Source organism: Pseudomonas sp. GW821-FHT01E05, assembly GCF_059422425.1.
On the sequence record NZ_JBWKWW010000015.1, the window covers coordinates 57,253 to 111,172 of the forward strand.

The 53,920-nt window shown below is 58.0% G+C and carries 53 protein-coding genes, 7 tRNA genes and 1 pseudogene; 12 read left to right on the forward strand and 49 right to left on the reverse strand.

What is annotated here, in order from left to right:
• Nucleotides 1-18: 18 nt before the first annotated feature.
• The 9 genes from AC07W5_RS26385 to thrS all read right to left on the reverse strand — a co-directional run bounded on the left by AC07W5_RS26385 (nucleotide 19) and on the right by thrS (nucleotide 7,473).
• Nucleotides 19-95: transfer RNA gene (locus tag AC07W5_RS26385), tRNA-Pro, on the reverse strand.
• Nucleotides 96-184: 89 nt separating this feature from the next.
• Nucleotides 185-541 carry a MerR family transcriptional regulator gene (locus AC07W5_RS26390; protein WP_003179985.1) on the reverse strand — a complete coding sequence of 119 codons (357 nt, stop codon included), beginning with the start codon at nucleotides 539-541 and terminating at the stop codon, nucleotides 185-187.
• The gene (gene ihfA, locus AC07W5_RS26395) at nucleotides 522-824 is read right to left on the reverse strand and encodes an integration host factor subunit alpha (RefSeq protein WP_002553164.1); all 303 of its coding nucleotides are present in this window, start codon (nucleotides 822-824) and stop codon (nucleotides 522-524) included. The genes AC07W5_RS26390 and ihfA overlap by 20 nt, the downstream gene beginning before the upstream one ends.
• A gap of 3 nt (nucleotides 825-827) precedes the next feature.
• On the reverse strand, nucleotides 828-3,206 hold the full coding sequence (pheT, locus tag AC07W5_RS26400; RefSeq protein ID WP_495024597.1) for a phenylalanine--tRNA ligase subunit beta: 2,379 nt from the start codon (nucleotides 3,204-3,206) through the stop codon (nucleotides 828-830).
• A gap of 26 nt (nucleotides 3,207-3,232) precedes the next feature.
• Nucleotides 3,233-4,249, reverse strand: a complete 1,017-nt coding sequence (pheS, locus tag AC07W5_RS26405; RefSeq protein WP_007905876.1) for a phenylalanine--tRNA ligase subunit alpha — start codon at nucleotides 4,247-4,249, stop codon at nucleotides 3,233-3,235.
• A gap of 109 nt (nucleotides 4,250-4,358) precedes the next feature.
• Nucleotides 4,359-4,715 (reverse strand): 50S ribosomal protein L20, encoded by a 357-nt coding sequence (rplT, locus tag AC07W5_RS26410; RefSeq protein WP_007905879.1) that lies wholly within the window; start codon nucleotides 4,713-4,715, stop codon nucleotides 4,359-4,361.
• A gap of 29 nt (nucleotides 4,716-4,744) precedes the next feature.
• Complete coding sequence (rpmI, locus tag AC07W5_RS26415) at nucleotides 4,745-4,939, reverse strand: 50S ribosomal protein L35 (RefSeq protein WP_002553160.1); 195 nt, start codon at nucleotides 4,937-4,939, stop codon at nucleotides 4,745-4,747.
• A 60-nt stretch (nucleotides 4,940-4,999) separates the two neighbouring features.
• Entirely contained in the window at nucleotides 5,000-5,551 is a 552-nt protein-coding gene (infC, locus tag AC07W5_RS26420) for a translation initiation factor IF-3 (RefSeq protein ID WP_170929410.1), read from the reverse strand.
• Nucleotides 5,551-7,473 (reverse strand): threonine--tRNA ligase, encoded by a 1,923-nt coding sequence (gene thrS, locus AC07W5_RS26425; RefSeq protein WP_495024598.1) that lies wholly within the window; start codon nucleotides 7,471-7,473, stop codon nucleotides 5,551-5,553. The genes infC and thrS overlap by 1 nt, the downstream gene beginning before the upstream one ends.
• Before the next feature lie 385 nt (nucleotides 7,474-7,858).
• Here thrS and AC07W5_RS26430 point away from each other — a divergent pair, with 385 nt between their 5' ends.
• Together AC07W5_RS26430 and AC07W5_RS26435 are read left to right on the forward strand one after the other, a co-directional pair.
• Nucleotides 7,859-8,158 carry a hypothetical protein gene (locus AC07W5_RS26430; protein WP_495024599.1) on the forward strand — a complete coding sequence of 100 codons (300 nt, stop codon included), beginning with the start codon at nucleotides 7,859-7,861 and terminating at the stop codon, nucleotides 8,156-8,158.
• A 292-nt stretch (nucleotides 8,159-8,450) separates the two neighbouring features.
• Complete coding sequence (locus AC07W5_RS26435) at nucleotides 8,451-8,663, forward strand: cold-shock protein (protein WP_003179963.1); 213 nt, start codon at nucleotides 8,451-8,453, stop codon at nucleotides 8,661-8,663.
• Between the two features lie 72 nt (nucleotides 8,664-8,735).
• On the opposite strand, the gene AC07W5_RS26440 is transcribed toward AC07W5_RS26435, so the two are convergent.
• Together AC07W5_RS26440 and AC07W5_RS26445 are read right to left on the reverse strand one after the other, a co-directional pair.
• Nucleotides 8,736-9,047, reverse strand: coding sequence for an I78 family peptidase inhibitor (locus AC07W5_RS26440; protein ID WP_495024600.1), 312 nt, complete (start codon nucleotides 9,045-9,047; stop codon nucleotides 8,736-8,738).
• Between the two features lie 292 nt (nucleotides 9,048-9,339).
• Nucleotides 9,340-9,645, reverse strand: coding sequence for a hypothetical protein (locus AC07W5_RS26445; protein ID WP_494994841.1), 306 nt, complete (start codon nucleotides 9,643-9,645; stop codon nucleotides 9,340-9,342).
• 164 nt (nucleotides 9,646-9,809) lie between these two features.
• On the opposite strand from AC07W5_RS26445, the gene AC07W5_RS26450 reads away from it, so the two are divergent.
• Entirely contained in the window at nucleotides 9,810-10,022 is a 213-nt protein-coding gene (locus tag AC07W5_RS26450) for a hypothetical protein (protein ID WP_495011698.1), read from the forward strand.
• 34 nt (nucleotides 10,023-10,056) lie between these two features.
• Here AC07W5_RS26450 and AC07W5_RS26455 read toward each other — a convergent pair whose 3' ends face one another.
• Genes AC07W5_RS26455 through AC07W5_RS26485 form a run of 7 tightly spaced genes read right to left on the reverse strand, consistent with a single transcriptional unit; the run spans nucleotide 10,057 to nucleotide 17,035 of the window.
• Nucleotides 10,057-11,085, reverse strand: a complete 1,029-nt coding sequence (locus AC07W5_RS26455) for a nucleoside hydrolase (RefSeq protein WP_495024601.1) — start codon at nucleotides 11,083-11,085, stop codon at nucleotides 10,057-10,059.
• 43 nt (nucleotides 11,086-11,128) lie between these two features.
• A complete protein-coding gene (gene rbsD / locus AC07W5_RS26460) occupies nucleotides 11,129-11,533 on the reverse strand; it encodes a D-ribose pyranase (RefSeq protein WP_494994711.1) in 405 nt (134 codons plus the stop codon).
• A complete protein-coding gene (gene rbsK, locus AC07W5_RS26465) occupies nucleotides 11,530-12,447 on the reverse strand; it encodes a ribokinase (protein WP_495024602.1) in 918 nt (305 codons plus the stop codon). Before rbsK ends, rbsD begins: the two co-directional genes overlap by 4 nt.
• Nucleotides 12,448-12,470: 23 nt before the next feature.
• Nucleotides 12,471-13,490, reverse strand: coding sequence for a LacI family DNA-binding transcriptional regulator (locus AC07W5_RS26470; protein ID WP_495024603.1), 1,020 nt, complete (start codon nucleotides 13,488-13,490; stop codon nucleotides 12,471-12,473).
• A gap of 3 nt (nucleotides 13,491-13,493) precedes the next feature.
• On the reverse strand, nucleotides 13,494-14,471 hold the full coding sequence (locus tag AC07W5_RS26475; protein ID WP_494994708.1) for an ABC transporter permease: 978 nt from the start codon (nucleotides 14,469-14,471) through the stop codon (nucleotides 13,494-13,496).
• On the reverse strand, nucleotides 14,468-16,021 hold the full coding sequence (locus AC07W5_RS26480) for a sugar ABC transporter ATP-binding protein (protein WP_495024604.1): 1,554 nt from the start codon (nucleotides 16,019-16,021) through the stop codon (nucleotides 14,468-14,470). The genes AC07W5_RS26475 and AC07W5_RS26480 overlap by 4 nt, the downstream gene beginning before the upstream one ends.
• 57 nt (nucleotides 16,022-16,078) lie before the next feature.
• On the reverse strand, nucleotides 16,079-17,035 hold the full coding sequence (locus tag AC07W5_RS26485; protein WP_494994706.1) for a sugar ABC transporter substrate-binding protein: 957 nt from the start codon (nucleotides 17,033-17,035) through the stop codon (nucleotides 16,079-16,081).
• A gap of 567 nt (nucleotides 17,036-17,602) precedes the next feature.
• Here AC07W5_RS26485 and AC07W5_RS26490 point away from each other — a divergent pair.
• Both AC07W5_RS26490 and AC07W5_RS26495 read left to right on the forward strand, forming a co-directional pair.
• Nucleotides 17,603-18,691, forward strand: a complete 1,089-nt coding sequence (locus tag AC07W5_RS26490) for an asparaginase (protein ID WP_494994705.1) — start codon at nucleotides 17,603-17,605, stop codon at nucleotides 18,689-18,691.
• 214 nt (nucleotides 18,692-18,905) lie between these two features.
• Nucleotides 18,906-19,184, forward strand: a complete 279-nt coding sequence (locus AC07W5_RS26495; RefSeq protein WP_494994704.1) for a DUF1654 domain-containing protein — start codon at nucleotides 18,906-18,908, stop codon at nucleotides 19,182-19,184.
• Nucleotides 19,185-19,316: 132 nt separating this feature from the next.
• On the opposite strand, the gene AC07W5_RS26500 is transcribed toward AC07W5_RS26495, so the two are convergent.
• Complete coding sequence (locus AC07W5_RS26500) at nucleotides 19,317-19,688, reverse strand: SPOR domain-containing protein (RefSeq protein ID WP_495024605.1); 372 nt, start codon at nucleotides 19,686-19,688, stop codon at nucleotides 19,317-19,319.
• A 247-nt stretch (nucleotides 19,689-19,935) separates the two neighbouring features.
• Here AC07W5_RS26500 and csrA point away from each other — a divergent pair, with 247 nt between their 5' ends.
• Nucleotides 19,936-20,130 carry a carbon storage regulator CsrA gene (gene csrA / locus AC07W5_RS26505; RefSeq protein ID WP_007920550.1) on the forward strand — a complete coding sequence of 65 codons (195 nt, stop codon included), beginning with the start codon at nucleotides 19,936-19,938 and terminating at the stop codon, nucleotides 20,128-20,130.
• Between the two features lie 70 nt (nucleotides 20,131-20,200).
• Here csrA and AC07W5_RS26510 read toward each other — a convergent pair.
• Nucleotides 20,201-20,895, reverse strand: a pseudogene (locus tag AC07W5_RS26510) (YoaK family protein).
• A gap of 185 nt (nucleotides 20,896-21,080) precedes the next feature.
• The gene (locus AC07W5_RS26515) at nucleotides 21,081-21,536 is read right to left on the reverse strand and encodes a DUF2214 family protein (RefSeq protein ID WP_495024606.1); all 456 of its coding nucleotides are present in this window, start codon (nucleotides 21,534-21,536) and stop codon (nucleotides 21,081-21,083) included.
• 296 nt (nucleotides 21,537-21,832) lie between these two features.
• Here AC07W5_RS26515 and AC07W5_RS26520 point away from each other — a divergent pair, with 296 nt between their 5' ends.
• Both AC07W5_RS26520 and AC07W5_RS26525 read left to right on the forward strand, forming a co-directional pair.
• Nucleotides 21,833-22,411 carry a DUF4337 domain-containing protein gene (locus AC07W5_RS26520; protein WP_494994701.1) on the forward strand — a complete coding sequence of 193 codons (579 nt, stop codon included), beginning with the start codon at nucleotides 21,833-21,835 and terminating at the stop codon, nucleotides 22,409-22,411.
• Between the two features lie 486 nt (nucleotides 22,412-22,897).
• On the forward strand, nucleotides 22,898-23,020 hold the full coding sequence (locus AC07W5_RS26525; protein WP_495024607.1) for a hypothetical protein: 123 nt from the start codon (nucleotides 22,898-22,900) through the stop codon (nucleotides 23,018-23,020).
• A 91-nt stretch (nucleotides 23,021-23,111) separates the two neighbouring features.
• Here the strand turns inward: AC07W5_RS26525 and AC07W5_RS26530 are convergent, their stop codons facing one another.
• Nucleotides 23,112-23,327 carry a hypothetical protein gene (locus AC07W5_RS26530; RefSeq protein WP_495024608.1) on the reverse strand — a complete coding sequence of 72 codons (216 nt, stop codon included), beginning with the start codon at nucleotides 23,325-23,327 and terminating at the stop codon, nucleotides 23,112-23,114.
• A 256-nt stretch (nucleotides 23,328-23,583) separates the two neighbouring features.
• Nucleotides 23,584-23,660 (reverse strand) — tRNA-Val (locus tag AC07W5_RS26535).
• Nucleotides 23,661-23,843: 183 nt separating this feature from the next.
• On the opposite strand from AC07W5_RS26535, the gene AC07W5_RS26540 reads away from it, so the two are divergent.
• Entirely contained in the window at nucleotides 23,844-25,127 is a 1,284-nt protein-coding gene (locus tag AC07W5_RS26540) for an NAD(P)/FAD-dependent oxidoreductase (RefSeq protein WP_495024609.1), read from the forward strand.
• Nucleotides 25,128-25,557: 430 nt separating this feature from the next.
• On the opposite strand, the gene AC07W5_RS26545 is transcribed toward AC07W5_RS26540, so the two are convergent.
• From AC07W5_RS26545 to truA, 13 genes are all read right to left on the reverse strand, one after another.
• Nucleotides 25,558-25,634, reverse strand: a tRNA-Asp gene (locus AC07W5_RS26545).
• Nucleotides 25,635-25,734: 100 nt separating this feature from the next.
• Nucleotides 25,735-25,811, reverse strand: a tRNA-Asp gene (locus AC07W5_RS26550).
• Nucleotides 25,812-25,911: 100 nt separating this feature from the next.
• A tRNA-Asp gene (locus AC07W5_RS26555) sits at nucleotides 25,912-25,988 on the reverse strand.
• Nucleotides 25,989-26,044: 56 nt separating this feature from the next.
• Nucleotides 26,045-26,120, reverse strand: a tRNA-Val gene (locus AC07W5_RS26560).
• A gap of 160 nt (nucleotides 26,121-26,280) precedes the next feature.
• On the reverse strand, nucleotides 26,281-27,039 hold the full coding sequence (locus AC07W5_RS26565) for an SDR family oxidoreductase (protein ID WP_495011825.1): 759 nt from the start codon (nucleotides 27,037-27,039) through the stop codon (nucleotides 26,281-26,283).
• Nucleotides 27,040-27,050: 11 nt separating this feature from the next.
• Complete coding sequence (locus AC07W5_RS26570; protein ID WP_495024610.1) at nucleotides 27,051-28,262, reverse strand: O-succinylhomoserine sulfhydrylase; 1,212 nt, start codon at nucleotides 28,260-28,262, stop codon at nucleotides 27,051-27,053.
• A 30-nt stretch (nucleotides 28,263-28,292) separates the two neighbouring features.
• The gene (gene purF, locus AC07W5_RS26575; protein WP_494994696.1) at nucleotides 28,293-29,798 is read right to left on the reverse strand and encodes an amidophosphoribosyltransferase; all 1,506 of its coding nucleotides are present in this window, start codon (nucleotides 29,796-29,798) and stop codon (nucleotides 28,293-28,295) included.
• Nucleotides 29,799-29,839: 41 nt separating this feature from the next.
• On the reverse strand, nucleotides 29,840-30,400 hold the full coding sequence (locus tag AC07W5_RS26580) for a CvpA family protein (protein WP_494994695.1): 561 nt from the start codon (nucleotides 30,398-30,400) through the stop codon (nucleotides 29,840-29,842).
• Nucleotides 30,401-30,654: 254 nt separating this feature from the next.
• Entirely contained in the window at nucleotides 30,655-31,305 is a 651-nt protein-coding gene (locus tag AC07W5_RS26585) for an SPOR domain-containing protein (RefSeq protein ID WP_495024611.1), read from the reverse strand.
• Complete coding sequence (folC, locus tag AC07W5_RS26590) at nucleotides 31,289-32,596, reverse strand: bifunctional tetrahydrofolate synthase/dihydrofolate synthase (protein ID WP_495011686.1); 1,308 nt, start codon at nucleotides 32,594-32,596, stop codon at nucleotides 31,289-31,291. Before folC ends, AC07W5_RS26585 begins: the two co-directional genes overlap by 17 nt.
• Nucleotides 32,593-33,513 carry an acetyl-CoA carboxylase, carboxyltransferase subunit beta gene (gene accD, locus AC07W5_RS26595; protein WP_494994692.1) on the reverse strand — a complete coding sequence of 307 codons (921 nt, stop codon included), beginning with the start codon at nucleotides 33,511-33,513 and terminating at the stop codon, nucleotides 32,593-32,595. Before accD ends, folC begins: the two co-directional genes overlap by 4 nt.
• Nucleotides 33,514-33,783: 270 nt before the next feature.
• Nucleotides 33,784-34,407 carry a phosphoribosylanthranilate isomerase gene (locus AC07W5_RS26600; RefSeq protein ID WP_494994691.1) on the reverse strand — a complete coding sequence of 208 codons (624 nt, stop codon included), beginning with the start codon at nucleotides 34,405-34,407 and terminating at the stop codon, nucleotides 33,784-33,786.
• Nucleotides 34,408-34,470: 63 nt separating this feature from the next.
• Nucleotides 34,471-35,295, reverse strand: coding sequence for a tRNA pseudouridine(38-40) synthase TruA (truA, locus tag AC07W5_RS26605; protein ID WP_494994839.1), 825 nt, complete (start codon nucleotides 35,293-35,295; stop codon nucleotides 34,471-34,473).
• A 230-nt stretch (nucleotides 35,296-35,525) separates the two neighbouring features.
• On the opposite strand from truA, the gene AC07W5_RS26610 reads away from it, so the two are divergent.
• Entirely contained in the window at nucleotides 35,526-36,185 is a 660-nt protein-coding gene (locus tag AC07W5_RS26610; protein WP_495024612.1) for a M24 family metallopeptidase, read from the forward strand.
• Nucleotides 36,186-36,282: 97 nt separating this feature from the next.
• On the opposite strand, the gene AC07W5_RS26615 is transcribed toward AC07W5_RS26610, so the two are convergent.
• From AC07W5_RS26615 to leuC, 7 genes are all read right to left on the reverse strand, one after another.
• Nucleotides 36,283-38,871 (reverse strand): FimV/HubP family polar landmark protein, encoded by a 2,589-nt coding sequence (locus AC07W5_RS26615; protein ID WP_495024613.1) that lies wholly within the window; start codon nucleotides 38,869-38,871, stop codon nucleotides 36,283-36,285.
• A gap of 209 nt (nucleotides 38,872-39,080) precedes the next feature.
• Nucleotides 39,081-40,091: an aspartate-semialdehyde dehydrogenase gene (locus tag AC07W5_RS26620; RefSeq protein WP_495024614.1), complete on the reverse strand. Its 1,011-nt coding sequence runs from the start codon at nucleotides 40,089-40,091 to the stop codon at nucleotides 39,081-39,083.
• A 247-nt stretch (nucleotides 40,092-40,338) separates the two neighbouring features.
• On the reverse strand, nucleotides 40,339-41,451 hold the full coding sequence (gene asd / locus AC07W5_RS26625; protein ID WP_494994687.1) for an aspartate-semialdehyde dehydrogenase: 1,113 nt from the start codon (nucleotides 41,449-41,451) through the stop codon (nucleotides 40,339-40,341).
• A gap of 69 nt (nucleotides 41,452-41,520) precedes the next feature.
• The gene (gene leuB / locus AC07W5_RS26630; RefSeq protein ID WP_494994686.1) at nucleotides 41,521-42,603 is read right to left on the reverse strand and encodes a 3-isopropylmalate dehydrogenase; all 1,083 of its coding nucleotides are present in this window, start codon (nucleotides 42,601-42,603) and stop codon (nucleotides 41,521-41,523) included.
• 60 nt (nucleotides 42,604-42,663) lie between these two features.
• Nucleotides 42,664-43,428, reverse strand: a complete 765-nt coding sequence (locus tag AC07W5_RS26635; RefSeq protein ID WP_494994685.1) for a class I SAM-dependent methyltransferase — start codon at nucleotides 43,426-43,428, stop codon at nucleotides 42,664-42,666.
• Nucleotides 43,429-43,575: 147 nt separating this feature from the next.
• The gene (gene leuD, locus AC07W5_RS26640; RefSeq protein ID WP_495024615.1) at nucleotides 43,576-44,220 is read right to left on the reverse strand and encodes a 3-isopropylmalate dehydratase small subunit; all 645 of its coding nucleotides are present in this window, start codon (nucleotides 44,218-44,220) and stop codon (nucleotides 43,576-43,578) included.
• Nucleotides 44,221-44,222: 2 nt separating this feature from the next.
• The gene (gene leuC, locus AC07W5_RS26645) at nucleotides 44,223-45,653 is read right to left on the reverse strand and encodes a 3-isopropylmalate dehydratase large subunit (RefSeq protein ID WP_495024616.1); all 1,431 of its coding nucleotides are present in this window, start codon (nucleotides 45,651-45,653) and stop codon (nucleotides 44,223-44,225) included.
• 147 nt (nucleotides 45,654-45,800) lie between these two features.
• On the opposite strand from leuC, the gene AC07W5_RS26650 reads away from it, so the two are divergent.
• Both AC07W5_RS26650 and AC07W5_RS26655 read left to right on the forward strand, forming a co-directional pair.
• A complete protein-coding gene (locus tag AC07W5_RS26650; RefSeq protein ID WP_494994682.1) occupies nucleotides 45,801-46,691 on the forward strand; it encodes a LysR family transcriptional regulator in 891 nt (296 codons plus the stop codon).
• 69 nt (nucleotides 46,692-46,760) lie between these two features.
• Nucleotides 46,761-50,051 (forward strand): PAS domain S-box protein, encoded by a 3,291-nt coding sequence (locus AC07W5_RS26655; RefSeq protein ID WP_495024617.1) that lies wholly within the window; start codon nucleotides 46,761-46,763, stop codon nucleotides 50,049-50,051.
• A 61-nt stretch (nucleotides 50,052-50,112) separates the two neighbouring features.
• Here AC07W5_RS26655 and AC07W5_RS26660 read toward each other — a convergent pair whose 3' ends face one another.
• From AC07W5_RS26660 to AC07W5_RS26685, 6 genes are all read right to left on the reverse strand, one after another.
• Complete coding sequence (locus AC07W5_RS26660; protein WP_494994680.1) at nucleotides 50,113-50,559, reverse strand: Hsp20 family protein; 447 nt, start codon at nucleotides 50,557-50,559, stop codon at nucleotides 50,113-50,115.
• A 113-nt stretch (nucleotides 50,560-50,672) separates the two neighbouring features.
• The gene (locus AC07W5_RS26665; protein WP_495024618.1) at nucleotides 50,673-51,632 is read right to left on the reverse strand and encodes a tRNA dihydrouridine synthase; all 960 of its coding nucleotides are present in this window, start codon (nucleotides 51,630-51,632) and stop codon (nucleotides 50,673-50,675) included.
• A 121-nt stretch (nucleotides 51,633-51,753) separates the two neighbouring features.
• Nucleotides 51,754-52,191 carry an acyl-CoA thioesterase gene (locus AC07W5_RS26670; protein ID WP_494994678.1) on the reverse strand — a complete coding sequence of 146 codons (438 nt, stop codon included), beginning with the start codon at nucleotides 52,189-52,191 and terminating at the stop codon, nucleotides 51,754-51,756.
• Nucleotides 52,192-52,238: 47 nt separating this feature from the next.
• Complete coding sequence (locus tag AC07W5_RS26675) at nucleotides 52,239-53,072, reverse strand: alpha/beta fold hydrolase (protein ID WP_494994677.1); 834 nt, start codon at nucleotides 53,070-53,072, stop codon at nucleotides 52,239-52,241.
• 29 nt (nucleotides 53,073-53,101) lie between these two features.
• Entirely contained in the window at nucleotides 53,102-53,641 is a 540-nt protein-coding gene (locus tag AC07W5_RS26680; protein WP_495011679.1) for a TetR/AcrR family transcriptional regulator, read from the reverse strand.
• A gap of 202 nt (nucleotides 53,642-53,843) precedes the next feature.
• A tRNA-Glu gene (locus AC07W5_RS26685) sits at nucleotides 53,844-53,919 on the reverse strand.
• Nucleotide 53,920: the final 1 nt, after the last annotated feature.

Here is a 53,920-nt window from a genome sequence, read left to right on the forward strand (position 1 = left end):
GCAACCCCTTGAATAATATGGTCGGGACGGAGTGATTCGAACACTCGACCCCTAGCACCCCATGCTAGTGCGCTACCGGACTGCGCTACGCCCCGACTAGGCGTGAAACCTGTTCCTCACCTCGAGGAACGCTCAAGAATATATCGCAAGCTTTTGAAAACTGGAAGTATTTAAAAGCAGATATTTATTTCTTGAGTACCACCAGAACATCTTCCAGTTCGGCGATCATCTGGCGGATCATTTGTTTGTATTGGGTGGTGTCGTCTTTGGCTTCATCACCGGAAAGACGCAGGCGCGCTCCGCCGATGGTGAATCCCTGGTCATACAGCAACGCGCGGATCTGGCGGATCATCAGCACATCCTGGCGCTGATAATACCGACGGTTTCCGCGGCGCTTGACGGGGTTGAGTTGAGGAAACTCCTGTTCCCAATAGCGCAGCACGTGTGGTTTAACCGCACAGAGCTCGCTGACTTCACCGATGGTGAAGTAGCGTTTGCCTGGGATGACGGGAAGCTCGTCGTTATGACTTGGTTCCAGCATAAGCCTCAACTCGGGCCTTCAACTTCTGCCCTGGACGAAAGGTGACCACACGGCGAGCCGTGATCGGGATTTCTTCACCCGTTTTCGGGTTGCGGCCAGGCCGCTGGCGTTTGTCCCGAAGGTCGAAGTTGCCAAAACCGGACAACTTCACCTGCTCGTTGTCTTCAAGAGCGTGCCTGATTTCCTCAAAGAACAGTTCGACCAATTCCTTGGCCTCCCGTTTATTCAGGCCCAGCTCTTCATACAGACGTTCCGCCATTTCAGCTTTCGTCAGAGCCCCCATACGTCACTTCCTTAGCGTGGCGTTCAACCTTTGTTCGAGCGAGGTGAGGATGTTTTGCGTCGTGGTATTCACCTCATCGTCATTAAGAGTGCGCGATGGATGCTGCCAGGTCAAGCCAACTGCAAGGCTTTTTCTATGCGGATCAATGCCTTTACCCTGATACACGTCAAATAGCCTGAGGTCTGTCAGCCATTCACCTGCATTGTCACGGATTACGTCCAGTACGGCACTGGCTGCAACGTCTTTGTCTGCCAGCAGCGCAAGGTCACGACGCACTTCAGGAAAGCGCGATAACTCGTGGAACTCAGGCATTTTGCCCAACGCCACTTCGGCCAGAACCAGCTCGAAAACGAAGACCGGACGGTCGAGACCGAGGGTTTTCGACAATTCAGGGTGGATAGCGCCGATGTAACCGACTACGCGACCATCACGCTCGATACGCGCGGTTTGACCCGGGTGCAACGCAGGGTGGCTGCCCGGCACGAACGTGAACGCGTCCAGTGCACCGGCAAAGCCCAGTACTGCTTCCACGTCGGCCTTGACGTCGAAGAAATCCACGGTATCGCGACCTTGGGCCCAGCCTTCCGGCAGACGGCTACCGCACACCACACCGGCCAGCATCGGCTCTTGCTTGAGGCCTTCCAGCTGACCGACGAAGCGCAGGCCGCTTTCGAACAGGCGCACGCGATCCTGTTGACGGTTCAGGTTGTGCTGAAGCGCCTTGACCAGACCAGGCCACAGGGACGAGCGCATGGCGGCCATGTCGTTCGAAATCGGGTTGGCCAGCAACAAAGGCTCGACGCCGGGACTGAACAGCTCGAACTGTTTCGGATCGATGAAGCTGTAGGTGATCGCTTCCTGATAACCACGAGCCACCAGCAGACGACGCAGCTCAGGCAGATCGCTACGAGCTTCAGCCCTGGCTTGCGGCGCCAGACGGGCTTGCGGGTAGCGAACCGGCAGACGGTTGTAACCGTACAGACGGGCCAGTTCTTCGATCAAGTCGACTTCCAGGCTGATATCGAAGCGATGGCTTGGCACGTCTACGCGCCACTGCCCTGCCCCATCCGCGGAAATCGTCAGGCCCAAAGCGCCGAGCAGACGCTCGACTTCGGCCGAATCCATTTCCATGCCCAGCATCTGAGTGATCCGCTGAGCACGCAGGGTGACCGGCGCGATCTTCGGCAGGTGCTGCTCGCTGACGGCTTCGATGATCGGGCCAGCTTCGCCGCCGGTGATTTCCAGCAGCAGGCCAGTGGCGCGCTCCATGGCTTCACGGGCCAGTTGCCAGTCCACACCACGCTCGTAGCGGTGCGAGGCGTCGGTGTGCAGGCCATAGGAACGGGCCTTGCCAGCGACGGCAATCTGATCGAAGAACGCGCTTTCCAGGAATACATCGCGAGTGGTCGCCGAAACACCACTGTGCTCGCCACCCATCACGCCGGCAATCGCCAGGGCGCGGGAGTGGTCGGCAATCACCAGCGTATCGCTACGCAGGCTGACTTCCTGACCGTCGAGCAGAACCAGCTTCTCGCCTTCTTCAGCCATGCGAACGCGGATGCCGCCATTGATTTCGGCGAGATCGAAAGCGTGCAACGGTTGACCCAGCTCCAGCATCACGTAGTTGGTGATGTCGACGGCGGCGTCGATGCTGCGCACGTCGGCACGACGCAGACGCTCGACCATCCACAGCGGCGTAGGCCTGGACAGGTCGACGTTGCGGATCACACGACCCAGGTAACGCGGGCAAGCAGCTGGTGCCAGAACCTCAACCGAACGCACTTCGTCGTGCACGGCTGGAACAGTGGCAATGACCGGGCGCGTGACTTCAGCAGCGTAGAGCGCACCGACTTCACGGGCCAGACCCGCCAGGGACAGGCAGTCGCCGCGATTCGGGGTCAGGTCGACCTCGATGCTGGCGTCTTCCAGATCCAGGTAGACGCGGAAGTCTTCGCCAACCGGTGCATCGACCGGCAATTCCATCAGGCCATCGTTGCCTTCACCGATTTGCAGTTCGGCCTGGGAGCACAGCATGCCGTTGGATTCAACGCCACGCAGCTTGGCCTTCTTGATTTTGAAGTCGCCTGGCAGTTCGGCACCGATCATGGCGAACGGGATCTTCAGGCCAGGGCGCACGTTTGGCGCACCGCATACCACCTGGAAGGTCTCCGAGCCATTGCTGACCTGGCAAACGCGCAGCTTGTCGGCGTCCGGGTGCGGCTCGGTGCTCAGCACCTCGCCCACGACCACGCCGCTGAATTCACCGGCGGCCGGCGTAACGCTATCGACCTCAAGACCGGCCATCGACAGACGAGCAACCAGCTCGTCGCGATTTACCTGCGGGCTTACCCAGCCGCGCAGCCATTGTTCACTGAATTTCATCCTGCTCTCCTAAGAATTCGTTACGACTAGCGAAATTGCGCGAGGAACCGCAAGTCGTTGTCGAAGAACAGACGCAAGTCGTTCACGCCGTAACGCAGCATGGCCAGACGCTCAACGCCCATGCCGAAGGCAAAGCCCGAGAACTCTTCCGGGTCGATCCCGGACATACGCAGCACGTTCGGGTGAACCATGCCGCAGCCCATGACTTCCAGCCAGCCAGTCTGTTTGCAGACACGGCAGCCTTTACCGCTGCACATCACGCATTCCATGTCGACTTCGGCGGATGGCTCGGTGAAGGGGAAGTACGAAGGACGGAAACGCACTGCCAGTTCTTTTTCGAAGAACACGCGCAGGAATTCCTCGATGGTCCCTTTCAGGTCCGCGAAATTGATATCGCGGTCGACCAGCAGGCCTTCGACCTGGTGGAACATCGGGGAGTGGGTGATATCCGAGTCGCTACGGTACACCCGGCCTGGGCAGACGATGCGGATCGGCGGCTGTTTCGATTCCATGGTGCGGACCTGTACCGGCGAGGTATGGGTGCGCAACAGCATGTTGGCATTGAAATAGAAGGTGTCATGCATCGACCGGGCCGGGTGATGGCCTGGGATGTTGAGCGCCTCGAAGTTGTGATAGTCGTCTTCGACCTCAGGGCCTTCGGCGATGCCGTAGCCAATATGAGTGAAGAACTGTTCGATACGTTCCAGAGTGCGGGTAACCGGATGCAGACCACCAGAGGTCTGACCACGGCCCGGCAGGGTCACATCAATGGACTCGGCGGACAATTTGGCAGCTAGATCCGCCTCCTCGAACAACGCCTTGCGCGCATTGAGAACCTCTGTCACACGCTCCTTGGCAACGTTGATCAGCGCACCGACTTGCGGACGCTCTTCAGCCGGCAAATTCCCCAGGGTCTTCATCACCTGAGTCAATTCACCCTTTTTGCCAAGGTAGTGAACCCGGATTTGCTCCAGGGCATTGATGTCTTCAGCGCTTTGCACAGCCTCTAGAGCTTGAGAGACCAGCGCATCCAGGTTTTCCATGTACAGACTCCAGATACAAAATAGGGGAAGAGCTTGAAGGCTCTTCCCCTATTTATGACGTTTAACACCTGAGCCCACAGAGGTGAGCCCGGGTGACTGTCGGGGGTACTTAAGCCAAGGTGGCTTTAGCTTTCTCGACAATCGCAGCAAACGCCGCTTTTTCGTTCACTGCCAGATCAGCCAGAACCTTACGGTCGATCTCGATGGACGCTTTTTTCAGGCCGGCGATGAAACGGCTGTAGGACAGACCGTTGATACGAGCACCAGCGTTGATACGAGCGATCCACAGAGCGCGGAACTGACGTTTTTTCTGACGACGGTCACGGTAGGCGTACTGGCCTGCCTTGATTACCGCTTGCTTGGCAACACGGAATACGCGTGAACGCGCGCCGTAGTAGCCTTTAGCAAGTTTCAGAATTTTTTTGTGACGCTTACGGGCAATGACGCCACGCTTTACACGAGCCATGAGTTACTTCCTCTATTCTTAACCAAAAATTAACGAAGGCGCAGCATGCGCTCGACTTTTGCCACGTCGGACGGATGCAGCAAGCTGCTACCGCGCAGTTGACGCTTACGCTTGGTCGACATTTTGGTCAGGATGTGGCTCTTGAAAGCGTGCTTATGCTTGATACCGTTAGCAGTTTTCAGAAACCGCTTAGCAGCACCACTTTTAGTTTTCATCTTTGGCATGTTCGGATACTCCGCATTCAGTTGATAAACATAATCGCAAGGCCTGCCGTGCCCTGTTGATTACTTCTTCTTTTTCGGGGCGATGACCATGATCAGCTGGCGTCCTTCCATCTTAGGATGCTGTTCGACCGAACCGTACTCGAGCAAGTCAGCTTCAACCCGCTTGAGGAGTTCCATCCCCAGCTCCTGGTGGGCCATCTCACGACCGCGGAATCTCAACGATACCTTGGCCCTGTCCCCGTCACTCAGGAAACGTACCAGGTTGCGCAGTTTTACCTGGTAATCCCCTTCCTCCGTCCCTGGACGAAACTTGATTTCTTTAACCTGAATCTGCTTCTGGTTCTTTTTCGCTGCGGCAATCTGCTTCTTCTTTTCGAAGATCGATTTGCCGTAATCCATCACGCGGCAAACCGGTGGGACTGCGTCGGCGGAAATTTCCACCAGATCCAGTTTGGCTTCTTCAGCAATACGAAGCGCTTCATCAATCGAGACGATGCCAATCTGCTCGCCGTCAGCGCCAATTAACCGAACCTCGCGTGCCGAGATATTCTCGTTGATCGGGGCCTTCGGTGCAGCTCGTTTATCTTGTCTCATTTCACGCTTAATAATAATTACTCCGAATCATGGCGACCACGCCGGGAAACCGCTTGAGCGAGGAATTCAGCGAATTGGGCGACGGGCATCGAGCCCAGGTCAGCACCTTCACGAGTACGCACAGCGACAGTCTGCATCTCGACTTCCCGATCTCCAATAACCAAGAGATAGGGAACCTTGAGCAAAGTATGCTCGCGGATTTTAAAGCCGATCTTTTCATTTCTCAAGTCGGACTTGGCACGAAATCCGCTTTGATTGAGAGTTTTTTCAACCTCAGCGGCAAAATCTGCCTGTTTATCAGTGATATTCATGATCACTGCCTGAGTCGGAGCCAGCCACGCAGGGAACGCACCCTCGTAATGCTCGATCAGAATCCCGACGAAACGCTCGAAGGAACCCAGGATCGCCCGGTGCAACATAACCGGGTGCTTGCGACTGTTGTCTTCGGAGACGTATTCGGCTCCCAGACGGATCGGCAGGTTAAAATCGAGCTGCAAGGTACCACATTGCCAGACACGACCGAGGCAATCTTTTAGCGAGAACTCGATTTTCGGACCGTAGAAAGCACCCTCGCCCGGCTGCAGATCGTACGGCAGGCCCGCGCTATCAAGGGCTGCGGCCAGCGCGGATTCTGCGCGATCCCACAACTCATCGGAGCCGACGCGTTTTTCCGGACGAGTGGACAGCTTCAGCTCGATGTCTTTGAAGCCGAAATCGGCGTAGACATCCAGAGTCAGCTTGATGAACGCAGCGGACTCGGCCTGCATCTGCTCTTCAGTACAGAAGATGTGTGCATCGTCCTGGGTAAACGCACGCACGCGCATGATGCCGTGCAGCGCACCGGACGGCTCGTTACGGTGGCAAGCACCGAACTCGGCCAGACGCATCGGCAGCTCGCGGTAGCTTTTCAGGCCCTGATTGAACACCTGCACGTGGCAAGGGCAGTTCATTGGCTTGATGGCGTAGTCGCGGCTTTCCGACTCGGTAGTGAACATGTTTTCGGCGTAGTTGGCCCAGTGCCCGGATTTCTCCCACAGGCTACGGTCAACCACTTGCGGAGTCTTGATCTCCAGGTAGCCGTTTTCACGCTGAACCTTACGCATGTACTGCTCGAGTACCTGGTACAGGGTCCAGCCGTTCGGGTGCCAGAAAACCATGCCCGGCGCTTCTTCCTGGGTATGGAACAGACCAAGACGCTTGCCGATCTTGCGATGGTCGCGCTTTTCAGCCTCTTCGATACGCTGGATGTAAGCTGCCAGTTGCTTCTTGTCAGCCCAGGCTGTGCCGTAAACGCGCTGCAATTGCTCGTTTTTGGCATCGCCACGCCAGTAGGCGCCGGACAGCTTGGTCAGTTTGAAGGATTTCAGGAAGCGGGTGTTCGGCACGTGCGGACCGCGGCACATGTCGACGTATTCTTCGTGATAGTACAGGCCCATGGCCTGCTCGTTCGGCATGTCTTCGACCAGGCGCAGCTTGTAGTCTTCGCCACGGCTGGTGAACACGTCGATCACTTCGGCGCGCGGAGTGACTTTCTTGATGACGTCGTAATCTTTTTCGATCAGCAGGTGCATGCGCTGTTCGATAGCCGCCAGGTCGTCCGGAGTGAAAGGACGCTCGTAGGCGATGTCGTAATAGAAGCCTTCATCGATGACCGGACCGATCACCATTTTCGCCGTCGGGTACAGCTGCTTGACCGCGTGGCCAATCAGGTGGGCGCAAGAGTGGCGAATGATCTCCAGCCCCTCTTCATCCTTTGGCGTGATGATTTGCAGGGTCGCGTCGCTGTCGATGACATCGCTGGCGTCAACCAGTTTGCCGTTGACCTTGCCGGCCACGGTGGCCTTGGCCAGACCGGCACCAATGGATGCGGCGACCTCGGCTATGGAAACCGGATGATCGAAGGAACGTTGACTGCCGTCGGGAAGAGTAATAGTGGGCATGGCGCCTCCTCTCCTAGTGGTGACCCCTACCAAAGGTCACGTGGGTTGGGATGAGCAGCCAGTACGCGACTCAGTTCAGGCCATTCAATAACGAACGCCTGCCTTACAGCGGCAGGAGCCTTGCGGCCAACCGGAAACCGAACCAGAGTGACTGGAGATCAAATCAGGGTTATTCGGGTCTTGACCGCTGCCGGAGAAAAAGTCATCCAGAGCTTGAAAATACCCAAGCCGAGGATCCTAGCACAGATGAACGGTCATCGCCGCGACCTTGTTCCAAGAGCACCGAATTCAGGGCTTTTACGCCATAAAGTGAACTTGGGATGTACGGTCCACCTCAAATAGGCCGAGAATTGCCACACATTTTCGACCTCACGGAGTTCCAGCCATGCGTTTTATCCACCTTTTCGCCCTCGCCACTCCGCTCGCTCTGCTGCTGCCATTGAGCGCTCAGGCCGCCTGGCCCGCAGGTGTAAAAGCCAGTTACATGAAGGATTGCACTGCGGCGGCCAGTCAAGGCGTCAACCCTGAGCTCGCCAAGCAACACTGCACCTGTGGCGCCGACGTCCTGGAGAAGAAGTTCACGACTGAGGAGATCAAGCAGCTGATGGATGCGAAAAACCCTCCGAGCGCCGATCTGGGCAACCGCGCACTGAAGGAAATCTCCGTCTGCAAAGTTCAGAAATAGGCCGTTTCGGCGCAAATGTTAAGGCTCCAGAAGCCGGAAACCGCTCAAAAAACGGTTGTTTTACACAATTTACGCAGCTTTTACGGCTTTTTTTAATGAGCGCTTTTTCAGGAGAAACCCCCTGAAACCGGGGCCTCCAGCCCATCAGGATCACAAATAAAGCACAACCAGGGGGCAAACAACACGTCCGGGGGGCTCCCAAGCCGAACATTTCGACTATGATACTCCCGTGTGCCCAGTTGGCCTGAGCAGCACAGCACTACTGAAAATATTTGTTTCTTGGAGATACACCATGTCTAATCGCCAAACCGGCACCGTTAAATGGTTCAACGATGAAAAAGGCTTCGGCTTCATCACTCCTCAAGGTGGCGGTGACGACCTGTTCGTACACTTCAAAGCTATCGAAAGCGACGGTTTCAAAAGCCTGAAAGAAGGCCAGACTGTTTCCTTCGTGGCTGAGAAAGGCCAAAAGGGTATGCAAGCTGCACAAGTTCGCCCTGAGTAATTTCTCGGCTGGCTAAAAAAACCCCGTCCATGTGACGGGGTTTTTTATGCGCCTGAGAAAAGCCGGAAGCGATCAGCCGCAGTTGACGCGAGTGATCACCAGGTTTTCATCGGTGTTGAGATTCAGGCGCTCCGAGCGGTACTCCAGAGTCACCATGTCGCTCGGCCTGAGGACTCGCGCGTACTGCGCACCTGAATGCGTACGGGCTTGCTCCAGGAGCTCAGGCGAGGCCTTCTTGCCAATGGCGAATTCGGCGCCTTTAGCCTCACAGCGACTGTGCCCGGTCTCGGTAACCACAGAATCCTTTACCGAATCGGAAGTGCTGCACCCCGACAGGATAACTGCTGCTAACAAAGTTCCGAATGACGCGAGCTTCCAAGGCATGAGGCCTCCTTTTTCAAAAATGGACAGAGATCGTGCGACAGCCATTTTGGCTGTTGGTTTCAACGGAGCACTGAGGTGCTGTTGTAGGAGCAGCCGGTCGACGCTCGATTGCTCGCGATGGATGTTAACGATGACGCGTGTTTTCTGAATAAACGCATCGCCCTTGAGTCCATCGTCGGAACGCCGCCCGGAGCAAGCTCGCTCCTACAGGGTTTGATTTCACACAGCGGCAAGTCTGCCTCAACCCTGAGGCAATGTTCACTGCGCAATCGTGACTGAATATGAGCAATGATCAGTAGATGTCGATGTAGTCGAGCGGTGGATTTGGCCAGTTCTGCTTGAGTGCATTGAATATCTGCATGACCCAGACCGCATCACTTGCAGCTACCGCTCCGACATAGCCAGATCCCTTCGCCCAGGTTTCCAGACGAAACAATAGACCTTCAATATCGGTACCGCCCACGACACCTGAAGAAATATAGGCAATACCGGCCTTGGTGACCCGCAACTGGGTATGCGCATCATCGCTGGCAGAAGCCAACAGTTGGCGCACAGCCTCAAGCGTCAAACCGTCAGGAGTGCTCAAATCGATCTGCAAAGTGTTTTCCTTGAAATAATCAAAGCTCAAGTGTCGCATAGCCCTCTCCTCATGCCTAAGACGGAGTGCCAAAAGCCTCGCAAGATGTTTAACTCAACACAACCAAAACCACCCGGATAGACCTCCAGGCATTACCCGGCCTATTCAGACTTTGCGAGTTCATCATGACAACCATAACCATCGACGCCGACATCAAAGCCAAATGGCCTGAAGGCCACTGCTCCTACAGTCCTGGCAGCCCTGAAGAGCTGGCGATCATCGGTATCGACCTGTTGATCAAGGAATTGGGAACGCAGGCGGCCCAGGCATTTATCGCTCAAATATTCGAAAAACACCCAAACAACACTATGGACACGCCACGCACCGAAAAGGAGTAACACCCCACAGGCTGGACACTTGCGGGGCTGAAACTTATGCAAGACGAGCGAGACGTGCCGTGAGTAAGTCGAAGAAGCCTTGTGCATCAGCGTCCTGAACCCAGAACACGTTCTTTTCCTGCTTCAGGCCGTCGTACCAGTCGACAATGGTCTGACCAAAGGTCGGCCCTTCACGGCTGTCGACCACCATGTTTACCTGACGACCGGTGAACAACTCCGGCTTGAGCAGATAAGCGACGACCGTGGCGTCATGCACCGGACCACCCGGGATGCCATAGTGCTCCATGTCGCCTTTGATGTACTCGTTGAGGATTGCGCCCACCACCTTGCTGGCATTGTTGCCCAGTGCAGCGATCTGTTGCAGGCGCGCCTCACTGGTCAGCACCTTGTGGGTCACGTCCAGTGGCAGGTAGGTCAGTTTGACAGCGCTTTTAAGGACGACTTCAGCAGCCTGCGGATCGGCGAACAGATTGAATTCGGCGACCGGGGTAATGTTACCGCCGTTGAAGTGCGCGCCCCCCATGACCACCACTTCCTTGATGCCCCGGGTAATGTCCGGTGCCTGATTCAGCGCCAGTGCCAGATTGGTCTGCGGACCCAGCATGGCAATGGTGATGCTGTGGGGTTTGGCTGCGCGCAAGGTGTCGATCAGGTAGTCGATCGCGCTGCCGTTGGCCAGGCCTTCCCTGGGTTCGTGCACCGTTACACCCGAGATACCCTCCTCGCCGTGGATATCCTCGGCGTAGATCGGTGTACGCAACAATGGTTTGGTCGCACCCGCATAAACCGGCACTTCTTCGCGCCCTGCCCACTCACGGGCCAGGCGTGCATTACGCGAGGTCTTGTCCAGTCGCACATTGCCGGCAACGGTAGTGAGCGCACGAATGTTCAGTTCCTCGGGCGAAGCCAGGGCAAACAACAAGGCAACGACGTCATCGGCACCCGGATCGGTGTCTATGATCAAATCGATTTTTTCCGCCGCCCGGGCGTTTGTGGCGGTGATCAATGACAAAAGCAGCAGACTCCGGATCAGGTATTGCACTATTTGAGCATAGTGGTACATGGCGCACTCCTTGCGCGTGAAAAACAGGTTGAGATACAGCGAGCTAAAACGTTACACCTGCGACCAGCACAATGTTGCAGTACGGCTGACATTCACCCGTACGAATAATCGCACGTGCTTGTCGGGTAAGGATTTTGAATGCGTCATGACTCAGTAACGTGCGCTGGCCCAATTCAGCCTTGGCCGTCAGCTCGTCAATCACCTGAAGCGCGGGAGGTTGTTTTAGCAGGATTTCTTCAGCCAGCACATGGCTTTGCACCTGCATTTCGCTGAGCACGATCTGCAAGGTGCTGACGAAGTCCGGAATGCCCTTGGTCAACGCCAGATCGATCAACTCGACACCCGGCGGCACAGGCAAACCGGCATCGCCGATCACCACCCTGTCGCCATGACCCAGGGAGGCAATCAATCGCGACAACGCGATGTTGAGCAAAGGTGTCTTTTTCATGAGGGGCTAATGGCCTGTACGTCGGACAAGGTGGGAATGGAAGGCTGCGCGCCCGCTCGAGTGACCGACAGCGCGGCCGCGACCTGACCGAAGCGAATGGCCTGGGCTTCGCTTTTGCCGGCCGCCAGTGCCGCGGCAAAACCGCCGACGAACGTATCTCCCGCTGCTGTCGTGTCGAGCGCCTTGACCCTGGGCGCCGGGAAGTGCTCGAAGCTCTGCCCATCGGCGAACAACGACCCCTGGGCTCCGAGGGTAATGATGACTTTGCCAGCGCCGGCAGCAATCAATCGACTCGCGGCGGCTTCAGCGGTTTCCAGCGAATCCACCGGCATGCCGCTCAGGGCCGACGCCTCACTTTCGTTAGGGATCAGGTAATCGATGGACGAATACCAGTCAGCCGGAAGTGGACGGCTCGCCGGGGCTGGATTAAGGATCACGGTCTTGCCCAGTTCACGACCGCGCTTGAGGGTGTAACCAACGGTCTGCATGGGCACTTCGAGCTGGCAAATGATCACATCGGCCGCCTGCAACACCACGTCATAACCTGCAACCACTTCAGGCGCGAGCAGCCCGTTAGCGCCGGCGACGATCACGATCGCATTCTGGCTGCTGTCATCGACCACGATCAGCGCCACGCCACTGGAGCCTTCGACGGTTCTCACCGCCTGACAATCGATTTGTTCAGCCACCAGCGCCGCTCGCAGTTGCTCGCCATACGCATCGGCACCGACACAGCCAACCATCGATACTTCAGCTCCCAGTCGTGCCGAAGCAACGGCCTGGTTCGCCCCCTTGCCGCCCGAGACGGTGGCAAACGACTCGCCAATCAGTGTTTCACCGGCCCGGGGCAGCCGCTCGGCCCGGGTCACCAGGTCCATGTTCAGGCTACCTACAACCACTACTTTTGCTGGCATACATCAGTACTCGTCAATTCGTTTCAGCGGCATTCAGCGAAAACGCCGGCAAGCGGCGCAGTCGACTCTCGCAAGACAATGTTGGGTGTCACGATGCGCTGATCGGTCGCCTGCTCCGGGTTTGCGATCCGTCGCAACAGGCGCTCCGCCGCCATCTCGCCCAACTGCAGGATCGACTGGCCCACCGTCGTTAACGCCGGATAGACATACCGACTCATCTGGATATCGTCGAAACCAATGACCGAGAGTTCGCTCGGTACACGGATATTGCGCTCGGCCGCCGCACGCAATACACCGATTCCGATCATGTCGTTACCGGCAAATATGGCGCTGGGCGGATTCTTTTCCAACAGCAGCGCAGCAGCGCTATAACCGCCGGTACTGGTGAAGTCGCTTTCCAGCATTCGCTGTTGTGGCACCTCGACGCCTGCCTCTTTCAGCGCCCGGCAGTAACCGGCCAGGCGCATCTGCGCCACACTGGTATGCGCCGGACCGCCGATGCAGGCGATGTCCCGATGCCCCAGCTTGAGCAGGTGTCGCGTCGCCAGATAGGCACCGTATTCGTGATCGATGCGCACCAGATCCGCATCAATCCCCTCCAGCCCCCGATCGACAATCACCATAGGCGTGCGCACGGCGGCCAGACCTGCAGCCAGGCCGGCGTCACCGCCAGCCGAAGCGACGATCAAGCCATCGATCCGCTTTTCCAGCAGCACCCGCAGATAACTGCGCTGCTTGTCCGGGTTGTCATCGGAGTTGCACAGAATCACGCAGTAGCCATTACGCTCGCAGTAATCCTCGATGCCCCGGGCCAGTTCGGCGAAGTACGGGTTGAGGCTGTTGGGCACCAGCAAACCGATGGTCGCGGTGGTCTTGGCCTTCAACGAACGGGCCACGGCACTGGGCACGTAGTCCAGGCGCTTGATCGCCGCCTCGACCTTGACCCTGACCTCTTCACTGACTGGCCGCGTTTTGTTCACCACATGAGAAACCGTGGTGTAGGAAATCCCCGCCAGTGCAGCCACATCTTTGATTGTTGCCATGATTCAGGCCCGCCGACTTGCGCGTTGACTGCGATAAGTATCGAGCACTACCGCCACCACGATTACCGCGCCAGTGATGATGCGTTTGGTCGGCTCGGTTGCACCGATTTGTGCGAGACCTGCCGCCAGCACGGAAATGATCAAGACGCCAAAAAAGGTACTGATGACCGAACCGCGCCCGCCCATGAGGCTGGTGCCGCCGATCACTACAGCCGCGATCACTTGCAGCTCCAGCCCGGAACCGGCATTCGGGTCCGCGGCCTCCAGACGGGAGATCTGAAACAGCGCCGCCACACCGGCCAGCAGCCCCATCAGACTGAATACCAGAATCTTGTAAGGCTTTGGGTTGATACCCGCCAGACGCACCGCTTCTTCGTTGGTACCAATGCCGATCAGGTAACGACCGAACACCGTGCGCGTCAACACTGCCTGAGCGATGAATATGATCAACAACGCAATGATGAACGACGGCGAAATGCCCAGGGCAATCGGGTTGGACAGCCAGGCGAACGCATCACCGATATAGGCGGTGCGCGAGCCAGTCATCTGGTAAGCCAGACCGCGAGCCATTTCCAGCACACCCAGCGAAACGATGAACGAAGGAATGCGCCAGGCCACGGTGATCGAACCGGTGATGGTGCCAGCCAGAGCGGCGACGGCCATGCCGAGCAAGGCTGCCGGCAAGACACTCCAGCCCCAGCCGAGGACCGCCACGCTGACCGCCGATGCCGCCAACGCGAGCACCGAACCGACTGAAAGGTCGATACCGCCAATGATCAATACAAAGGTCATGCCGACAGCCAACACCATCAAATCCGGAATCTGGTTGGCCAGCGTGCTGAAAGTGTCGTAGGAGAGGAAGTGACTGCTCAAGGTCGAGAACAGGGCAATCATCGCCAGCAAGGCACCGGCCAGGCCCAGATAAGTGCCCAGACCATAATAGTTGCCCCTGCGTATGCTGACAGAAGTAGCAGTTGTCATGAAATGTCCCTAGGCGCCGCTTCATTGAGCAACGCATCACGTTTTTGGTAGCCGGCAAATGCGGCAGCAAGTAGTTCATCCTGAGTCCAACGGTCGCGCTCGAAGGTCTCGATCAAGCGCCCGGCGGAAAGTACACCAATCCGGTCGCAGATCAGCATCAACTCGCGCAGATCACTGGAGACCACCACCAATGCCTTGCCCTGGCGGGTCAATTCACCCAGCAAGCCATAGATATCGAACTTGGCGCCAACGTCGATCCCTCGGGTCGGCTCGTCGAACAGCAGTACCGAGCAATCTCGCTCAAGCCAGCGGCCGATCACGACTTTCTGTTGATTGCCGCCGGACAGTTCGGACACCAACTGTGACGGGCTGGTACTGCGAATCCGCATGGCGTCGATCTGACGCTGAGCCAGGGCCGACTCGTCATCGCCGTTGACGATGCCGGCACTGGAGATGACCGGCATGTTGCCCAAGGCAATATTGGCGCTAATCGATTGGCTCAGCAGCAGGCCTTCGCCCTTGCGATCTTCAGTGATCAGGGCAATCCCGTGTCCCACCGCATCGACCGGTGAGCGAATGCTGACGACCTGTGCAGGTGACCCCAGCGCGACTGTGCCGCTGTCTGCGATGTCAGCACCAAAGATCAACCGCAATAGCTCGGTGCGCCCGGCCCCAATCAACCCGGAAATACCGAAAATCTCGCCGCTGCGCACTTCAAAGGAGACATCGCGAACCTTGTCCGAACGGGTGAGCCCTTTGACCGTCAAGGCAGGAGCGCCAATCTGGCGTGGTCCCAGGTCAATGTGCTCGCCCAGTTCGCGGCCAACCATCAGGTTGACCAGTTGCTCACTGTTGTAATTGGCCATTGGCTCGACGCAGACCAGATAACCGTCACGCAGCACTGCAATGCGTTGTGCGACACGGGCCAGTTCTTCCAGTCGATGGGAGATGTAGATGATCGCCACTCCGCGCGCTTGCAGGCGGGTGATTTGTTCGAAGAGCATTTCGACTTCGCGGGCCGTCAGCATTGCGGTCGGCTCATCGAGGATCAACACATGACAATCGCCAATCAGGTTGCGGGCGATTTCGACCATTTGCTGGTGACCAATGCCCAACTCGCCGACCAGCGTGTCCGGATCGATCGAATCCAGCCCGACCTGAGCCATCGCTTCTATAGCCGCCTTGCGCAGTTGCTTGCGACTGATCCAGCCGCCAAGGCTGGGTAGATTGTGCAGAAACAGGTTTTCGGCGACGGACAGGGTCGGCAGCAGGTTGAGCTCCTGCATGACCATGCGGATCCCTAGCTCTTCGGCCTGCGTGCGACTGCCGGGCCGGTAATCCTGACCGTTGAACTGCATCTGACCCGCGGTCGGTGTGACCAGGCCGCCGATGATTTTCGACAGGGTGCTTTTGCCAGCGCCGTTTTCACCGGTCAACGCCAGCACTTCACCGCGCATCAGCGTCAGGTCGATATTGGTCAGCACCGGCTGAGCATAGGTCTTGCCGATACCGCTGACCGAAAGGACAGCGTTCGGGGTGCAAACTGACATAAGAAACTCTCCATGCGCCCGCCCGGATGAGCGAGCGCCGTTGTGCCGCCAGAATGACTATTTGGTGACCAGTTCAACCGGAGTTTCGATTACGCCGTTAGCCGCGCCGTCGACCTTCTCACCCTTGAGGATTTTCAGCGCCGTTTCGATACCGAATACGGCCTGCCTGGCGGCAAACTGGTCAGCGGTAGCCAGCACACGACCATCGTTGAGCATTGGTTTGATGGCATTGATGTTGTCGTAACCCACCACTTGAACCTTGCCCGCCTTCCCTGCTGCGCGCACCGCCGACACAGCGCCGACCGCCATGCTGTCATTACCGGCCAACAATGCCTTGAGGTTCGGATACTCGCTCAGCATGGCGGCGGCGACGCGGTTGCCGGCGTTGATTTCCCAGTCACCGGATTGCAGAGAAACCACCTTGATCTGCGCAGCCTCCATTGCATCCTTGAAGCCTGCGGTACGCTGCTGAGCATTGGTGGTGGTGGAAACACCTTCGATGATGCCGACTTCGTCACCGGCCTTCAGCTGCCTGGCCAGGTACTCACCGACCAGGCGAGCACCCTTGCGGTTGTCCGGCCCTACGAAAGGTACGCTGATGTTTTTGCTTTTGAGCACACCGACATCCAGCTGGTTATCGATGTTGATGACCGTGATGCCGGCGTCGACCGCCTTCTTGATCACCGGCACCATCGCTTTCGAGTCGGCTGGCGCGATGATCAGTGCGTTGACCCTGGAAACGATCATCTGCTCGACGATGCGAATCTGGTTGGCAGTGTCCGTCTCGTCTTTGATCCCGTTGGAAATCAAATCGAAATCTGCGGAATGCTCTTTCTGGTAGCTCTTGGCGCCGTCTTCCATGGTCAGGAAGAATTCGTTGGCCAGGGATTTCATGACCAGGGCGACTTTAGGTTTTTCAGGGGTGTCGGCGAAGGCCGGGGAAAGAGGCAGCGCGGCGGATGCGGCTGCGAGCACAGCGACAGCAAGAAGACGTCCAGCGAATGGCAGCTTCATGGGTTCACTCCGTTCTTATGATTATTGTGAGCAACGCTTGCACTGGATCACGCTTCGACAGCCGTTAAACGCAGCGGCACTGGATCGAGACAAGATTTCCAGGCTGATCATAAAAGATCACCTGGAAACACGCGCAAACGTTTGCCTGGATCGAACTATGCGAATCCGGCTGTCATTTGTCAACGGCCAGAACTTCCCGTTTTAAGAGCGCGTGCGCAGAGTTCGCTAACACCCCGAAGAAATCCTGGCCGACGCGTTGGCCTTGCCACTCTCTTCGTCATCCCCGCCCGGCATGTGCCAGGCCCCATCGACATTTGCCGTAGCCTTTTTTTTCGGAGAGCCGAACGTAAAGCGTCCATATCGTCGGAAAGCCGGACGCAGGCCTGTACGAAAAATCAAATTCAAAATAAAAAATTGATAAATATCAACTACTTATATTAACAAGCCAATCAAAGTACATCTGGTACAGATCCTGCTCTCCTCCAGGACCCCACGGCATTCAGATCTGCCCGGGGCGTGTCTTGATAAACCCGCATCAGCACCTTCATTACAACAAGAGAAAAAATAATGAAATCTGCTTTCAATACCTTTGTTCCGGGCGCTTTGGCCCTCCTGTTGCTGCTCCCTACCGCACTGCAAGCAAAAGAAGTCGAAGCCAAACAAAAACTGGCTAACGTCGTAATTCTCGCGACCGGCGGGACAATCGCCGGGGCTGGTGCCAGTACCGCCAACAGCGCCACTTATCAAGCGGCCAAAGTGGGTGTCGATAAGTTGATTGCCGGTGTTCCCGAGCTGAGCCAATTGGCCAATGTGCGTGGCGAACAAGTCATGCAAATCGCGTCGGAAAGCATCACCAACGAAAACCTGCTGCAACTGGGTCGCCGTGTCGCTGAACTGGCCGACAGCAAAGACGTCGATGGCATCGTCATTACTCACGGTACCGACACGCTGGAGGAGACTGCATACTTCCTTAACCTGGTCGAGAAAACCGACAAGCCAATCATCGTCGTTGGCTCGATGCGCCCAGGCACCGCCATGTCTGCTGACGGCATGCTGAACCTGTACAACGCCGTCGCGGTTGCCAGCAGCAAAGATGCGCGCGGCAAGGGCGTGCTGGTTACCATGAACGATGAAATCCAGTCGGGCCGTGATGTCAGCAAGATGATCAACCTCAAGACCGAGGCCTTCAAAAGCGCCTGGGGTCCGCTGGGTATGGTGGTCGAAGGCAAATCCTATTGGTTCCGCCTGCCAGCCAAGCGTCACACCATGGATTCTGAATTCGACATCAAAACCATCAAGAGCCTGCCTGACGTCGAAATCGCCTATTCCTACGGCAATGTCAGCGGCACCGCCTACAAGGCCCTGGCTCAATCGGGCGCTAAAGCCATCATTCATGCCGGCACCGGTAATGGCTCGGTCTCTTCGAGCGTTGTTCCAACCTTGCAGGCACTGCGCAAGGATGGCGTACAGATCATTCGCTCTTCCCACGTAAATGCCGGGGGTTTTGTACTGCGCAACGCAGAGCAGCCTGATGACAAATACGACTGGGTCGTCGCCCATGACCTGAACCCGCAAAAAGCCCGCATCCTGACGATGGTCGCCCTGACCAAGACTCAGGACAGCAAAGATCTGCAGCGGATGTTCTGGGAATATTGATTCACATCGCCCGACCTGATCAGGTCGGGCATCTGTCGCACCACTCACCTTTAACGGTGAGTGGTTCTACCCCCACTTGCTGATCCCGCCCAGCACCGCTGCGCCCCCCCTTTCTCGAAAAAATCAATCGACTTACACCAAACGGAATAAATCGCTGTCAGAGGGTTTTCTGGAATCTTAAGCAGTTGCGAAAAATCCTACAGTTAAATACTGTATGCACATACAGCTAAATAAGGATTGTTCCGTGGCCAATACCTCAGCAACAACTACATCTCCAGGCGCATACGAACGACTCGGTTTGCGCGTTCAGAAAATCATTAACTCCCCCACCGCACAAACAGCCAAAGCCGCATTGATCTTCCGTCTCCCGGACGAACCCGTGGATGAATGGGAGCGCCTGCTCGAAGAGATTGCCGAGAACGATAACGTCACCCTCGCCTATCGCGACGATGGCGGCGTGCACATTTTCTGGGTCGTGCCGAAGGAAGACTGAGTCAATGATTGTCCGTTTGCTGGCACCAGCAGTGGACATGAAAGCCTGCGGCTGAACCACTGCTCAAACGCAAAGGCCCCGGACAAACTGTCTCGAGGCCTTTTTTGTTTTCAGACTTGCCGGGATGACCGATCACTGAGCCGCGCTATGCTCAACCACCACTGACTCGACGTTGCGCTTTTTGGCTCGCTCCAGACTGGCTGTCAGTTGAACCTGCCTGGCTTCGGCTTCGGCTTTCGAACTGAAAGGGCCGACCAGAATCCGCTGTTTGCCGCCGGCGGTGGTCACATAGCAAATGAAGCCGTGTTCGATCAACCAGCCGGTCAAATCGCTCACGGCCTGCAAGGTGTCCCCTCTAACCTCGACATCCCACTGGGGCGCTGCCGCAGCCGCCGGAGATTGTGCAGCTGAAGCCGCCGAAGACGCGGCCTTGTGCTCGACGCCGGTTCCTTCACCGCAGCCTGCCAGCACCAACACCGCCATTACCATCGCCAGTTTACGCACAGCCTTCCCCTCGAAAATTCAAGTCGACGATTTTACCACCCACGACCACCCCATGGACGCGACAAACCTGCCCGAAAACAACGAGAATGATGTGTATAGGCCCTGTATAGTTACAGCTTGGAAATTAATACAGTGGCTACGCGTCTGAAAGAGGCACCTACAGTGGCACTTCGCAGTAATCTATACATACTACCGACATCTGCATTATCTGAATCAGGTGCCCTACAAAGCAATCAAGGAGAAGATCATGCTGATACTCACCCGCAAAGTCGGTGAAAGCATAAACATTGGTGACGATATTACGATCACCATTCTGGGCGTTAGTGGCCAACAGGTCAGGATTGGTATCAACGCTCCGAAAGACGTAGCCGTACATCGCGAAGAGATTTATCAGCGTATCCAGGCAGGACTGACTGCGCCGGACAAACGCGAGACTCCCTGAGCCTCATCAGTAGCCAGCCTCTCCTCTCACAGCGATGGCTGGCGAAAAACCCGAGCATGCTCTTGCCTGATCATTTTGCCTCGACCCTCCATCCCTCCTCCTTGGCAGCGGCGCATGTCCAGGCTGCCACAGCCACTGCAACCAACACAGACCAGAACCCGCACGCCAGGTACAGCAGCGCTGCACTGATGCAACCCACGGCAAACCCCAACAGATTCATTCCGATCGGCTTCAAGCGCTGAATGATCGCCGCTCTTTCAGCGGCATTGCGCTGAGCTATCAAAGCAAAGAGGTCGATGGCGAACTGAGTCACGTTCCCTGTCATGAGCGTGGTGGGCGGCGCTCCTTTCATGTGCTGACGGGAAACAGCATTTTGAATCGCCATGGCCGCGACGCCAGTCATGCCCGTCAACAATGCCGCGGCGCTGTCCCCATCGGGGAAAGGTCCCAGCCATAGGGCAAGCCCTCCAAACGCGGCCAGCAACAGCGTATGCGCAATGAGCAGAATGCGTAACGGCGCCCAGCCTCGGGCGTGAATGGCCACCGCCGCCAAATGGGACAACCCCCCACCAGGGCAAAAACCGGCAATGCCAACAACTTGGCCAGCGCCCCGGAAGTACCGTGCACGATACTGACCCCCAGCGTGACAAAGTTCCCGGTCACGTGCGCGGTAAACAATCCCTGCAACGCCAGAAACCCCAGCGTATCAACGAAGCCGCCGTTAAAACTCAGTGCCGGCGCGAGAAAGCGGCGAATGGACGACATGGCTTTTCCTTGTAGCGCAGCTTTCAATCAAATGTGCCAAGCCTGTTGGCCATCAACAGACGTGAGACCAGGATCCTGATTGAATCGCAGCACATATCCATGGGGTTCAAGCACCGGAAAACCCGGCTGCCCGCGAAGAAGGTTGCGATTTCTGTCGCAGCACTCTTCGACAGCCCTGCAAACTGCTAGCCGGACACCAGCCCACGAGCCATGCCGGTCGCCGCTACCACCATGAGAACAATCAGCAATGCCTCAATGTGGCTGATCCTGGCGAATAGCGTCGCACGCCGAACGTCAATCGTACGCCCTCGACTCAAGGCGATCCGCCATTTGATCAGGGCGACCATCGGAGCAGTCTCAAGCAGCAAAATAACGATAAACAACGTCATCTTGAGATGAAACAGTGGCTGGTGCAGGTAGTAGTCCGTGCCTTTTTCGTACCCGCCAAAGGCGCGAACCGCACCGGTGACCAAAAGAATCGCCGCCGAGATTCCCCAGCAGTTATCCACAAACAATACATTCCGGACCTCAGTGGCGCTCACAGCGACACGACGCAAAGCCGCTCCGCGAGCGAGCACCGCCGCGAACCCCGTTGCAAATGCCAGAAGATGAATTGCCGCAAGGAACCAGTGCGCAAGCATCGACTTGACCTCCCATCCATGAAGAAAAGAATATCGGCCTGACAGTAGTAGCCCATAAAACACAGCGCTGCTTAAACCAGCTGCAACGCCTTAGCCATGTCTAATTCCCATTTTTGAAGCGGCAAACCGTCGATAAAAGCACCTTGCTTTACCCTCCCCTGCGTCGTGGCGAACGAGCACGATCCGAAAAGCCAACAATTCGTCACCTCGACTCGACAGTTTTCCATTGATATAGAGCCTTTGGCGATCAGTCCATTTACACTTCAATACCTGTCCAACCCCAAAGATCAAAGTCCATGTCTGAAGAGTTCGAAGTCCCCAGCCCCCATGAAGAACATCTGGAACACGTCACCAAAAACGCCCATGCCCACGGCGATAATTTCGCCAGCAAGATAGCGGTGATGACGGCGATCATGGCGACCATAGGTGCCTTGCTCAGCTATCAGGCGGGCTCCACGGAGAGCGAAGCGGCAATGGACAAGAACAACGCCGCCATCAAGAAAACCGAAGCCTCCAACCAGTGGAATTATTACCAGGCCAAATCCAGCCGGCAAAACCTGTCTGAATTGGCGATCCATATCCCTGGCGTCGATGCCGCACACTACACCGCCGAAGCGCAACGCTATAAAGATGAAAAAGAAGTGGTGCGCCAGAAAGCAGAAGCACTCGAGGCAGAGGCTCGCGAGTGGGATGAAAAGTCAGAATTGGCATTGCATCAGCACCACCGCTGGGCCCAGGCGATGACGGCAATTCAGATTGCCATTTCGCTGGCGGCGATTACCTTGCTGACGCGCAAGGAATGGCTGAAAAGGGTCGCCTATAGTGCGGCGGGAGCCAGTGTAGTGCTGGGTACTCTGGCCTGGTTACATATATAAACCGGATGAGCCCCCGATACGCCTGGTTCAAATATGAATTTCAACAAGCCAATGTGAGAGCCAGGCCCAACTGACCCTGGGCACCTTCGATCAGAGGTAATGAATGGGCGGGCATTTGCTCGAATGAACCCGCCTGACCCACCCTCACCTATTGTGCGCTGAACGCCTCAGCAGCCGCCTGTTCAGGTGACAATCAGTTGGTTATAAGCAACATCGAATGGCGTTATCGCCGGGACAACACCGATAACTCTACGTGACGCCAAAAAAATTCTTGTGCGCACCACATCAAGATTTTGATTTCGCTTCACCATGTCAGTGACCAGTGCTCGAGAAATGCAGTAGCGCCCGCAGCCAGGGCAGTCTCTTTCCTCGAACTCACCGACTGACAGAACCTCTTTGGCTGCGCCCTTGCAGATCAAGCACCTCATTTTCGATCTCCATTTCGATGAGCAGTCAACTGTAGCCGATCCCCGACGAGGTATCCCCATGCCCACAGAAAACAAAACCATCGACCAGCAGCGCATTAAGCGCATCATCGCCAACGAGTTCATCCAGGTGATCGCCAGTTTTTTCGCAACAAGACGGTCGCAGGCCCCCTTGGGGCTATGACGACGACATTCTGATCGTTCGGGATAGTGTGCGGCTTGGGCTCATTCGGAAACCGACCGAAGCTCAGGAGGCAGCATGCATCGCGTTTACATTAGCGGCTTGGTCCATCATCTTGCTTGAAATTGCTGTATTCCCCTGGCAATTCCATCCAGGCATCAAGGGCTGTAATCTGCCGCGCTACGGCAGCATCCCACTCGGGGCCTGTGGCTTTGTTCTCACTCATTATTTTGTGGATGACGATCGTAGCCTGCTCATATTCATGATGAACCTCTAATACTTTCGCCAAAAATTCTTCTCGCCGGTTCATAGAGATTCTCCCAAGACAGGTGAGAAGTATTGACCCGTAACCACTTGAGCACCAATCGGCAAGGAATCATCGTGCATCGATTTTTTTGTCAGCCCCCAAACTACCTGGCCAGGGAGTTCAGCAAGGCACGCGACGCCCCCCACGCCTGACTGGCGTCCTGAGTGGGGGGGTGAAAAAGTTTTGCAAACGCCAGACGCAAAAAAGGGCCAACCTCTCGGTTGACCCTTCTAGACCGCCCAGCAGAGCGGATTTTGTTTGGTAGGCGCGATTGGACTCGAACCAACGACCCCCACCATGTCAAGGTGGTGCTCTAACCAACTGAGCTACGTGCCTGCTGTGAGGCGGCATTCTACGGAATTCCGGAGGGGTGTCAACACCTTTTTTGCAGCTAAGCCTATGAATATGCGAATTTTTTATTTTCAGGGCCACAAAGAAGATTTTTCGTTGGCTGGTAGCCTATTTTTAACTCAGGTAGGATCGATGCACTCGTAAAAAATATAAAACAGAGGTTGCAGGATGGTGAACACCCCCTATCCGAAGTCCTATTACGCCGCATCGGCTAACGCGGTTGCGCCGCGCCCATCGCTACAGGATGAGGTAGAGACTGATGTCTGCGTGATCGGTGCAGGCTACACAGGCCTCTCCAGCGCGCTGTTTCTGCTGGAGAACGGTTTTCGGGTGACCGTCCTGGAAGCGGCCAAGGTCGGCTTCGGCGCCTCGGGCCGCAATGGCGGCCAAATCGTCAACAGCTACAGCCGCGACATCGACGTCATCGAGCGCAGCGTCGGCCCCAAGCAGGCACAGTTGCTCGGCCAGATGGCGTTCGAGGGCGGCAAGATCATCCGCGAGCGCGTGGCCAGGTACCAGATCCAGTGCGATCTGAAGGACGGCGGCGTATTTGCCGCAATCACCAGCAAACAGATGGGCCACCTGGAGTCGCAGAAGCGCCTTTGGGAGCGTTTCGGCCACACTCAACTGGAACTGCTGGATCAGCGCCGCATCCGCGAGGTGGTGGCCTGCGACCAATACGTGGGCGGCATGCTCGACATGAGCGGCGGACATATGCACCCGCTCAACCTCGCCCTTGGCGAAGCCGCTGCAGTGGAGTCGCTGGGCGGAACCATTTATGAGCAATCGCCCGCCATACGCATCGAGCGCGGCGCCAATCCGGTCGTGCACTCGCCGCAAGGCAAAGTCAGGGCCAGGTTCATCATCGTCGCCGGTAACGCCTATCTGGGCAATCTGGTTCCGGAACTGGCAGCCAAGTCGATGCCCTGCGGCACCCAGGTCATCACCACCGAACCCTTGAGCGATGAATTGGCGAAAAGCCTGCTGCCGCAGGACTACTGTGTCGAAGACTGCAACTACCTGCTCGACTACTACCGTCTTTCAAGTGACAAGCGCCTGATCTTCGGCGGCGGTGTGGTCTATGGCGCGAGAGATCCAGCGAATATCGAAGCGATCATTCGACCGAAGATGCTCAAGGCCTTCCCGCAGCTCAAAGACGTGAAGATTGATTACGCGTGGACCGGCAACTTTCTGCTGACTTTGTCGCGCCTTCCGCAAGTCGGACGCCTGGGTAACAACATCTATTACTCGCAGGGCTGTAGCGGCCATGGCGTGACCTACACCCATCTGGCGGGCAAAGTCCTGGCTGAGGCTCTGCGAGGCCAGGCAGAGCGTTTTGACGCCTTTGCCGACCTGCCGCACTACCCTTTCCCTGGCGGGCAAATGCTGCGCACCCCATTCGCCGCATTAGGCGCCTGGTACTACGGCCTGCGGGATAAATACGACTTGTGATTTACACGAACACAACAAAAACAAAACCCCACCAGTCAGCGTAATGCCGTTCAGTTAAGGCGACGACGCGATCCGTAGCAGCTGGCGAAGCCTGCGTTCGACTGCGTAGCGGTCGTAAAATCAGGCACTGTGGTGTTACAGGTTGACCGTGGTTGCATGATTTGCGACTGCTGCGCAGCCGAACGCAGCCTTCGGCAGCTGCTACGGGGAATGTGCGGAGCCAGAAATTCCTTAACTGAACAGCATTGCGCCAGTCAGCGGGGTGTTGTTTTATTCAATTCGAGAAAATTTCTGGAACCAGAAGCAAAAGAAAGCCAAATCCCGGATACAAAAAACCCCGGTCTTTCGACCAGGGTCTTTGCTATCAATCAGAAGCAGCCATCGGCTTTCTTCGTAGCTTCAAGGCGTTCAGTGGGCCTTGAGGCAGATATGGCGCAGCGGACGGGACTCGAACCCGCGACCCCCGGCGTGACAGGCCGGTATTCTAACCGACTGAACTACCGCTGCGTATCGCTTGGACTTGCGTCCATTTGAACCTTTGAAATCATCTGACTGGAAAGCTCTAGGCTTTTCAATCTCAAACCGGGAAAACCCGATCTGGAAAATATGGCGCAGCGGACGGGACTCGAACCCGCGACCCCCGGCGTGACAGGCCGGTATTCTAACCGACTGAACTACCGCTGCGTATCGCTTGGACTTGCGTCCATTTGAACCTTTGAAATCATCTGACTGGAAAGCTCTAGGCTTTTCAATCTCAAACCGGGAAAACCCGATCTGGAAAATATGGCGCAGCGGACGGGACTCGAACCCGCGACCCCCGGCGTGACAGGCCGGTATTCTAACCGACTGAACTACCGCTGCGCGTCGGTGGAGGCTTTTAAAAGCTTCCATCTTTCTTTCGAAAGACTCTCAAGAAGTGGTGGGTGATGACGGGATCGAACCGCCGACCCTCTGCTTGTAAGGCAGATGCTCTCCCAGCTGAGCTAATCACCCTTTGCTTCGTTGAGGCCGCGAAATTTACGCAGATACCGAAGCTAAGTCAATACCCTGCTTGAAGTTTTTCTGAAAAAGACAAAATAAGTTTATCTTTCCCGGACAGCCTTCCATTCGAACAGCTCGATCGCGCAAGCCGCATCGCGAGCAAGCTGCGCTCCTACCGATAAATCATTTTCTTGGTCATGCCACCATCGACCACAAACTCCTGGCCCGTGACAAAACCCGCATTCTTCGACAGCAGCCAGGCCACCATCGCCGCCACGTCCTCAACCGTCCCTACCCTGCCCGCCGGGTGCTGAGCATGATCAGCGTCCGTCAGCGGCTCGGCACGGCGCGCAGCCGGGTCTCGGGCATCGATCCAGCCAGGACTGACCGCATTGACCCGAATCTCCGGACCCAGACTGATCGCCAGCGCATGCGTCAGCGCCAGCAGCCCGCCCTTGCTCGCCGCATAGGCCTCGGTATCCGGCTCCGATTGCCCGGCGCGGGTCGAGGCCAGATTGACGATGGCACCCGCGTGAGCACGCAGATAAGGCGCGCAGTGTTTGGCCAGCAACATCGGCCCACTGAGGTTCACCGCCAGAACACGATTCCAGTAAGCCAAATCAAGACTTTCCAGCGTGATATTGCGCGGTTCGGCCACCGCCGCATTGCAAACCAGCGCATCAAGGCGCCCGAACTGACCAAGCACCTCGGCAACGCCCAAGGCGACTTGCTGCTCATCCGCCACATCCATGGTGATGAACCAGGCGCTTTCACCGAGGACCTTGGCGACCCTGGAGCCACGCACGCGGTCAAGATCAGTCAGCACCACCTGCCAGCCTTCGCTGATCAGCCAGGCCGCAATCCCCAGACCGATGCCACGCGCCGCGCCGGTAACCAGCGCGACACGACCATTGGTGCTACTCGCCCCCATGGACAAATCGATCACAAGGCAGCCAACCCGCGCGCCAGATCCACTTGCAAGTCAGCGACATCTTCCAGACCGACCGCAACGCGGATCAGGCTGTCACGAATCCCGGCAGCCTCACGCTCTTGCGGCGCCAAACGGCCGTGAGAGGTGGTGCTCGGATGAGTGATGGTGGTTTTGCTGTCGCCCAGGTTCGCGGTGATCGAAATCAGTCGGGTTGCATCGATGAAACGCCAGGCCCCCTCTTTGCCACCCTTGACCTCGAAACTCACCACCGCACCGAAGCCACGCTGCTGACGCCGGGCCAACTCATGCTGTGGATGGCTCTTGAGGCCGGCGTAATGCACCTTCTCGATCCCGTCCTGCTGCTCCAGCCATTCAGCCAGAACCTGAGCGCTGGAACAGTGAGCGCGCATACGCAGGTTCAGCGTTTCCAGGCCCTTGAGGAAAATCCAGGCATTGAATGGACTCAGGGTCGGCCCGGCAGTACGCAGGAAACCAACCACTTCTTTCATCTGCTCGCTGCGACCGGCAACCACGCCCCCCATGCAACGGCCCTGGCCATCAATGAACTTGGTGGCCGAATGCACCACCACGTCCGCACCCAGCTTCAACGGCTGTTGCAGCGCCGGCGTACAGAAGCAGTTGTCGACGACCAGCATCGCACCCTTGGCATGGGCAATCCCGGACAATGCCGCGATATCCACCAATTCGGCCAGCGGGTTGGACGGTGATTCAACAAAGAGCAATTTGGTATTGGCCTTGATTGCCGCATCCCAACCGGACAAGTCCGCCAGGGGCACGTAATCGACTTCGATACCAAAGCGCTTGAAATACTTTTCGAACAGACTGATGGTCGAGCCGAACACACTGCGCGACACCAGCACATGATCACCGGCGCTGCACAGGCTCATGACCACCGCCAGGATGGCTGCCATGCCGGTTGCCGTGGCAACCGCTTGCTCGGCACCCTCCAGCGCTGCGATACGCTCTTCGAACGACCGCACCGTAGGGTTGGTGTAACGCGAGTAGACGTTGCCCGGCACTTCACCGGCGAACCGCGCAGCCGCATCGGCGGCCGTGCGGAACACGTAACTGGAGGTGAAGAACATCGGATCACCGTGCTCACCTTCCGGCGTACGGTGCTGACCGGCGCGCACGGCCAGGGTATCGAAAGCTACGCCATCGAGGTCGCTGTCCAGCCGACCGGCATCCCAATCCTGACTCATGCTGCCTACTCCTTAGTCTTGTATTCCAAATCAGTTGTTGTACAGGTCGATGATCGCGCTGACGGCCTGAGTCTTGACCTTGGAGGCATCGTTACGCGCCTGCTCGATCTTGTTCAGGTAGGTCTCGTCGATATCGCCGGTGACGTACTTGCCGTCGAACACCGCGCAGTCGAAGCTCTCGATCTTGACCTTGCCACCGCCAACCGCTTCGATCAGGTCCGGCAGGTCCTGATAGACCAGCCAGTCGGCACCGATCAGATCGGCAACGTCCTGGGTGGTACGATTGTGTGCGATCAGCTCGTGGGCGCTCGGCATGTCGATACCGTAGACGTTCGGGTAGCGAACAGCCGGTGCCGCCGAGCAGAAGTAGACATTCTTCGCACCCGCTTCACGGGCCATCTGAATGATCTGCTTGCAGGTGGTGCCACGAACGATGGAGTCATCCACCAGCATCACGTTCTTGCCACGGAATTCGAGCTCGATTGCGTTGAGCTTCTGGCGCACGGACTTTTTCCGTGCTGCCTGGCCCGGCATGATGAAGGTCCGGCCGATGTAGCGGTTCTTCACGAAACCTTCGCGGAACTTCACGCCCAGGTGGTTAGCCAGCTCCAGTGCAGCCGTACGGCTGGTGTCCGGAATCGGGATAACCACGTCGATATCGTGCTGTGGACGCTCACGCAGGATCTTGTCCGCAAGCTTCTCACCCATGCGCAGGCGAGCCTTGTAGACCGAAACGCCGTCGATGATCGAGTCCGGACGCGCCAGGTAGACATGTTCGAAGATGCAAGGTGTGAGCTTCGGATTGGTCGCGCACTGACGGGTGTGCAGCTTGCCGTCTTCAGTGATGTAGACCGCTTCGCCCGGTGCCAGGTCGCGAATCAGGGTGAAACCAAGCACGTCCAGGGAAACGCTTTCCGAGGCGATCATGTACTCGACGCCTTCATCGGTATGACGCTGACCGAAGACGATCGGACGAATGCCGTGCGGGTCACGGAAACCGACGATGCCATAACCGGTGATCATCGCAACCACGGCATAACCACCCACGCAGCGATTGTGCACGTCGGTTACGGCGGCGAAAACGTCTTCTTCGGTTGGCTGCAACTTGCCGCGCTGGGCCAGCTCGTGAGCGAACACGTTGAGCAGGACTTCCGAATCGGAGTTGGTGTTGACATGGCGCAGGTCAGATTCGTAAATCTCCTTGGCCAGTTGTTCAACGTTGGTCAGGTTACCGTTGTGCGCCAGGGTAATGCCGTAAGGCGAGTTGACGTAAAACGGTTGAGCTTCGGCCGAGGTCGAGCTGCCCGCGGTCGGGTAACGCACATGGCCAATGCCCATGTGACCGACCAGGCGCTGCATATGCCGTTGATGGAACACATCACGGACCAGGCCATTGTCCTTGCGCAGGAATAACCGGCCGTCATGACTGGTCACGATACCGGCAGCGTCCTGGCCGCGGTGTTGGAGGACGGTTAGCGCGTCATACAGCGCCTGATTGACGTTCGACTTACCGACGATACCGACGATGCCACACATGCGACGCAACCCCTACTTAATGAATCTGAACTGAACACATCTCACTGAGGCGTTTTGGCCGTCGGCAAGAGGTATTCCTTGAACGGTACTTCAGCGGGTACGCTGATACCGCTGGCAAGCCACTGACTGCTCCACCCCAGGATCAGGTTTTTGGACCAGTCTGCGACCAATAGAAATTTTGGCACGAGTCGTGACTCCTGCCACCACGAATCCTGCTGTACCGGACCCAGGCTCAACAGCCCGACCGCCACGACCACCAGCAACGCGCCACGCGCGGCACCGAAGGCCGTGCCGAGAAACCGGTCGGTCCCGGACAGGCCGGTGACACGAACCAGCTCGCTGATAAGATAATTGATCATGGCGCCTACCAGTAAGGTGGCGACAAACATGATGGCACAACCCGCGATCACGCGAGCCGAAGGTGTTTCGATGTATCCGGCGAGGTACTGGGACAATGAGCCACCGAACATCCAGGCTACGATTCCTGCGATGATCCAGGTGAGCAGCGACAGTGCTTCTTTGACGAAGCCGCGACTCAAACTGATCAAAGCGGAGATGGCGATGATTGCAACGATCGCCCAGTCAACCCAGGTAAATAGCACAGTGCAGCCTACAGACGGATAAGGCGGCGCATTTTAGCAGAGCGCATGCCTGTCGGTAAGCTGCGATTGTCAGTGCATTTCAAATCAATGAGATAGCGTCAGCCGATAACACGACCTGCGTAGCCGCTGGCGAAGGTTGCGTCCAGCTGCTCAGCAGTCGCAATACCAGGCATCTCGGTCATTCAGGCAAGCCGGACTTATGACTGCTGCGCAGCCGGACGCAGGCTGCGCCAGCTGCTACGAGCAACGTGGCTTCAGCCGCGCTCAGGCTGGAAACGCACCACAAACCCCTTGAGGTTCTGCTGACGACCCAGCAAGTCGCGCAGACGATCGGCTTCAGCGCGCTCGATCAGCGGCCCGACGAACACCCGGTTCTTGCCATCTGCAGAACGGATATAGGCGTTGTAACCCTGGCTGCGCAGGGATTTCTGCAAGCTCTCGGCACTTTCCCGACTGGACAGACTGGCCAATTGAACCGACCAGCTGACTGACAGACCATTGGCATCGATGCGACTTTGGCTCACATCGGGCTTGCTCGGCGCCGGTGCAACAGGCTGGGCTGCTGCAGGTTTTGGTGCCGGCGCGGGAGCTACAGGCTTGCTGGCTACGACCGGCGCCGGGACTGGAGTCATCGGCGCGACCGGCTTGGCCGGCACCGCCTGATCAGCGATCTCGTCATCACTGGGAACCGGCTCTTGCGGCAGACTTTGCGGCTCAGGCACGACCACTGGCTCAACCTGCACTTGCTGCACCGCAGGCGCTTGAGGCTTGGCCGGGGCGTCAACGGTTATCTGACGCTGCTCATCCTGACGGGAAAACAGCATCGGCAAGAAGATTACCGCCAACGCCACCAGGACCAGTGCTCCGACCATGCGCTGCTTGTAAACGTTATCCAGCAAAGCCATTTGCAGCCTCCTCCGTGGAGCGCCGGGCTAACCATTGGAGCGCCTCGGCAACACAATAAAATGATCCAAACAACAGAATTTCATCCTCGGCCGCCGCTTGGGCACACTGCCCTTCCAGCGCGGCAGCGACACTTTCGTAGGACGTCACCGACGCACCAAGGTTCTGCAAGGCCGCCTGCAGATCTTCGACCGGGCGACTGCGCGCAGAATCCAGCGGGGCAACAGCCCACTGCTGGACACTACCACTCAACTGCGCAAGAACTCCATCGAGGTCCTTGTCAGCCAGCAAACCAAACACCGCCAGACGCCTGCCTGCCAACGGGCGGCGAGCCAGGCGATGGGCCAGATACTCCGCTGCATGCGGGTTGTGTCCCACATCCAGCAGCACATTCAGACGCTTGCCGTGCCAATCAAACTGACGCCGATCGAGGCGACCAACCACCTGAGTGGCTTTCAGCGCCTCGACAATTTGCTTCGCCTGCCAGGGCAAACCGAGCAACAGGTAAGCCTGCAATGCCAGCGCCGCGTTTTCCATCGGCAGATCGAGCAGAGGCAAATCATGCAACTCGACAACACCACCTTGCGCATCCAGGCCACGCCACTGCCAGTTATGCTCGGTGATACCCAGATCGAAATCGCGACCACGCAGGAAAAACGGGCAACTCAGCTCGCGCGCTTTGTCCAGCAAGGGTTGAGGAGGATTGAGATCGCCGCAGAGCGCAGGCGCGCCCTGGCGGAATATGCCGGCCTTTTCGAAAGCCACCGACTCACGGGTATTACCCAACCAGTCAGCGTGATCGACGCCGATGCTGGTGACCAGTGCCAGATCGGCATCGATCAGATTGACCGCATCCAGACGACCACCCAGACCGACTTCCAGCACCACGGCATCGAGACCGGCACGCTGGAACAGCCAGAACGCCGCCAGGGTGCCCATCTCGAAATAAGTCAGGGAGATTTCGCGGCGACCGGACTCGACCGCCACGAAGGCCTCGCACAGTTCAGCGTCAGTGGCTTCGACGCCATTGACCTGCACCCGCTCGTTGTAGCGCAGCAGATGCGGCGAATTGTAGACGCCGACCTTGAGTCCCTGCGCTCGCAGCAAGGAAGCCACGAACGCACAGGTAGAACCTTTGCCGTTGGTACCCGTTACCGTGATCACCCGAGGCGCCGGCTTGCCCAGCCCCATCCGGGACGCTACCTCTTGCGAGCGCTCCAGCCCCATGTCTATGGCCGACGGATGTAATTGCTCAAGGTAGGCGAGCCAGTCGCCAAGGGTACGTTCGATCATAGGTTTGCAGGCACCGGAGGGATCGCGATCGACTCGACCGGGGCGGCAATGAATACCGGCGTCGGCAGGCCCATCATTTGCGCCAGCAGGTTACCCAGACGCGGGCGTAGCTCCTGACGAGCAATGATCATGTCGATGGCGCCGTGCTCCAGCAGGAACTCACTGCGCTGGAAGCCTTCCGGCAGTTTTTCACGCACGGTCTGCTCGATCACACGCGGGCCGGCGAAGCCGATCAGGGCCTTGGGCTCAGCGACGATGACGTCACCGAGCATCGCCAGACTGGCGGAAACCCCACCATAGACCGGGTCGGTAAGAACGGAGATGAACGGAAGACCTTCTTCACGCAGACGCGCCAGAACCGCCGAGGTCTTGGCCATTTGCATCAGAGAAATCAGCGCTTCCTGCATCCGCGCACCGCCGGAAGCAGCAAAGCAGATCATCGGGCAGCGGTTTTCCAGCGCGTAGTTGGCGGCACGAACAAAACGCTCACCAACGATGGCGCCCATCGAGCCACCCATGAAGGAGAACTCGAACGCCGAGACCACCACAGGCATACCCAGCAGAGTACCGCTCATGGAGATCAGCGCGTCTTTCTCGCCGGTCTGCTTCTGAGCCGCGGTCAGACGATCCTTGTATTTTTTGCCGTCGCGAAATTTCAGACGATCCACTGGCTCCAGGTCAGCACCCAGTTCGGCACGACCTTCAGCATCGAGGAAGATATTGATACGAGCGCGAGCGTCAATACGCATGTGGTGGTTGCACTTGGGGCAAACATCCAGGGTCTTTTCCAGCTCCGGACGATACAGCACGGCGTCGCAGGACGGGCATTTGTGCCACAAACCTTCAGGCACCGAACTTTTCTTCACCTCGGAACGCATGATCGAAGGGATCAGTTTGTCTACTAACCAGTTGCTCATGCTTTCTTTCTCCAGTACCGGCGGCCCGAACATTTGACGTTCGCAGCCCCGCGCATGCCCTTGAGCTAAATTCATGTGTGCGGCGATGATCCGTTGGTTACCGCGGTCAGCGCGAGGCTTGACCTGCGTGTAACCGAACAAATCCTCAGCCATCCCGGCAGCCGCTCCAGAGCGGCTGCCACTTTAATTTCGGCCCGTCCAGGGACGGTGCCAAGCCTGTTGTGTACAGTGGTGTTATGGACGGCGGCAGACTGCCAGCCGTCACATCGACTAGCTGCTGCTACGTACGGCCTGAATAAACGCACGAATCTTTGCGTGATCCTTGATGCCTTTGCTCTGCTCCACCCCGCCACTGACGTCCACCGCATACGGATGGACCCGGGCGATGGCCTCAGCCACATTCGTCGCCGACAGACCTCCGGCGAGGATGATCGGCTTGCTCAGGCCCTGCGGCACCAACGACCAGTCGAACGCTTCTCCGGTACCTCCAGGAACGCCTTCGACATAGGTATCCAGCAATATCCCGCTGGCACCCGCATAAGCCTCGCACCTGGCAGCGATGTCATCGCCGGCCTTGACCCGCAGCGCCTTGATGTAGGGCCGGTGATAACCCTCGCAATCGGACGGCGTTTCGTCGCCATGAAACTGCAGCAGGTCCAGCGGCACGGCATCGAGAATTTCGCCCAGTTCACAACGACTGGCATTGACGAACAAACCGACAGTGGTCACGAATGGCGGCAACGCCGCAATGATCGCCCGCGCCTGCTGCACACTCACCGCCCGAGGGCTTTTGGCGTAAAACACAAAACCAATCGCATCCGCCCCGGCGTCGACGGCTGCCAAGGCGTCTTCTATGCGGGTAATCCCGCAAATCTTGCTGCGAACGGCTGACATGTCGTTTGAACCTCAGGGCTGATCCGAGAAAGTCCCGGATGGTAACAAATGCTTTTCCGGGCGTCAGCCGTCAAGTTCCGAGAAGCCGGTCAGGAAATGCGGGCCAATGAAACGCTCGGGCAATTGGAACTCGTCGTGGTACTCAACCTGTACCAGATACAGCCCGTACGGATGGGCGGTCACGCCACCGGTTCGACGAATACGGCTTTCGAGCACTTCCCTGGCCCACTCCACCGGCCGCTCACCGGCGCCGATGGTCATCAGCACCCCAGCGATATTACGCACCATATGATGCAGAAATGAACCGGCACGGATATCCAGCACGATCATCTTGCCGTGCTGGGTCACACGCAGATGATGGAGCTTCTTGATCGGTGACTTGGCCTGGCACTGACCGGCGCGAAACGCACTGAAATCGTGAGTCCCGACCAGATGCTCGGCGGCTTCGGCCATACGCTGTACATCCAGCGGGCGATGGTTCCAGGTAATTTCCTGATTCAAATGCGCCGGGCGAATCTGATCGTTGTAAATCACATAACGGTAGCGCCGGGCAATCGCCTTGAAGCGTGCATGGAAATCGGCAGGCATGACCTTGGCCCAGCTCACGCTGATATCGTGGGGCAGATTGATGTTGGCCCCCATGACCCAGGCCTTCATCGAGCGTTCGGCCTGGGTATCGAAATGCACTACTTGCCCGCAGGCATGCACGCCGGCGTCGGTACGGCCGGCACACATCAGCGATACCGGAGAGTCGGCGACTTTGGACAAGGCATTTTCAAGGGTTTCCTGCACCGTCAAAACGCCGGAAGCCTGACGCTGCCAGCCGCAATAACGCGAACCTTTGTATTCAACACCCAAAGCGATTCTGGAAAAGCCTGCGGCCGCCATTTCGGCGGCCGCGTTATCTATATTTGCCAAGGACTTACAGCCTGCTGATTTACGCAAAGGTGTCCATTATAAGGCCGCGAGACCGAGACGCCATGTTCACGCCGTTTTTAGTTTCAGACTTCAACTTTTTGATCGCCACCTCACGCAACGATTGCATCCTGCCCAACGACATCGCTATATATATTTATATACAACGAAGATCAAAAAAACCCCTTACCGAGACCTGATCGATGACCGCCATAAACAAAGAAGCCGTTGGCCTGGCCTATAGCCTGGAAGGCATGCGCCACGCCAAACGCAAGACCTGGGAAGCCATCGAAGAGATGGCCAGACGCATCAAGCCCGGCATGCTTGAATCCGAAGCCAAAGCGCTGGGCCCGGAGGTTTTGCAAGAACTGGGCATGGACCGCATCTGGCATCCACTGCTGATCCGTTTCGGCGAAAACACTTTAAAAACATTCAAACAGCGCTCCGAAGGCGATCCGACACTGGGTGACAACGATATTTTCTTTATCGACCTGGGCGTGGTCTGGGATCAGCATGAGGGGGACTGCGGCGCAACCTTCACCACCGGCAACGATCCAGAGATGCACGCTTGCGCCACGGCTGCCAAAACCCTGTTTGATCAGGTTCACGACTATTGGCGAACCCATCAGGTAGCCGGGCCTGAGTTGTATCGCTACGCCGAGGCGCAGGCAACGGCCATGGGATGGGTACTGAACCTGGACATCAAAGGCCATCGCGTCAGTGATTTCCCCCACGCCATCTATCGCGCCGGGGATCTGGGAAATTTCGAAGCCTGCCCCGATGTTGGCCTGTGGATTCTGGAAATCCAGATCGCCCACCCTACTCGTCCGTTTGGGGCATTTTATGAGGATTTGCTGGCCTGACTCGCACACTGGCATGGGGTATTAGAGGTCTAGCGACCACAGAAACAACAACGGCAGCCTCAATGGCTGCCGTTGTCGTTAAAGCGGGTGCGATGTATCAGGCCAAACGTGCCAGCATTTCCTTGGCTTCGCTTTTCTGACTGTCATCACCCTCAGTGATCACTTCACTGAGGATATCCCGTGCACCATCGCTGTCGCCCATGTCGATGTAAGCCTGAGCCAGGTCCAGCTTGGTAGCGACCTCATCGGTACCCGAGAGGAAATCGAACTCAGGCTCGTCAGTGTCGATCGCTGCGTCCTCGACCGTGAAGCTTGGCCCGGCGAACGACTCTGAGATAGGCGGCTGCTTCAGACTTTGCGATAGACGATCCAGCTCGGCGTTGACGTGATCAAGCTCCACAGCGAACGCATCCGGCTCGGTGTGCGCATCGAGCTCATCGGACAGAGACAGATCGAAATCAGCCGGCAGCTCCAGATCATCGATCGGCGCCGTGGTAACCGTCGGCACTTCAGTTACCGGCAGGTCTTTCAGGTCATCGTCAAGGCTCAACAGGAACTCGTCATCGGCCAGCGCGTCGGCTGGCATGTCACCGCCCAGATCAAGATCGAAATCCGACAGATCGTCCAGGCTCTCCTTCGCTTCGGCCTGCTGCTGCAACACCGATTCGAAGCTCAAATCATCATCCAGCGGAAAGGCTTCAAGCTCAGGCTCAGGCACGACCACCGCAGGAGAAGCCGCTTCCAGATCATCCAGACTCAGATCAAAGGCAGTATCAAACTCATCATCCATTGCGGCCGGGGCTGGCGCCTCAGGCTCATCAAGCAGCAGATCTTTGACGTATTGTGCGTCCAGCGCAGCAGCCACCGCCGCCGCGCCGATACCTGCGACGGCTGCCACTGCAACCATCGACGGGAAACGGCTTTTCAGCTGTTCGACTTCAGCATGATTCTTGCCATTGGCGACCAACTGACGCTCTTGAGCGACAAACGCGTCACGATCGCCCTGTGCGCCATAGACTTCCATCAGTTTCAAGCGCAAGTCACTGCGCTGCGGTTCCTGCTTGATGGCCACTTCCAGAATCTCGGCAGCCTGATTCAAGGCACCGCGATCGATGTGCGATTGCGCTTGCGCCAGAACGTCGTCCGAACGCTCAGCCGCTGGCGCTACCAACGGTGCGGCAATGGGCGCTACAACTACAACGGGCGCGATCGGAGCTGGAGCGAGCTTGACGCTCGGCGGTGGAACTTCAAGACCTTCGAAGCTGCTTTCCGGCAGGTCCAGATCGCTGGAAAACTCAGCTTCCTCTGACAAGGCACGGGCCATGCGCATATGCTTTTCGGCCTCTTGCTGAGCTTTGCGACGACGCGCCAACAGCAGCAGCAACAGCAGAACCACCACCGCACCGCCACCAATCAGCCCCAACAGGACTGGATTGGTCAGCAAATCATTGTATTTCGACTCTTGCGCGGCCGGGGTCGCCGCTTGAATCGGCGTCTCGGCAGGTACCGCTGCAGGTTTGGCAGCGTCAGGCGCCGGTACTGGCGCCGCGTCTGCCGGTGGCGTCACCGCAGCCTGAGAATGTGCGACCAACTCGGCCGGCATCGCCACCGAAGGCTTGGCAGCGTCCGCGCCTTCGGCTTGCATCTTGGCCAACTGATTGTTCTTCAGCTCGATCAAGCGCTGGAGTTTGTCCAGCTGGCTTTGCAGATCCGTCATGCGACTTTTCAATTCGGCATTGTCGCGCCGGGTCGAATCGAGGCTTTCCTGAGTGACGGCGAGCTTGTTGCTCAGCGCTTTGCTGTCGCCAGCCGCGCCTTTGCCACGCGCTTTGCCGGAATCCGCGGAAACCAGACTCAAATTATCTTTGGCTGCTGTTTGCGACGGCGCGGTATCGCCACGCGCACGCTTGGTGGCGTCCAGCTGCTGCGGGCGCGAGGCCAGGCGACGGCCCTGGCGCCAGGCAGTATTCTGCGCGGCGACTTCGGCAACAGCCTTAGGCTGCGGCAGGCTGGTAATTTGCTCAGGGGCCGGCAAACGCAATACCTGACCGGCTTTCAACCGATTGATATTGCCGTCGATAAAGGCATCCGGGTTCAATGCCTGAATTGCCAGCATGGTCTGCTGGACCGAACCGCCGTTACGAGCCTTCGCGGCAATCTCCCAAAGGGTGTCGCGCCGCGTAGTGGTGTATTGCGCAGGCTTGCCTGCCCCGGTGAGCGGAGCGGTGACCGCAGCAGCTGGAGCTGGCGCGGACTGAGCAGCGGCTTCAGCGGTTTGCGGGGAGAACTTCGAAGGATCCAGCAACACGCTGTAATCACGCAGCAGACGGCCGCTAGGCCACATCACCTGCACCAGAAACTTGACCATCGGCTCGGACAGCGGCTTGCTCGAAGTCACGCGCAAAACGCTTTTGCCACTGGCATTGAGTACCGTGGTGAAGGTCAGGTCATTGAGGAATGCCTGACGGTCGACACCAGCCTTGGCGAACTCTTCCGATGACGCCAGGCTCGGCACTACTTCGGCAGCGGTGAGGTCCTTGACATCAAGCAGTTCGATTTCTGCCACCAGCGGCTGGTTCGGAGTCGACTTCAGGGTCAACTCGCCGAGTCCAAGGGCCTGCGCCATACCGGAGGACAGCGCCGAGGCGGCCGCAATTGCTAACACCAGTTTGCGAACTTGAACCATTGCCTCATCCTTTGTTTGAACACTCCTCGGCTAGCGAGAAGGTGTAGTAGCCGCTGCCGTAAGGCATTGCGTGCAGTGATGAACGTGACCTGCACGCGATTATTTCATTCATGCCCCTGGAAGCCCCGTAAAGCGGCTCACCTCCAGCAACAACCAGCCGAGCATACTGCCCGGCCAGAATCATTATGCAAATTGTTGCCAAGTATCTTTTACAGAAGGTCTTTTATCAACAACTCAGCCAACTGCACAGCGTTCAGCGCGGCACCTTTGCGTACGTTATCTGACGTCAGCCACAGATTAAGTTCCGCCGGGTCATCGACACTGGTCCGAACCCGTCCGACATACACTACATCCTGCCCCACCGCATCGCCGACCGCCGTCGGGTAATCACCCGCTTCGACCAGTTCGATGCCCGCAGCCGCGTCCAACGCCGCGTTGACCTGCACCAGGTCGATATCGGTCGCAGACTGCAAGGTCACGCTAAAGCTATCGCCAAAAAACACCGGGGCTTGAACACAGGTAACAGAAATCTTTAACAAAGGCTGCGCCAGGACCTCACGCAGCTCCCTGACCAGGCGCTTTTCCAACAACGTGTGGCCTTGAGCATCAGGGGTGCCAACTTGAGCCAGCAGGTTGAACGCCATCTGCCGATCAAAGAATCGCGGCTCCAACGGGCGGACATTAAGCAGTTCGGCGGTTTGCCGGGCCAGCTCTTGAACGGCTTCGCGACCTTGCGCGGAAACGGCCAGGCAGGCCGTCAGGTTGATGCGTTGAATATCGAGCAAACCACGCAACGGCGCCAACACTACCGCCAACGCAGTGGCCGATGCACTTGGGCTGCTCAGTTGTACTGGTTTTTTCAGCCCGGCCAGCACCTGGCCGTTGGTTTCCGGAACGACCTGCGGCGCTTGCGCGGCGGGCAAGGCACCGGACAAATCGATCACCGCACAACCGGCGGCTGTAGCACGTGGCGCGAAACTCAGCGTAACCGCGGGACCCGCAGCGAAGAACACCAACTGAACCTTGCTGAAGTCGAATTCGTCGACTTCACGCACTCGCATGTTCTTGCCGCGGAACGGCACCGAGTGCCCGGCCGACTCGCTGCTGGCCAGCAGGTACAAGTTGGCGACAGGGAAATCACGCTCTTCGAGAATCTGGACGAGTGTTTCGCCGACAGTACCGGTGGCGCCGATCACGGCAATATCAAAGGACTGGCTCATGTTGCTACCTCAGGCGAAACGGGGGAGCGGCACTTTACCGGTCGAGAGATGCCTAGGCAATTCGTCACAATACCGATCGTTTCCACGCTCCTGCGTGGAAATGCCGCCATGGACGCTCTGCGTCCGCCGTAGATGTGACGCGGAGCGTCACGGGATGCATTCCCACGCAGAGCGTGGGAACGATCACTGCATCATAAAAAAACCCGCATCTCTTTCGAGACACGGGTTTTTTCAATGCTTCAAACGATCAACGCTCAAGCAGAATCCGCAACATGCGACGCAGCGGCTCGGCCGCGCCCCACAGCAGTTGGTCGCCGACGGTGAAAGCACCGACGAACTGCGACCCCATGTTCAGCTTGCGCAGACGGCCCACCGGTACGTTCAGGGTGCCGGTGACCTTGGTTGGGCTCAGCTCCTGCATGCTGATCTCGCGCTGGTTCGGCACCAGTTTGACCCAAGGGTTGTGCTGGCTGATCAGCCCTTCGATATCGGCAATCGGCACGTCTTTGTTCAGTTTGATGGTCAACGCCTGGCTGTGGCAGCGCATGGCGCCAATGCGCACGCAAATGCCGTCCACCGGGATCGGGCTCTTGAAGCGACCGAGGATCTTGTTGGTCTCGGCCTGGGCCTTCCACTCTTCACGGCTCTGACCGTTCGGCAGCTCTTTGTCGATCCACGGGATCAGGCTGCCGGCCAACGGCACACCGAAATTTTCGGTCGGGTAAGCGTCGCTGCGCATGGCTTCGGCCACTTTACGGTCGATGTCGAGGATGGCGCTGGCCGGGTTGGCCAGTTCATCGGCGACAGCGGCGTGGGTAGCGCCCATCTGTTTGATCAGTTCACGCATGTTCTGCGCGCCGGCACCGGAGGCCGCCTGATACGTCATGGCGCTCATCCACTCCACCAGACCGGCTTCGAACAGACCGCCCAGGCCCATCAGCATCAGGCTGACGGTGCAGTTGCCGCCGATGTAGTTCCTGGTGCCCGCGTCGAGCTGCTGATCGATGACCTTGCGGTTCACCGGATCCAGCACGATCACCGCGTCATCCTGCATGCGCAGGCTGGAAGCGGCGTCGATCCAGTAACCCTGCCAGCCGGCTTCGCGCAGTTTCGGGAAGACTTCGCTGGTGTAGTCGCCACCCTGGCAGGTCAGAATCACGTCGAGGGTTTTCAGCTCTTCAATGCTGTAAGCATCCTTCAGCGGAGCAATGTCCTTGCCCACGGACGGGCCTTGGCCACCGACATTGGAAGTGGTGAAAAACACCGGCTCGATAAGATCGAAATCCTGCTCTTCCAGCATCCGCTGCATGAGCACGGAACCGACCATACCGCGCCAACCGATCAGACCTACACGTTTCATCGCAACTACACCTTCTTGAAAAAGTGGGCCGCTGCTTTCATGGGTGAAAGTGGCAGCGGGCCCGAGAGATTACAGATTCCGCAGCGCGGCGACTACTGCGTCACCCATTTCCTGCGTACCGACTTTAGTGCAACCGTTCGACCAGATGTCGCCGGTGCGCAAACCTTGATCCAGTACCAGGCTCACGGCCTTCTCGATGGCATCGGCGGCGTCCAGCAGATTGAAGCTGTAACGCAGCATCATTGATACCGACAAAATGGTCGCCAGCGGGTTGGCAATGCCCTGCCCCGCGATGTCCGGCGCCGAACCGTGGCACGGCTCGTACATGCCCTTGTTGTTGGCATCCAGCGACGCCGACGGCAGCATGCCGATGGAACCGGTGAGCATCGACGCTTCGTCAGACAGGATATCGCCAAACAGGTTGTCGGTGACAATCACGTCGAATTGCTTGGGTGCACGCACCAGCTGCATCGCGGCATTGTCGACGTACATGTGGCTCAGCTCGACGTCCGGGTAGTCCTTGGCCACTTGCTCAACGACTTCACGCCACAGCTGACTGGATGCCAGTACGTTGGCTTTATCCACCGAGCAGAGCTTTTTGCCGCGTACTCGCGCCATGTCGAAACCGACACGGGCGATACGACGGATCTCGCTTTCGCTGTAGGGCAGCGTGTCGTAGGCCTGACGCTCACCATTTTCCAGCTCGCGGGTGCCACGGGGCGCGCCGAAATAGATACCGCCGGTCAGTTCGCGGACGATCAGGATATCCAGGCCAGAGACGATTTCCGGCTTGAGGCTCGATGCATCGGCCAATTGCGGGTAAAGGATCGCCGGGCGCAGATTGCCGAACAGCCCCAGTTGCGCACGAATCTTCAGCAATCCGCGCTCAGGACGGATGTCACGCTCGATCTTGTCCCACTTCGGTCCGCCCACGGCGCCGAGCAGCACCGCATCGGCAGCACGAGCGCGCTCCAGGGTTTCATCAGCCAACGGCACGCCGTGCTTGTCGATGGCTGCGCCGCCGATCACGTCATGGCTCAGCTCAAAACCCAACTGATACTTGTCGTTGGCCAGTTCCAGCACCTTGACCGCTTCGGCCATGATTTCCGGACCAATACCGTCACCCGGGAGAATCAGAATCTGCTTGCTCATGCTTTCCTCATTTCATCTGTCGGCGTGCCCGCAGGCTCGCGGGTTCACCGGGGAAAAATTCTATCGTTCGGCCCACAGCACCAGTACATCCGTACTGAACGAACCGTCGGCCTCAATCTCAAAATACTCGCGCACCTCAGCGCCCATGGCCTGCTGCAACTCACGGATCGCCACCCGCAGCGCCTGAGGCGTACGCATACGCTCGACCCAGGAGGTGTACTCCAGACGCAGACGCTGGCGAGTCGTGCTGCGGGTATGCAAACCCGCTTCGCTGACCTGACGCAACCACTCACCGGCAGAATAATCGCGCACGTGACTGGTGTCGCGCAGCACTTCGACGCTTTGCAGGTAAGTGTCGAACAACGGGCTACCCGGCGACATCACATCGATAAACGCAGCTACCCCGCCCGGCTTGAGCACCCGCCGCACTTCGCGCAGGGCCAGACCGAGATCGCTCCAGTGGTGCGCCGAATACCGGCTGAAAACGAAATCGAACTCGCCATCGGCGAACGGCAGACGCTCGGCAGCGCCCAGCACTGTAGTGACATTGCTCAGCCCCCGATCGACCGCCGCGCCAGCCACCACGTCGAGCATCTGCTGAGACAGGTCGTAAGCCACGACCTCGTTCACCAACGCCGCGACATGAAAACTGACATGACCGGCGCCGCAACCCAGATCCAGAACTTTTGCATCTGAGCGCCCGGCCAGCTCGGCCTGTAGCAACGCGAACTCGGTGCCTTGAGCGTGCACGGCGCTGCTCAGATAGGCCGCGGCCTGTTCACCGAATTGCTTTTGTACCACTTGGCTATGGGCATTACTGGTCATGCTGATTTCCTTTGGGGGCGAGCTTTGTGTTGTCTGTGCGGCCGTCTTCGCGAGCAAGCTCGGCTCCTACCAGGGCAACGCACTCCCTTGCAGGAGCCGAGCTTGCTCGCGATGAGGCCGCAACTGCCTACAACAATTTCGAATCAATCACGCGTCGCGAAACAACCACGGCTGGCTCGCACGATGTTTGGCTTCGAAGGCGGCAATCGCTTCATGGTCCTGCAGGGTCAAGCCGATATCGTCCAGACCGTTGATCAGGCAGTGTTTGCGGAACGCGTCAATCTCGAAACTCAATACCTTGCCGTCCGGACGGGTCACCGTCTGGGCTTGCAGGTCGATCTGCAGCTGGTAGCCCGGGTTGGACTCGACCTGCTGGAACAGCTCATCGACTTCGGCATCGCTCAAGATGATCGGCAACAAGCCGTTCTTGAAGCTGTTGTTGAAGAAGATGTCGGCGTAGCTCGGCGCGATGATGCTGCGAAAGCCATATTCTTCCAGTGCCCATGGCGCATGCTCGCGGCTCGAGCCGCAACCGAAGTTCTCCCGGGCGAGCAACACGCTGGCGCCTTGATAACGTTCGGCGTTGAGCACGAACTCCTTGTTCAACGGACGCTTGGAGTTGTCCTGATATGGTTGCCCCACATCCAGGTAACGCCACTCATCGAACAGGTTCGGGCCAAAGCCGGTGCGCTTGATCGACTTGAGAAACTGCTTGGGAATGATCTGATCGGTGTCGACGTTGGCACGATCCAAAGGCGCGACAAGACCAGTGTGCTGGGTAAAAGCTCTCATGATTACTGCGCTCCCTGGATCAATTCACGGACATCGATGAAACGACCGTTGACGGCCGCCGCTGCAGCCATCGCCGGGCTGACCAGGTGCGTACGACCACCGGCACCCTGACGGCCTTCGAAGTTGCGGTTGGAGGTCGATGCGCAGTGCTCGCCCGACTCCAAACGGTCCGGGTTCATTGCCAGACACATCGAGCAGCCTGGTTCACGCCATTCGAAACCGGCCTCGATGAAAATCTTGTCCAGACCTTCCGACTCAGCCTGCGCCTTCACCAGACCCGAGCCCGGCACCACGATCGCCTGCTTGATGGTCGAGGCCACTTTGCGGCCCTTGGCGATCACCGCCGCAGCGCGCAAATCTTCGATCCGCGAGTTGGTGCAAGAACCGATGAACACACGGTCCAACTGGATATCGGTGATCGCCTGATTGGCGCTCAAACCCATGTACTTCAAGGCACGCTCGATGGAACCGCGTTTTACCAGATCCATCTCTTTCGCCGGGTCCGGCACGTTCTGATCGACCGCGAGCACCATTTCCGGAGACGTGCCCCAGCTGACTTGCGGCTTGATCTGCGTTGCGTCGAGCTCAACGATGGTGTCGAACTTCGCATCAGTGTCGGACACCAGATCTTTCCAGGCTTCGACCGCCAGGTCCCATTCCGCGCCCTTCGGAGCAAACGGACGGCCCTTGACGTAGGCGACAGTTTTTTCGTCCGCGGCGACCAGACCAACCCGTGCACCGGCTTCGATGGACATGTTGCAGATGGTCATGCGGCCTTCCACCGACAAGTCGCGAATCGCGCTACCGGCAAACTCGATGGCGTGGCCGTTGCCGCCGGCGGTGCCGATCTTGCCGATCACCGCGAGGACGATGTCCTTGGCCGTCACGCCGAAAGGCAATTGGCCTTCAACGGAAACCAACATGTTTTTCATTTTTTTCGCAACCAGACACTGAGTGGCGAGCACATGCTCGACCTCGGAAGTGCCGATCCCGTGAGCCAGGGCACCAAATGCGCCGTGAGTCGAGGTGTGGGAGTCGCCGCAGACCACGGTCATGCCCGGCAAGGTCGCGCCCTGCTCCGGACCGATGACGTGGACGATGCCCTGGCGGATGTCGTTCATCTTGAATTCGACGATGCCGTATTCATCACAGTTGTCATCGAGGGTCTGAACCTGCAAACGCGAGACCTGGTCGACGATGGCTTCAATACCGCCTTTACGCTCCGGGGTGGTCGGTACGTTGTGGTCCGGGGTCGCGATGTTGGCATCGATGCGCCAAGGCTTGCGCCCGGCCAGACGCAGGCCTTCGAAGGCCTGCGGCGAAGTCACTTCATGAATGATGTGACGATCGATATAAATCAGCGCCGAACCATCGTCGCGCTGCTTAACCAAATGCGAATCCCAAAGCTTGTCGTAGAGCGTTTTGCCGGCCATCAGACGGTCCTCATCAGCGTATTTCTATGCCCCGGGTTTTGATGCATTTCAATAACCCCTTGGCTTGTGAGGTCGATCCTATGGCGTTACATTAAATAACTCAAATTCATATTTTTTATGCTTTGGATAACAATCTGGAATACAACCATGGATCTGGCCAACCTTAATGCCTTTATCGCGATTGCCGAGACCGGAAGCTTCTCCGGTGCCGGCGAACGCCTGCACCTGACGCAGCCGGCCATCAGCAAACGCATTGCCGGGCTGGAGCAGCAACTCAAGGTGCGATTGTTCGACCGGCTCGGCCGTGAAGTCGGCCTGACTGAAGCCGGGCGTGCCCTGCTGCCCCGGGCCTATCAGATACTCAATGTGCTGGATGACACTCGCCGCGCGCTGACCAACCTGACCGGCGAGGTCACCGGCCGTCTGACTCTGGCGACTAGTCACCATATCGGCTTGCACCGCTTGCCACCGTTGTTGCGGGCCTTTACCCGGCGCTATCCGGACGTAGCGCTGGACATTCAGTTCCTCGATTCGGAAGTGGCTTACGAAGAAATCCTCCATGGCCGCGCCGAACTGGCGGTGATCACCCTTGCACCGGAGCCGCACACACTGGTACGGGCAACACCGGTCTGGGATGACCCGCTGGACTTCGTTGCCGCGCCGGAACACCCACTTGTCCGCAATGGAGTGGTCAGCCTGGCCGATATCGCCCTGCATCCAGCGGTATTCCCCGGCGGCAACACCTTTACCCACCATATTGTCCAGCGCCTGTTCGAAGCCCAGGGGCTGACGCCGAACATCGCCATGAGTACCAATTATCTGGAAACCATCAAAATGATGGTCTCCATCGGCCTGGCCTGGAGTGTTTTACCGCGTACCATGCTCGATGATCAGGTGGCGCGTATTCCTTTACCGGGCATACAGCTCACTCGCCAGCTAGGCTATATCCTGCACACCGAACGGACGCTGTCGAATGCTGCGCGGGCTTTCATGGCCTTATTGGATGCACAAATCGATTTGCCAGGGACACCGGCATAAGTTGTGCCTACCCGATATAGTCTGGATCCCTCGCGCTAAATGCCCTATTGAGCTCAAGGCCCGCAGCCAATGCACAAATCCTCTGACCGCACTCGCCACTCCACGCCCGCTATGCCGCGCATAAAGGCGCTGGACCCGAAAACGTCGGAACAGAGCTGGGAGAGCGCCCCGCAATTGCTCGCCGCGCTGAACGGTGCCCGCCTGGGCGCCTGGTATTGGGACATAGAACGCGGGCAAATCAGCTGGTCTCGCGGCACTCAAGCCTTGTTTGGCTTCGACCCGCGGCAACCGCTGCCAGCCGACCTGGAATATCTGGACCTGGTGCCCATCGAGGATCGGGCCAAAGCCATGCGCGCCTTCAATGCGGTGGTCGCCGGCGCGCCACTGGAGCAGGCAATGCACCACCGAATCCGCTGGCCGGACGGCAGCCTGCATTGGCTGGAGATCAGCGGCAGCCTGGTGCCGGACAAGAACGGCAAACCGCGAATGATCGGCGTGATCCGCGAAATCACCCATCAACGCCAGCGCGAACAAGCCTTGAGCAGCTCGGAAAAACGCTTTGCCACGCTGTTTCATCTGTGTCCAAACATGGTGCTGCTGACCCGCCAGGAAGACGGCCTGATCAGCGAGGCCAATCAATATTTCGAAAGCCTGTTCGGCTGGCCAGTGCAAGATGCAATCGGCCGCACCACACTGGAGCTGGGTCTTTGGGTCGATCCGGAGCAACGCGCGCAGTTGGTCAAGGCCACCAAGGCCAAAGGTGAACTGACCAACATGGAGGTGCAGTTTCGTGCCAGCAGCGGGCAAATCCACGATGGTATTCTCAGTGCACAAAAAGTTGAGCTGGAGGGGCAGCCCTATCTGCTCAGCACCTTCCTTGACACCACCGAACGCAAAAATGCCGAACAAGCCCTCAAAGACAGTCAGGAGCGCCTCGACCTGGCACTGGACTCTGCCCAGCTCGGTACCTGGGACTGGCACATTCCCAGCGGCATGCTCTATGGCTCGGCACGCGCGGCACAGCTTCACGGTCTGGACCCCAAGCCTTTTCACGAACCCTTCGATGCGTTCTTTGAAGGCGTCCCCGGTGAAGAGCGCGACAGCATGCGCGATGCCTACCGCAGCTTGCGCGAAGGACCGGCCGGCAACTATCAACTGACCTATCGCGTGCAGCTGGCAGACGGCAGCTCGCGCTTCCTGGAAAGCCGTGCCCGACTCTACCGCGACGAAGATGGCAATCCATTGCGTATGGCCGGCACCCTGCTGGACATCACCGAGCAGGTTGAGCGCGAGCAACGCCTGATCACCTCCGAAGAGAAATTCGCCAGTCTGTTCCAGGTCAGCCCGGACCCGATCTGCGTGACACGCCAGGACACCGGCCAGTTCATCGAGATCAACTCCAGTTTCACCCAGACATTTGGCTGGACCGCCGCCGACGTCATGGACCGCAGCGCCGATCAGATCGGGCTCTGGGACGATTCAGCGCAACGCCGGCAACGCATCGAGCAAGTCATCCGCGAGCAGGCGCTGAACAATGTCGCGGTCATTGTTCATCACAAGAATGGCCAAGCCCTGACCTGCGTGATCTCAAGTCGCCAGATCAGCGTCGGCGACCAACCCTGCATCGTGACCACTCTGCGCGACATTACCCAACAGCAACGCTCCGAGGCTGCGCTCAAGGCCAGCGAAGAGAAGTTTGCCAAGGCATTCCACTCAAGCCCCGATGCCATCACCATCACCGAACGCGACACCGGGTGCTACCTGGAGGTCAATGACGGTTTCTGTCGGCTGACAGGCTACCGCGCCGATGAAGTGATCGGGCGCACGGTGTATCAGGTCGGTATCTGGGCCGAAGAGAAACAGCGCTCGACCTTGCTGGCCGAATTGCGGGTGAAAGGCCGGGTTCATCATCTGGAAATGCTCGGCCGTAACAAGCGCGGGGATATTCTCACGGTGGAGGTATCGGTCGAGCCCATTACCCTGAATGAAACGCCGTGCCTGCTACTGACGGCGCGGGACGTCAGCCTTTTGAAGAATGCCGAGGCGCAGATCCGCCATCTGGCTTACCACGACCCTCTGACCAACCTGCCCAACCGTGCACTGCTGATGGACCGCCTGAGCCAGCAGATAGCGCTGCTCAAACGGCATAGCCTGCGTGGCGCCCTGCTGTTCCTCGACCTCGATCACTTCAAGCACATCAACGACTCCCTCGGTCACCCGGTCGGCGATACGGTGCTGAAAATCATTACCGCCCGGCTTGAAGCCAGCGTACGCATGGAGGACACCGTCGCGCGCCTTGGCGGCGACGAGTTTGTGGTATTGCTCAGCGGCCTGGAAGGCTCACGCGGCGAAGTCAGCGATCAAGTACGCGAGCTGGCCGACACCTTGCGCGATCTGCTGTCCGAACCCATGTTTCTCGACGGTCAACGGTTGCAAGTCACACCGAGCATCGGCATCGCCCTGATCCCCGACCACGGCTCAACCCCGAGCGATTTGCTCAAGCGCGCGGACATCGCGCTCTACCGGGCTAAAGATTCCGGACGAAATACCACGCAAATGTTCCACAGCACCATGCAAAAAGCCGCCAGTGAGCGATTGCGCATGGAAACCGACCTGCGCCTGGCCTTCTCACGAGGCGAGTTCAGCCTGCACTTCCAGCCACAAGTCGACGCACGGGACAACCGCATAGTGGGCGCCGAAGCACTGGTTCGCTGGCAGCACCCAAAACTGGGCGCGCAACCCCCCGCAGATTTCATCAAAGTCCTGGAAGAGAGCGGGCTGATTCTGGAAGTCGGTACCTGGATTCTCAATGAAGCCTGCCTGGCCTTCCGCCAACTGATAGATGAGGGCCGGATCGACCCGCTCAATTTCAGCCTTTGCGTGAATATCAGTCCACGGCAATTTCGTCAGAACGACTTCGTCGAACACATCGAACGCAGTATGAACAACCATCAACTGCCCTGCTCGCTGCTAAAACTGGAGATCACCGAAGGGATCGTGATCCAGAACCTCGATGACACCGTCAACAAGATGCGCCGCCTGAAAAAGCTCGGGGTGAGCTTTGCCATGGATGATTTTGGCACCGGCTATTCTTCGCTGACTTACCTCAAACGCCTGCCAGTGGATGCGCTGAAAATCGACCAGTCCTTCGTCCGCGACGCAACCAGCGACCCGAACGACGCGGAAATCATCCGCGCCATCGTCGCCATGGCCCTCAGCCTCGAGCTGACGGTGATTGCCGAAGGCGTGGAAACCCATGAGCAGCTTGAGTTTTTGCAGGGCCTGGGCTGCCATTTGTATCAGGGCTACCTGCATAGCCGGCCGTTACCGCTGAACGAGTTCAAGAAGCTGCTCAAATGAGGGGCGCAAAAAAGGGCGCCGATGGCGCCCTTTCTATTGCAGTTGGCTGATATGGCAAAAATCAGTGCTTCAGAGCCGGTTTTTGCGTTCCATTGATTGGAATGAGCCGGGCTTTCGCCTCTTCCGGCACGATACGCAACAGGTCGATGCTCAACAGACCATTGCTCAGGCCCGCAGCCTTGACTTCGATATGGTCAGCCAGGCGGAAGGACAGTTTGAAGGCCCGCTGGGCGATACCTTGATACAGATAGGTAACGTCTTCGCCGGTATCGCGCTTGCCGCCACTGATGGTCAATACGCCTTTTTCGACTTGCAGCTCCAGGTCTTCTTCCTGGAAACCGGCCGCGGCAATCACGATACGGTATTGATCTTCCGCGTGTTTTTCCACGTTGTAGGGTGGGTAGGTGCTACCTGGCTCATTGCGTAGCGCCGACTCGAACAGATCGTTGAAACGATCGAAGCCAACCGAAGAACGGAACAGTGGAGCCAAAGAAAATGTAGTACTCATGATCTATCTCCTGAAATTCAGCAAGTGGTTATCTCCGCGACCCGAATTCGGCATCGCGTATAAAAGAGATAAGGATTGACCCACACATTTCAAGAGGCTTTTTTTGAAAAAAATCAGGCCGCTTCGGTGCGCTGAATGCCCAGCAAACGCCCGACCTGATCCAGATCGGTTTCCCGACGCATCGCGGTGAACAGCTCAACCGCTTCAGGGTAATTGCGTGTCAACATCGCCAGCCACTGCTTCAAACGCCCCGGCGCAGAGCGTGGCGTCAGTTGCGCGACGGCCTGCGCCCAGAACTCATGAAGCATCGGCTGCAGATCGGCCCAGGACATCTCGACAACCTCCTCACCGGCCCGCGCAGCGGCTATCTGCCGCGCCAGATCCGGGCGCGAGACCAGTCCGCGACCGAGCATGATGTCTTCGACACCGCTGATCTCACGGCAGCGGCGCCAGTCTTCGACGCTCCAGATATCGCCGTTGGCGAACACCGGTACTTTGACCACGTCCTGAACTCGTGGAATCCACTCCCAATGGGCAGGCGGCTTGTAACCGTCGGTCTTGGTTCGGGCATGCACGACGATGTGCTCAGCACCGCCCTCGGCCAGAGCCGTTGCACACACCAACGCGCCGTCCGGGCTGTCGAAGCCCAGGCGCATCTTGGCGGTCACCGGAATATGCGCCGGCACCGCGCGACGGACTTGGGTGACAATCGCGTTCAGCAATTCCGGCTCTTTGAGCAGCACCGCGCCGCCGCGAGACTTGTTGACGGTCTTGGCCGGACAGCCGAAGTTCAGGTCAATGACTTGCGAGCCCAACTCGCAGGCCAGTGCGGCGTTTTCCGCCAGGCACACCGGGTCTGAGCCGAGCAATTGCACGCGCAACGGCACGCCGGCAGCGGTCTTCGCGCCGCTGAGCAACTCAGGAGCCAGCTTGTGAAAGTAAGCCGGGGTCAGCAGACGATCATTGACGCGAATGAATTCGGTCACACACCAATCGATCCCGCCAACCTGGGTCAAAACATCCCGCAGGATGTTGTCGACCAACCCCTCCATGGGCGCCAAAGCAATTTGCATGGATAACACTCAACGAAAAACGCGGGCAAAAAAAACGTGCGGCAGTTTACTGGGTTTTCAGGCGAAAGAGTTGCGCCAGCATTTGTGGCGAGGGGGCCTACCCCCTCGCCACAGATCGGCGCTAGATTGCGACTTGCAACGCCGGGCCATAGCCCTCGATAAACTCAGCGGGCATACGCTTGGGCCTGCCACTGGATAGCTCGATACAGGCAAAAGTGGTCTGGGCCCGGAGCAAAGTGGTGTTATCGCTTGGGCGGACCAATTGAAAGCGCCGGGTCATTTTCAGACGCTGATCCCAATCGACGATCCAGGTCGCCAATTGCAGCTCATCACATTCATAGGCAGCAGCCAGGTAGTCGATCTCGTGGCGGACCACCGCCATCGCCCGATCCAGCCGTCGGTATTCGGTCAGGTCCAGTCCCAAACGCTGCGAATGACGCCAGGCACAGCGCTCGAGCCAGGTGACATACATCGCGTTATTGGCATGCCCGAGCCCGTCAATGTCTTCGGCCCCCACCTGCAGATCAATGATAAATGGCGTTGCCAGGTCCCAGCCCATGCCCTACTCCCCCGGTCAGATGAATTCGGGGGCAGTGTAACGGATGCTCAGGCGGTTTGGCGCGATTGCAGACTGCGACCGGCGAGCAGGGCCAGCACACCGTCGATCAAACGCGGGTCAGCCAGTACACGCTGATGGCCGCCCTCTTGCAGTCGCAACAAACGGCTGTCAAACCAGGCCTCGTGAATCAGCTCCGATTCTTTGACCGGAACAAAGCAGTCATCCTCGGCGTGCACGATCAGCCCTGGCATATCCAATTGATAGTGGGCCACATCGAGCAGAGACGCCTGCATGCCGACTTCCTGCTCAACTTGCCGGATAAATGCCGAACGCGCCGCGGGCGGCAGGCGTACATACCGGGCAAAACCGCGCAACACACCCAGTATGCGGGCTGGAGCGGCGATGCTGACCAGGGTTTCAGTACGCAAACCCAACTGGACCGCCAGCATGGCGCTGGCACCGCCCATGGAGTGACCGATGACCGCTTGCAGCGGTGGCAACTCAGCGGCAGCCTCAAGCATGGCGCGGGCGAACAACACGACATTCGCCTCACGACCAGGAGATCGACCGTGGGCCGGGCCGTCCAGCGCGACCACCGTGTAACCGGCGTCGACCAGCGCAGTGATCAGGCTGGCGAACTGCGTCGGCCGTCCTTCCCAACCATGCATCAACAACACCGTTGGACCCTGGCCCCAGCGCAACGCCGAAAGCCCGAATCGCAAGGTGATTCGCTCGGACTTCGCCAGCAGCGGCAACTCCCAATCGCGCGGCGGCAGTTCACGCGGCGTCATGAACGCCAGCCGCATCTTGCGGGCAATCAGCTGCGGTGCAAACCAGCCCAGGGTGCCATTAACGCCACGAACCCAGCTTAAAGTGCTCATCGCTCATCTCCTCAGGCTTTCGCTTCAGGTCACAGCACCGCCGACTTGGCGGCACGTAGCAGTCGATCAGATAACTCTCCGGCACCCAGGGCACGAGCCAGAGCCAGACCACCAACCATCAGGGCGATATCGGCCAAAGCCTTGTCGGTGTCTTCCGGACTGGCCGCCAATTGCGCCACCATCAACTCCAGGTGTTCATTCAGCGCCTGACGAAAGTCGTCCGGCAGGCGCCCCAACTCCCCGACTGAAGCCGGGATCGGGCAAGCCTGTTCGGTAGAATCACGGTGCTTGCGTGACAGGTAGAACGCGGCGACCAAGGCGCGACGCTCTTCACCGGTCAACTCGGCATCCATTTGCGCGATCAAGCCACGGCGCTGAGCGAGCAGTTGCCTGAACGCCTCCAGCATCAGCGCATCCTTGCTTTCAAAGTGCGCATAGAAGCCACCCACCGTAAGCCCGGCGGCACCCATCACCTCCCCCACGCTCGGCTCGGCCGGACCACGCTGAATCAGCGCTGCGCTTGCGGCCTTCAAGATACGTTCGCGGGTTTGAGCTTTTTTATCGTTCATCGTTGCCTCCGAATATTACGATTAAAATATTATTCTCATAATAAATTTTCGCAAGTCGTTGATGTGACCGTTGGTCAGAAGAGCCATTCTTTGAGAACAGAAAGCTGAAGACAGAGAAATAAGAGAATTGGCGAATGCCAGACAAACAAAAGGGCCATTCAATAATTGAATGACCCTATAAATCCCGCAGAGCGGGTAATCGTGGCGTCCCCTAGGGGACTCGAACCCCTGTTACCGCCGTGAAAGGGCGGTGTCCTAGGCCACTAGACGAAGGGGACG

Bases quoted from the DNA above. Each gene is read 5' to 3' on its own strand.
- AC07W5_RS26390 (WP_003179985.1), bottom strand. From the start codon at position 541: ATGCTGGAACCAAGTCATAACGACGAGCTTCCCGTCATCCCAGGCAAA.
- ihfA (WP_002553164.1), bottom strand. From the start codon at position 824: ATGGGGGCTCTGACGAAAGCTGAAATGGCGGAACGTCTGTATGAAGAG.
- pheT (WP_495024597.1), bottom strand. From the start codon at position 3,206: ATGAAATTCAGTGAACAATGGCTGCGCGGCTGGGTAAGCCCGCAGGTA.
- pheS (WP_007905876.1), bottom strand. From the start codon at position 4,249: ATGGAAAACCTGGATGCGCTGGTCTCTCAAGCTCTAGAGGCTGTGCAA.
- rplT (WP_007905879.1), bottom strand. From the start codon at position 4,715: ATGGCTCGTGTAAAGCGTGGCGTCATTGCCCGTAAGCGTCACAAAAAA.
- rpmI (WP_002553160.1), bottom strand. From the start codon at position 4,939: ATGCCAAAGATGAAAACTAAAAGTGGTGCTGCTAAGCGGTTTCTGAAA.
- thrS (WP_495024598.1), bottom strand. From the start codon at position 7,473: ATGCCCACTATTACTCTTCCCGACGGCAGTCAACGTTCCTTCGATCAT.
- AC07W5_RS26430 (WP_495024599.1), top strand. From the start codon at position 7,859: ATGCGTTTTATCCACCTTTTCGCCCTCGCCACTCCGCTCGCTCTGCTG.
- AC07W5_RS26435 (WP_003179963.1), top strand. From the start codon at position 8,451: ATGTCTAATCGCCAAACCGGCACCGTTAAATGGTTCAACGATGAAAAA.
- AC07W5_RS26440 (WP_495024600.1), bottom strand. From the start codon at position 9,047: ATGCCTTGGAAGCTCGCGTCATTCGGAACTTTGTTAGCAGCAGTTATC.
- AC07W5_RS26450 (WP_495011698.1), top strand. From the start codon at position 9,810: ATGACAACCATAACCATCGACGCCGACATCAAAGCCAAATGGCCTGAA.
- AC07W5_RS26455 (WP_495024601.1), bottom strand. From the start codon at position 11,085: ATGTACCACTATGCTCAAATAGTGCAATACCTGATCCGGAGTCTGCTG.
- rbsD (WP_494994711.1), bottom strand. From the start codon at position 11,533: ATGAAAAAGACACCTTTGCTCAACATCGCGTTGTCGCGATTGATTGCC.
- rbsK (WP_495024602.1), bottom strand. From the start codon at position 12,447: ATGCCAGCAAAAGTAGTGGTTGTAGGTAGCCTGAACATGGACCTGGTG.
- AC07W5_RS26470 (WP_495024603.1), bottom strand. From the start codon at position 13,490: ATGGCAACAATCAAAGATGTGGCTGCACTGGCGGGGATTTCCTACACC.
- AC07W5_RS26475 (WP_494994708.1), bottom strand. From the start codon at position 14,471: ATGACAACTGCTACTTCTGTCAGCATACGCAGGGGCAACTATTATGGT.
- AC07W5_RS26480 (WP_495024604.1), bottom strand. From the start codon at position 16,021: ATGTCAGTTTGCACCCCGAACGCTGTCCTTTCGGTCAGCGGTATCGGC.
- AC07W5_RS26485 (WP_494994706.1), bottom strand. From the start codon at position 17,035: ATGAAGCTGCCATTCGCTGGACGTCTTCTTGCTGTCGCTGTGCTCGCA.
- AC07W5_RS26490 (WP_494994705.1), top strand. From the start codon at position 17,603: ATGAAATCTGCTTTCAATACCTTTGTTCCGGGCGCTTTGGCCCTCCTG.
- AC07W5_RS26495 (WP_494994704.1), top strand. From the start codon at position 18,906: ATGCACATACAGCTAAATAAGGATTGTTCCGTGGCCAATACCTCAGCA.
- csrA (WP_007920550.1), top strand. From the start codon at position 19,936: ATGCTGATACTCACCCGCAAAGTCGGTGAAAGCATAAACATTGGTGAC.
- AC07W5_RS26515 (WP_495024606.1), bottom strand. From the start codon at position 21,536: ATGCTTGCGCACTGGTTCCTTGCGGCAATTCATCTTCTGGCATTTGCA.
- AC07W5_RS26520 (WP_494994701.1), top strand. From the start codon at position 21,833: ATGTCTGAAGAGTTCGAAGTCCCCAGCCCCCATGAAGAACATCTGGAA.
- AC07W5_RS26525 (WP_495024607.1), top strand. From the start codon at position 22,898: ATGCCCACAGAAAACAAAACCATCGACCAGCAGCGCATTAAGCGCATC.
- AC07W5_RS26530 (WP_495024608.1), bottom strand. From the start codon at position 23,327: ATGAACCGGCGAGAAGAATTTTTGGCGAAAGTATTAGAGGTTCATCAT.
- AC07W5_RS26540 (WP_495024609.1), top strand. From the start codon at position 23,844: ATGGTGAACACCCCCTATCCGAAGTCCTATTACGCCGCATCGGCTAAC.
- AC07W5_RS26565 (WP_495011825.1), bottom strand. From the start codon at position 27,039: ATGGGGGCGAGTAGCACCAATGGTCGTGTCGCGCTGGTTACCGGCGCG.
- AC07W5_RS26570 (WP_495024610.1), bottom strand. From the start codon at position 28,262: ATGAGTCAGGATTGGGATGCCGGTCGGCTGGACAGCGACCTCGATGGC.
- purF (WP_494994696.1), bottom strand. From the start codon at position 29,798: ATGTGTGGCATCGTCGGTATCGTCGGTAAGTCGAACGTCAATCAGGCG.
- AC07W5_RS26585 (WP_495024611.1), bottom strand. From the start codon at position 31,305: ATGGCTTTGCTGGATAACGTTTACAAGCAGCGCATGGTCGGAGCACTG.
- folC (WP_495011686.1), bottom strand. From the start codon at position 32,596: ATGATCGAACGTACCCTTGGCGACTGGCTCGCCTACCTTGAGCAATTA.
- accD (WP_494994692.1), bottom strand. From the start codon at position 33,513: ATGAGCAACTGGTTAGTAGACAAACTGATCCCTTCGATCATGCGTTCC.
- AC07W5_RS26600 (WP_494994691.1), bottom strand. From the start codon at position 34,407: ATGTCAGCCGTTCGCAGCAAGATTTGCGGGATTACCCGCATAGAAGAC.
- truA (WP_494994839.1), bottom strand. From the start codon at position 35,295: ATGGCGGCCGCAGGCTTTTCCAGAATCGCTTTGGGTGTTGAATACAAA.
- AC07W5_RS26610 (WP_495024612.1), top strand. From the start codon at position 35,526: ATGACCGCCATAAACAAAGAAGCCGTTGGCCTGGCCTATAGCCTGGAA.
- AC07W5_RS26615 (WP_495024613.1), bottom strand. From the start codon at position 38,871: ATGGTTCAAGTTCGCAAACTGGTGTTAGCAATTGCGGCCGCCTCGGCG.
- AC07W5_RS26620 (WP_495024614.1), bottom strand. From the start codon at position 40,091: ATGAGCCAGTCCTTTGATATTGCCGTGATCGGCGCCACCGGTACTGTC.
- asd (WP_494994687.1), bottom strand. From the start codon at position 41,451: ATGAAACGTGTAGGTCTGATCGGTTGGCGCGGTATGGTCGGTTCCGTG.
- leuB (WP_494994686.1), bottom strand. From the start codon at position 42,603: ATGAGCAAGCAGATTCTGATTCTCCCGGGTGACGGTATTGGTCCGGAA.
- AC07W5_RS26635 (WP_494994685.1), bottom strand. From the start codon at position 43,428: ATGACCAGTAATGCCCATAGCCAAGTGGTACAAAAGCAATTCGGTGAA.
- leuD (WP_495024615.1), bottom strand. From the start codon at position 44,220: ATGAGAGCTTTTACCCAGCACACTGGTCTTGTCGCGCCTTTGGATCGT.
- leuC (WP_495024616.1), bottom strand. From the start codon at position 45,653: ATGGCCGGCAAAACGCTCTACGACAAGCTTTGGGATTCGCATTTGGTT.
- AC07W5_RS26650 (WP_494994682.1), top strand. From the start codon at position 45,801: ATGGATCTGGCCAACCTTAATGCCTTTATCGCGATTGCCGAGACCGGA.
- AC07W5_RS26655 (WP_495024617.1), top strand. From the start codon at position 46,761: ATGCACAAATCCTCTGACCGCACTCGCCACTCCACGCCCGCTATGCCG.
- AC07W5_RS26660 (WP_494994680.1), bottom strand. From the start codon at position 50,559: ATGAGTACTACATTTTCTTTGGCTCCACTGTTCCGTTCTTCGGTTGGC.
- AC07W5_RS26665 (WP_495024618.1), bottom strand. From the start codon at position 51,632: ATGCAAATTGCTTTGGCGCCCATGGAGGGGTTGGTCGACAACATCCTG.
- AC07W5_RS26670 (WP_494994678.1), bottom strand. From the start codon at position 52,191: ATGGGCTGGGACCTGGCAACGCCATTTATCATTGATCTGCAGGTGGGG.
- AC07W5_RS26675 (WP_494994677.1), bottom strand. From the start codon at position 53,072: ATGAGCACTTTAAGCTGGGTTCGTGGCGTTAATGGCACCCTGGGCTGG.
- AC07W5_RS26680 (WP_495011679.1), bottom strand. From the start codon at position 53,641: ATGAACGATAAAAAAGCTCAAACCCGCGAACGTATCTTGAAGGCCGCA.